The sequence below is a fragment of the Luteibacter sp. SVR4-7G genome (assembly GCF_056755555.1).
Window position 1 is genome coordinate 1 of the sequence record NZ_JBPGXO010000030.1, and the last position, 54,089, is coordinate 54,089.

Annotated in this window: 44 protein-coding genes; 25 read left to right on the forward strand and 19 right to left on the reverse strand. The window is 63.4% G+C overall.

From position 1 onward, the window contains the following. Positions 1 to 141: 141 nt before the first annotated feature. Positions 142 to 1,062 (reverse strand): Hsp33 family molecular chaperone HslO, encoded by a 921-nt coding sequence (hslO, locus tag ACR9ZH_RS12350; protein WP_481291048.1) that lies wholly within the window; start codon positions 1,060 to 1,062, stop codon positions 142 to 144. A 106-nt stretch (positions 1,063 to 1,168) separates the two neighbouring features. Here hslO and mtgA point away from each other — a divergent pair, with 106 nt between their 5' ends. Genes mtgA through ACR9ZH_RS12375 form a run of 5 tightly spaced genes read left to right on the forward strand, consistent with a single transcriptional unit; the run spans position 1,169 to position 4,992 of the window. Beyond that, positions 1,169 to 1,909 (forward strand): monofunctional biosynthetic peptidoglycan transglycosylase, encoded by a 741-nt coding sequence (gene mtgA, locus ACR9ZH_RS12355; RefSeq protein ID WP_481291049.1) that lies wholly within the window; start codon positions 1,169 to 1,171, stop codon positions 1,907 to 1,909. A gap of 7 nt (positions 1,910 to 1,916) precedes the next feature. Continuing rightward, positions 1,917 to 2,888, forward strand: coding sequence for a glycosyltransferase family 2 protein (locus tag ACR9ZH_RS12360; RefSeq protein WP_481291050.1), 972 nt, complete (start codon positions 1,917 to 1,919; stop codon positions 2,886 to 2,888). Positions 2,889 to 2,913: 25 nt separating this feature from the next. Further along, the gene (locus tag ACR9ZH_RS12365) at positions 2,914 to 3,699 is read left to right on the forward strand and encodes a formyltransferase family protein (RefSeq protein ID WP_481291051.1); all 786 of its coding nucleotides are present in this window, start codon (positions 2,914 to 2,916) and stop codon (positions 3,697 to 3,699) included. Further along, complete coding sequence (locus ACR9ZH_RS12370; RefSeq protein ID WP_481291052.1) at positions 3,696 to 4,514, forward strand: polysaccharide deacetylase family protein; 819 nt, start codon at positions 3,696 to 3,698, stop codon at positions 4,512 to 4,514. The genes ACR9ZH_RS12365 and ACR9ZH_RS12370 overlap by 4 nt, the downstream gene beginning before the upstream one ends. 46 nt (positions 4,515 to 4,560) lie before the next feature. Then, positions 4,561 to 4,992, forward strand: coding sequence for a CBS domain-containing protein (locus ACR9ZH_RS12375; protein ID WP_481291053.1), 432 nt, complete (start codon positions 4,561 to 4,563; stop codon positions 4,990 to 4,992). Here ACR9ZH_RS12375 and ACR9ZH_RS12380 read toward each other — a convergent pair. Continuing rightward, on the reverse strand, positions 4,974 to 6,278 hold the full coding sequence (locus tag ACR9ZH_RS12380) for an NTP/NDP exchange transporter (RefSeq protein WP_481291054.1): 1,305 nt from the start codon (positions 6,276 to 6,278) through the stop codon (positions 4,974 to 4,976). The genes ACR9ZH_RS12375 and ACR9ZH_RS12380 overlap by 19 nt on opposite strands. 154 nt (positions 6,279 to 6,432) lie before the next feature. On the opposite strand from ACR9ZH_RS12380, the gene ACR9ZH_RS12385 reads away from it, so the two are divergent. After that, entirely contained in the window at positions 6,433 to 7,785 is a 1,353-nt protein-coding gene (locus tag ACR9ZH_RS12385; RefSeq protein WP_481291055.1) for a serine hydrolase domain-containing protein, read from the forward strand. Between the two features lie 50 nt (positions 7,786 to 7,835). Here the strand turns inward: ACR9ZH_RS12385 and ACR9ZH_RS12390 are convergent, their stop codons facing one another. From ACR9ZH_RS12390 to gcvH, 3 genes are all read right to left on the reverse strand, one after another. Next, positions 7,836 to 8,855 (reverse strand): energy transducer TonB, encoded by a 1,020-nt coding sequence (locus tag ACR9ZH_RS12390; protein WP_481291056.1) that lies wholly within the window; start codon positions 8,853 to 8,855, stop codon positions 7,836 to 7,838. 256 nt (positions 8,856 to 9,111) lie between these two features. Further along, positions 9,112 to 9,702, reverse strand: a complete 591-nt coding sequence (gene metJ / locus ACR9ZH_RS12395; protein ID WP_481291057.1) for a met regulon transcriptional regulator MetJ — start codon at positions 9,700 to 9,702, stop codon at positions 9,112 to 9,114. Between the two features lie 433 nt (positions 9,703 to 10,135). Further along, entirely contained in the window at positions 10,136 to 10,534 is a 399-nt protein-coding gene (gene gcvH / locus ACR9ZH_RS12400; RefSeq protein ID WP_481291058.1) for a glycine cleavage system protein GcvH, read from the reverse strand. A 243-nt stretch (positions 10,535 to 10,777) separates the two neighbouring features. Between gcvH and ACR9ZH_RS12405 the strand changes: the two genes are divergently transcribed. Further along, the gene (locus tag ACR9ZH_RS12405) at positions 10,778 to 11,983 is read left to right on the forward strand and encodes a DUF3103 family protein (protein ID WP_481291059.1); all 1,206 of its coding nucleotides are present in this window, start codon (positions 10,778 to 10,780) and stop codon (positions 11,981 to 11,983) included. Positions 11,984 to 12,024: 41 nt separating this feature from the next. Here ACR9ZH_RS12405 and gcvT read toward each other — a convergent pair whose 3' ends face one another. Then, positions 12,025 to 13,131: a glycine cleavage system aminomethyltransferase GcvT gene (gene gcvT / locus ACR9ZH_RS12410; RefSeq protein WP_481291060.1), complete on the reverse strand. Its 1,107-nt coding sequence runs from the start codon at positions 13,129 to 13,131 to the stop codon at positions 12,025 to 12,027. 116 nt (positions 13,132 to 13,247) lie between these two features. Here gcvT and ACR9ZH_RS12415 point away from each other — a divergent pair, with 116 nt between their 5' ends. From ACR9ZH_RS12415 to ACR9ZH_RS12430, 4 genes are read left to right on the forward strand one after another with little or no spacing between them, the layout of a single operon-like run. Continuing rightward, positions 13,248 to 14,390, forward strand: coding sequence for an MlaE family ABC transporter permease (locus tag ACR9ZH_RS12415; RefSeq protein WP_481291061.1), 1,143 nt, complete (start codon positions 13,248 to 13,250; stop codon positions 14,388 to 14,390). Next, positions 14,387 to 15,187, forward strand: coding sequence for an ABC transporter ATP-binding protein (locus ACR9ZH_RS12420; RefSeq protein WP_481291062.1), 801 nt, complete (start codon positions 14,387 to 14,389; stop codon positions 15,185 to 15,187). Before ACR9ZH_RS12415 ends, ACR9ZH_RS12420 begins: the two co-directional genes overlap by 4 nt. Positions 15,188 to 15,191: 4 nt before the next feature. Further along, on the forward strand, positions 15,192 to 16,130 hold the full coding sequence (locus ACR9ZH_RS12425) for an MlaD family protein (protein ID WP_481291063.1): 939 nt from the start codon (positions 15,192 to 15,194) through the stop codon (positions 16,128 to 16,130). Further along, a complete protein-coding gene (locus tag ACR9ZH_RS12430; protein WP_481291064.1) occupies positions 16,127 to 16,726 on the forward strand; it encodes an ABC-type transport auxiliary lipoprotein family protein in 600 nt (199 codons plus the stop codon). The genes ACR9ZH_RS12425 and ACR9ZH_RS12430 overlap by 4 nt, the downstream gene beginning before the upstream one ends. 98 nt (positions 16,727 to 16,824) lie before the next feature. On the opposite strand, the gene ACR9ZH_RS12435 is transcribed toward ACR9ZH_RS12430, so the two are convergent. Further along, positions 16,825 to 17,427: an alpha-ketoglutarate-dependent dioxygenase AlkB family protein gene (locus tag ACR9ZH_RS12435; protein WP_481291065.1), complete on the reverse strand. Its 603-nt coding sequence runs from the start codon at positions 17,425 to 17,427 to the stop codon at positions 16,825 to 16,827. 22 nt (positions 17,428 to 17,449) lie between these two features. Continuing rightward, positions 17,450 to 18,850: an amidase gene (locus tag ACR9ZH_RS12440; RefSeq protein WP_481291066.1), complete on the reverse strand. Its 1,401-nt coding sequence runs from the start codon at positions 18,848 to 18,850 to the stop codon at positions 17,450 to 17,452. Positions 18,851 to 19,009: 159 nt separating this feature from the next. Between ACR9ZH_RS12440 and ACR9ZH_RS12445 the strand changes: the two genes are divergently transcribed. Genes ACR9ZH_RS12445 through ACR9ZH_RS12455 form a run of 3 tightly spaced genes read left to right on the forward strand, consistent with a single transcriptional unit; the run spans position 19,010 to position 24,866 of the window. Then, the gene (locus ACR9ZH_RS12445; RefSeq protein WP_481291067.1) at positions 19,010 to 20,617 is read left to right on the forward strand and encodes an electron transfer flavoprotein-ubiquinone oxidoreductase; all 1,608 of its coding nucleotides are present in this window, start codon (positions 19,010 to 19,012) and stop codon (positions 20,615 to 20,617) included. Positions 20,618 to 20,652: 35 nt separating this feature from the next. Beyond that, positions 20,653 to 22,785 (forward strand): hypothetical protein, encoded by a 2,133-nt coding sequence (locus ACR9ZH_RS12450; RefSeq protein WP_481291068.1) that lies wholly within the window; start codon positions 20,653 to 20,655, stop codon positions 22,783 to 22,785. A 53-nt stretch (positions 22,786 to 22,838) separates the two neighbouring features. Further along, complete coding sequence (locus ACR9ZH_RS12455; RefSeq protein WP_481291069.1) at positions 22,839 to 24,866, forward strand: glycosyltransferase; 2,028 nt, start codon at positions 22,839 to 22,841, stop codon at positions 24,864 to 24,866. Positions 24,867 to 25,212: 346 nt separating this feature from the next. On the opposite strand, the gene ACR9ZH_RS12460 is transcribed toward ACR9ZH_RS12455, so the two are convergent. Then, positions 25,213 to 26,988 (reverse strand): LTA synthase family protein, encoded by a 1,776-nt coding sequence (locus tag ACR9ZH_RS12460; RefSeq protein ID WP_481291070.1) that lies wholly within the window; start codon positions 26,986 to 26,988, stop codon positions 25,213 to 25,215. 219 nt (positions 26,989 to 27,207) lie between these two features. Here ACR9ZH_RS12460 and ACR9ZH_RS12465 point away from each other — a divergent pair, with 219 nt between their 5' ends. The 6 genes from ACR9ZH_RS12465 to ACR9ZH_RS12490 are packed head-to-tail and all read left to right on the forward strand — an operon-like array spanning position 27,208 to position 32,381. Continuing rightward, positions 27,208 to 27,954: an electron transfer flavoprotein subunit beta/FixA family protein gene (locus ACR9ZH_RS12465; RefSeq protein WP_481291071.1), complete on the forward strand. Its 747-nt coding sequence runs from the start codon at positions 27,208 to 27,210 to the stop codon at positions 27,952 to 27,954. A 22-nt stretch (positions 27,955 to 27,976) separates the two neighbouring features. After that, positions 27,977 to 28,918: an electron transfer flavoprotein subunit alpha/FixB family protein gene (locus ACR9ZH_RS12470; protein ID WP_481291072.1), complete on the forward strand. Its 942-nt coding sequence runs from the start codon at positions 27,977 to 27,979 to the stop codon at positions 28,916 to 28,918. Between the two features lie 49 nt (positions 28,919 to 28,967). After that, positions 28,968 to 30,071, forward strand: coding sequence for a DegT/DnrJ/EryC1/StrS family aminotransferase (locus ACR9ZH_RS12475; RefSeq protein ID WP_481291073.1), 1,104 nt, complete (start codon positions 28,968 to 28,970; stop codon positions 30,069 to 30,071). Then, a complete protein-coding gene (locus ACR9ZH_RS12480) occupies positions 30,068 to 31,015 on the forward strand; it encodes a glycosyltransferase family 2 protein (protein ID WP_481291074.1) in 948 nt (315 codons plus the stop codon). The genes ACR9ZH_RS12475 and ACR9ZH_RS12480 overlap by 4 nt, the downstream gene beginning before the upstream one ends. Continuing rightward, positions 31,012 to 31,953, forward strand: a complete 942-nt coding sequence (locus ACR9ZH_RS12485) for a WxcM-like domain-containing protein (RefSeq protein ID WP_481291075.1) — start codon at positions 31,012 to 31,014, stop codon at positions 31,951 to 31,953. Before ACR9ZH_RS12480 ends, ACR9ZH_RS12485 begins: the two co-directional genes overlap by 4 nt. Before the next feature lie 20 nt (positions 31,954 to 31,973). Continuing rightward, positions 31,974 to 32,381 carry a GtrA family protein gene (locus tag ACR9ZH_RS12490; protein WP_481291076.1) on the forward strand — a complete coding sequence of 136 codons (408 nt, stop codon included), beginning with the start codon at positions 31,974 to 31,976 and terminating at the stop codon, positions 32,379 to 32,381. Positions 32,382 to 33,222: 841 nt separating this feature from the next. Here the strand turns inward: ACR9ZH_RS12490 and ACR9ZH_RS12495 are convergent. The 8 genes from ACR9ZH_RS12495 to ACR9ZH_RS12530 form a co-directional block, all read right to left on the reverse strand. Then, a complete protein-coding gene (locus tag ACR9ZH_RS12495; RefSeq protein WP_481291077.1) occupies positions 33,223 to 33,876 on the reverse strand; it encodes a hypothetical protein in 654 nt (217 codons plus the stop codon). A 611-nt stretch (positions 33,877 to 34,487) separates the two neighbouring features. Then, positions 34,488 to 36,401 (reverse strand): hypothetical protein, encoded by a 1,914-nt coding sequence (locus tag ACR9ZH_RS12500; protein ID WP_481291078.1) that lies wholly within the window; start codon positions 36,399 to 36,401, stop codon positions 34,488 to 34,490. A 63-nt stretch (positions 36,402 to 36,464) separates the two neighbouring features. Continuing rightward, positions 36,465 to 37,493, reverse strand: a complete 1,029-nt coding sequence (locus ACR9ZH_RS12505) for an acyltransferase family protein (protein WP_481291079.1) — start codon at positions 37,491 to 37,493, stop codon at positions 36,465 to 36,467. Next, entirely contained in the window at positions 37,490 to 37,894 is a 405-nt protein-coding gene (locus ACR9ZH_RS12510; RefSeq protein WP_481291080.1) for a hypothetical protein, read from the reverse strand. The genes ACR9ZH_RS12505 and ACR9ZH_RS12510 overlap by 4 nt, the downstream gene beginning before the upstream one ends. Further along, positions 37,891 to 42,615: a glycosyltransferase gene (locus tag ACR9ZH_RS12515; RefSeq protein WP_481291081.1), complete on the reverse strand. Its 4,725-nt coding sequence runs from the start codon at positions 42,613 to 42,615 to the stop codon at positions 37,891 to 37,893. The genes ACR9ZH_RS12510 and ACR9ZH_RS12515 overlap by 4 nt, the downstream gene beginning before the upstream one ends. Next, the gene (locus ACR9ZH_RS12520; RefSeq protein WP_481291082.1) at positions 42,612 to 43,961 is read right to left on the reverse strand and encodes an ABC transporter ATP-binding protein; all 1,350 of its coding nucleotides are present in this window, start codon (positions 43,959 to 43,961) and stop codon (positions 42,612 to 42,614) included. The genes ACR9ZH_RS12515 and ACR9ZH_RS12520 overlap by 4 nt, the downstream gene beginning before the upstream one ends. Beyond that, positions 43,951 to 44,796 carry an ABC transporter permease gene (locus ACR9ZH_RS12525; protein ID WP_481291083.1) on the reverse strand — a complete coding sequence of 282 codons (846 nt, stop codon included), beginning with the start codon at positions 44,794 to 44,796 and terminating at the stop codon, positions 43,951 to 43,953. Before ACR9ZH_RS12525 ends, ACR9ZH_RS12520 begins: the two co-directional genes overlap by 11 nt. Further along, entirely contained in the window at positions 44,793 to 45,971 is a 1,179-nt protein-coding gene (locus ACR9ZH_RS12530) for a trans-sulfuration enzyme family protein (RefSeq protein WP_481291084.1), read from the reverse strand. The genes ACR9ZH_RS12525 and ACR9ZH_RS12530 overlap by 4 nt, the downstream gene beginning before the upstream one ends. A 194-nt stretch (positions 45,972 to 46,165) precedes the next feature. On the opposite strand from ACR9ZH_RS12530, the gene rfbB reads away from it, so the two are divergent. Genes rfbB through ACR9ZH_RS12555 form a run of 5 tightly spaced genes read left to right on the forward strand, consistent with a single transcriptional unit; the run spans position 46,166 to position 51,012 of the window. Beyond that, positions 46,166 to 47,215 carry a dTDP-glucose 4,6-dehydratase gene (gene rfbB / locus ACR9ZH_RS12535; protein ID WP_481291085.1) on the forward strand — a complete coding sequence of 350 codons (1,050 nt, stop codon included), beginning with the start codon at positions 46,166 to 46,168 and terminating at the stop codon, positions 47,213 to 47,215. After that, on the forward strand, positions 47,212 to 48,096 hold the full coding sequence (gene rfbA, locus ACR9ZH_RS12540; protein WP_481291086.1) for a glucose-1-phosphate thymidylyltransferase RfbA: 885 nt from the start codon (positions 47,212 to 47,214) through the stop codon (positions 48,094 to 48,096). Before rfbB ends, rfbA begins: the two co-directional genes overlap by 4 nt. After that, positions 48,093 to 48,650 carry a dTDP-4-dehydrorhamnose 3,5-epimerase gene (rfbC, locus tag ACR9ZH_RS12545; protein ID WP_481291087.1) on the forward strand — a complete coding sequence of 186 codons (558 nt, stop codon included), beginning with the start codon at positions 48,093 to 48,095 and terminating at the stop codon, positions 48,648 to 48,650. Before rfbA ends, rfbC begins: the two co-directional genes overlap by 4 nt. After that, entirely contained in the window at positions 48,647 to 49,582 is a 936-nt protein-coding gene (rfbD, locus tag ACR9ZH_RS12550) for a dTDP-4-dehydrorhamnose reductase (RefSeq protein ID WP_481291088.1), read from the forward strand. Before rfbC ends, rfbD begins: the two co-directional genes overlap by 4 nt. Then, positions 49,582 to 51,012, forward strand: coding sequence for a mannose-1-phosphate guanylyltransferase/mannose-6-phosphate isomerase (locus tag ACR9ZH_RS12555; RefSeq protein ID WP_481291089.1), 1,431 nt, complete (start codon positions 49,582 to 49,584; stop codon positions 51,010 to 51,012). Before rfbD ends, ACR9ZH_RS12555 begins: the two co-directional genes overlap by 1 nt. Positions 51,013 to 51,098: 86 nt before the next feature. Here ACR9ZH_RS12555 and ACR9ZH_RS12560 read toward each other — a convergent pair whose 3' ends face one another. After that, positions 51,099 to 52,442 (reverse strand): phosphohexomutase domain-containing protein, encoded by a 1,344-nt coding sequence (locus ACR9ZH_RS12560; RefSeq protein WP_481291090.1) that lies wholly within the window; start codon positions 52,440 to 52,442, stop codon positions 51,099 to 51,101. Between the two features lie 53 nt (positions 52,443 to 52,495). Next, positions 52,496 to 54,089, reverse strand: a 1,594-nt coding sequence (locus ACR9ZH_RS12565; RefSeq protein WP_481291091.1) for a hypothetical protein, incomplete at its 5' end; no start/stop codon positions are given.

A 54,089-nucleotide genomic window follows, 5' to 3' on the forward strand; every position in this document is an offset into this window, starting at 1 on the left:
AGATGTGTATAAGAGACAGACATCTTTTCGCGCCAGTCACCAAGCTGGCGCGCGAGCTCCAAGGCACGGCCTCAAAAGATGTCGCGCGCAGGCGCGCTCCTACACACGCTCTCAGACGATTTCGCGCGCGGGTTTGCGCTCCTACTGCAGAGTCGAGGGTGACGGCGGGGTTTCTACCTGGGTCAGCAGGCGCTCGGCATCCACGCGGTCGAAGACATAGCGGGTGGCGCAGAACTCGCAGATCACCTCGATCTCGCCGTCGCGGTCCGCGAGCGTCGCTTCTACTTCCTTGCGCCCCAGCGCACGCAGCATGCCCTCAACCCGCTCCTGCGAGCAGGTGCAGCCGAAAGCGAGCGGTTTCGGCTCGTACAGCCGCACCGTTTCCTCATGGTAGAGGCGGTAGAGGAGTTCCTCGGGGCGCGTGGCGAGCATTTCGCTGGCGCTGAGCGTCGCGGTGAGATGCCCGACGCGGGCCCACGCATCGTCGTCGTCCTCGGCGGCGCTGTGTCCGCCTTCCCCGGGCACCGGCTGCAACATCAGCCCCACCGCGTGCTCGCCGTCAGCGGCCAGCAGGATGCGCGCGGGCAACTGCTCGGAACGCTCGAAGTAGTTCTCCAGCGCCTGCCCGATCGACGCGGTATCGTCGAGCTGTACCACGCCCTGGTAACGGCCGCGCTCGGCGTGGCCGATGGTGATCGCCAGCATCGCCTCCGGCAGGTTGGCCAGTTCCACCCGCGACGGCAGCGCCTGCGCGTCGTAACGCGCAAGGCCACGAAGGCGGCCCTTGTCCGTGCATTCGGTGAAGAGCAGGCGCAACGCCCCCTGGCTCTTGAACTCGAGCGAAAGCGCGCCCTCGAACTTGATGTTGCCCGTGAGCAGCGCGCTGGCGGCCACGGCCTGCCCCAGGGTGTCGCGCAGGCCCGCCGGATAATCGGCACGCGAGGCGATCTCGTGCCAGCTGGCACCGAGTCGCACCAGCACGCCGCGCACGCCCGCCTTCTCGAGCATGAAGCGGTGCAGCACGTCTTCGGGAGCGAGGGTTTCGACGATCGAATCGGTCACGGCGGTCTCCTGGTGATCCAGCGGAAGATGGGGACGCCCGCGGGCACCGACAAGCCTGCCGCCGTCTTGGCCCTTATACTGCGCCATCCTTTGTCATCGCGCCGCCATGAGTCCGACGCTCCGTACGCCGCTCCGCCGGATCGCCCGCCTGTCGGGCCTGCTGCTGCTCGCATGGCTGGCGCTGTCCTGCTTCGTCGTGATCGCGCTGCGCTTCGTGCCGCCCTGGACCAGCGCGACGATCATGGAGCGCCGCGTGGGCGCGCTGGTGCACGGTGAGCGCGATTTCACGTTCCGTCATCGCTGGGTGCCATGGGAGCGCATTTCGCCACAGGTGGGCATCGCCATGGTCGCCGGCGAAGACCAGAAGTTCCCGTTCCACCACGGCTTCGACGTGGATGCGATCCAGGATGCCATCGACGCAGCCGATGAAGGCAAGCGCCTTCGCGGGGCGAGCACGATCAGCCAGCAGGTGGCCAAGAACCTTTTCCTGTGGAACGGACGCAGCTTCGTGCGCAAGGGCCTGGAAGCCTGGTTCACGGTGCTCATCGAAACCTTCTGGCCGAAGCAGCGCATCCTGGAGGTCTATATGAACATCGTCGAACTCGGCGACGGCATCTATGGCGTCGGCGCGGCCAGCGACGTGTTCTTCCACACCACACCCGACCGCCTGGGCATCGGCCAGGCCGCGCGGCTTGCCGCCGTGCTGCCCAACCCGCGCCGCTTCCGCGTCGACGCGCCGAGCGCGTACGTGCAGCGCCGCGCCGCTTGGATCGCGCGACAGGCCGCGCAGCTCGGCGGCCCTTCCTACCTCACCCGACCGGCGCCCGGCGCCGGACACGTCCGCTGAGATCATCATGTCCTTCTCGCTCGCCGTCGTCGTACCCGCCTATAACGAAGCCCAGGTGATCGGCAGCTTCCACGCCCGGCTCGGCGGCGTGCTTGACGGCATCGACGCCGTAGCGCGGATCATCTACGTCGACGACGGCAGCAGCGACGATACGTGGGCCATGCTCGCTGCGCTCGCCGAGGAAGACCCACGCGTGGAGGCCATGCGCCTCTCGCGCAATTTCGGCAAGGAGGCCGCCATGACGGCCGGCCTCGACGAAGCCGACGCCGACGCCGTCGTCGTCATCGATGCAGACCTGCAGGATCCGCCGGAACTCATCCCGGAGCTGGTGTCGCGCTGGCTCGACGGCTACGACGTCGTCTATGCCACCCGCGGCGAGCGCGCCGGGGAAACCCGGACGAAGAAGTTCACCTCGGCCGCCTTCTACCGCGTCATGGAACGGCTCTCCGATACGCCCCTGCCGCGCGATACAGGCGACTTCCGCCTGCTCTCGCGCCGCGCCGTGGAAGCCCTTCGCGGGCTGCGCGAACGGCAGCGCTTCATGAAAGGACTGTTCGCCTGGATCGGCTATCGCCAGATCGCCGTGACCTACCACCGCGACCCCCGCTACGCCGGCACGACGAAGTGGAACTACCTGCGGCTGACCAATCTGGCGGTGGAGGGCATCACGTCGTTCTCCACCGCGCCGCTGCGCGTGGCCACCTGGCTCGGCGTCTCCGCGGCGACCCTGGCCTTCCTCTATGGCCTGTGGGTGATGCTCAAGGCCGTGGTGTGGGGCGATCCGGTGCGCGGTTACCCGACCCTCATGGTGGTCATCCTCTTCCTCGGCGGCGCCCAGTTGCTGGCCCTCGGCGTGATCGGCGAATACGTGGGAAGGACCTATGCCGAGTCCAAACGGCGTCCGCTCTACTACGTCGAATCGCGGCGGGGCGGCCTATGGCGTTCGGCTGATCGCGGCCCCTCCGGGGGGCTGGAGTAAAATCCGCGGCATGCGGACCGTATTGATGTGCCACGCCGAAGACGCGTTCGACCGTGAGGGTCTCGCCGCGTGGCTAGCCTCGTTTTCCGATCTGGCCGGCCTCGTCCTGATCGAGGAAACCGGAGCGCAGAAGCGCGCGCGCGTCCGCCGCGAACTCCAGCGCGTGGGCCCCCTGCGCTTCCTGGACGTCATCGCGATGCGCCTGTATTACAAGCTCCGGCTCGCCGCCGCCGACCGGGCCTGGCTGGACGATGCACTGGCAGGGCTCCAGGCGCGTTTCGGCCGTACCCACGGCGTGCCGGAACTCCATGTCTCGAGCGCCAACGACCCCCGCGTGGCCGCCTTCCTGCGCACCTGCAAGCCGGACACGATGATCGCCCGCAGCAAGCAGCTGCTCTCGCGAAAGATCTATCGCATCCCGCGCCACGGCTGCCTGGTCATGCATCCCGGCACCTGCCCGGAGTACCGCAACGCCCACGGCTGTTTCTGGGCCCTGGCGGAGCGGGATCTCGACCGCGTCGGTCTTACCTTGCTGCGCATCGACGCGGGTGTCGACACCGGGCCGGTCTACGGCCATTTCAGCTATCCCTTCGACGAGTCGCGCGAGTCGCACGTGCGGGTGCAGTACCGCATGGTCCTCGAGAACCTCGACGTGCTCGCACAGCGCATCCGCGACATCGTCGCCGGGGAAGCGCGGCCCGTCGACGTCTCGGGCCGGCGGAGCGGCACATGGGGACAGCCATGGCTCAGCCGTTACCTGCGCTGGAAGCGCGCCGTGCGCGAGCGCGCGGCCCTGGCACCCGCCCGATGAGCCTGGCCACGCTCATGTACCACGACGTCATCGCGGACGGCCGCTGGGACGAGAGTGGCTTCCCGGGCAGCGCCGCCGCTCACTACAAGCTGGACACCGCCGACTTCATCAGCCATCTCGACGGCCTCCTCGCCGCGGGAGTGGCCTTCGCGGAACCGGATGCCGTCGTCCGGGGAAGGCGTGCGGGCTGCCTCCTGACCTTCGACGACGGCGGTGCCAGCGCGCCTGCCATCGGCAAGATCCTGCTGCGCCGGAACGTCCGCGGTTGCTTCTTCGTCACCACGGCCCGCATAGGCACGCCCGGCTTCGTCGACGCCGAAGGCCTGCGCGCCATGCGCCGCGCCGGCCACCTCATCGGCAGCCATTCGCACACGCATCCCGCGAACATCGCCAGCCTCGATGCGCAGGCGCTGCGCGAGGAGTGGCGGCGGAGCGTCGATCTTCTCGAGCAATTGCTCGGCGAGGAGATCCGGACCGCCTCCGTGCCGGGCGGCTTCATGTCGGCCGCTGTGCTGGACGCTGCCACGGCGGCGGGCATACGCGTCCTCTTTACCTCGGAGCCCACCACCCGTCACCGTCTTGCGGCTCCGTGCGCGGTGCTGGGGCGTTATGCCCTGCTGCGGGAATCGCCGGTCCGGACCGCCGTGGCCCTTGCCAGGGGCGACGGCGGAGCCCGACTGAAGCAATGGACGGCCTGGAACGTCAAGAAACCGCTGAAGCGGTGGGCGGGACCGGTGTACCGCTTCACGCGCGCGCAACTGCTGCACGGCCGCCTTTCATCAAATCGTGACTCCGCCCCGCTGCCGCGGGAGTAGACTGCATCCACCGCGGCGGCGGGCCGCGCCATCCCGGGAGTCGAGCATGCAGCAGGTCAAGCATCTCCTTGCAGAAAAGGGCAATGCGGTCTACGCGGTCGCACCGGACGCGGCGGTCTACGAGGCCCTCGAGCTGATGGCCGAGAAGAACGTCGGTGCCCTGGCCGTGATCCGCGGCGACGAACTGGTCGGCATCATTTCCGAGCGCGATTACGCCCGCAAGGTGATCCTCAAGGATCGGGCGTCGCGGGACACGCCGGTCGCCGAGATCATGACGTCGGCCGTGGTCACCATCGGGCCCGACGCCAGCGTGGACGACTGCATGCGCTTGTGCACCGATAATCGCCTCCGTCACCTGCCGGTGCTCGACGGCGGTCGCATCGCCGGCATGATCTCCATCGGAGACCTCGTGAAAGCCACCATTTCCGAGCAGAGGGAGACGATCAACCAGCTGGAAAGCTACATCGTCGGCGCTTGATCGCTCTCCGCGGCATCCCCGGATTCCGGCGCGAGATCCGGGGAGGTGGCCGCGCGCCTTGCCACTTCGATGGCGATCGCGGCCAGTCCCGCGCAGATGAGGCCGATGCCGGCGATGCCCACGCCAACGGCACGCAGGCCCTGCAGGCCGCCGGTGACCAGCAGGTCGCCGAAACGCCACACGGCGGTCTCGATGAAGTTCTTCCCCTTGTAGCGGGCCTCGCGCGGCATGCGCGTATACAGGGCATCGACGGCAGGCTTGGACATGCCAAAGGTCAGTCCACGCGTGGCTACCTGCACGATGGCGATCACGGGAACGGCCATGCCGAACAACACGGCCTCGTCGGGCCCATGCGTGGCGAGCCAGACCAGCAGCACGAGGTTCACCACCGACGGAAGCACCAATGCCCACACCGTGCCCAGGCCGCGCATCAGGAGCGGCGTAAGGGTCAGTTGCAGGAGCGCCCCGAGGCCGTTGATCCACAGGTCGAGGTTGGCGTAAAAGGCCGTGCGCGCCGCATTGTCCACGAAGTGGGTCTTCGTATAGTCCGCCATCAGTGCATAGGCCATGGTGGCGATGCCGTCGCTGAGCAGCATCAGCAAGGCCATATAACGCAGGAACGGTTGGGTGAACGCGGACTTCGCGCCCTCCATGATCAAACCGCCCAGCGCCTCGGCGCTCGTATTGCCGGCTGCGTCGTCGCGGATGGACAGCGCCAGCAGCGCCCCCAGTGCCAGCAGCAGCATCGCCGCCGATACGACCAGCATCGCCGGGACGCCGAGGCGCAGCACCAGCAGCCGGGTAAGCAAGGGACCGGCCAGGGCGCCGGCCATGCCGCCGAACGCGATGAAAGGGAACATGAGACGCGCCTGCACGGCACGGTACACGTCCGCCATGAAGCTCCAGAAGAGCGACACGACGAACAGGTTGAAGACACTCACCCAGACGAAGAAGACCCTGCCCAGGGCCACCGCGCCGATCCGGTCCTGCGCGGCAAAAGCGGGAACGAAGGCGATCAGGCACGCCACGAAGAACAGGTAGCTGCCTACGAGCACCCTGCGCCTGCGGAACCGCGACACCAGCCAGCCGAACACGGGCGTCAGCGCCAGCATCACGACCAGGACGATGGCGTAGAACATCGGCAACGACGATGATCCCGCGGCACCCACCAGCTGGTCGCGGAGCGGCCGGAGGACGTAATACGAGGTCAATACCAGGAAAAAGGAAGTGACCGAAAGGGCGAGGGTCGTTCCCCCGCTACGGGCGGCGTTCGATCGCAAGTTCACGAGGGCCGGATGTCCGGTGGGGCGGCGTGCGAAGCCTAGCACGGCCATGCGTCCCGTTCAGGGTCGTCAAGAGGCCCTCCGTTGTCGCGGGACGGGAAGTAAAAGACAATGCCGGATACCGGACTTTCCGGTGTTCCCTGCCCGCGAGAAAAGCATGTCGTTTCGTTCCGCGTCCCTGCTCGCCTGCGCGCTCGCCTGCGCCACGGCCGCTCCCTCCGCGCTAGCCGCCGCACCACAGAACAATCCGCAGAAGCCGCCGGTCGTCCACGTGGATCCCACCACCGCGAAGATCCCGGCGGAACGGGTGAAGGAAACCGTCGAGAACTACAAACGCTGGCTCGATGTGGTCGAGGCCCGCGACGCCGCGCCTGCGGTCGTCACCGCCGTCATCGTCGACGACAAGGTGGTCTACGAACGGGCCATAGGCTATGCGAACGCGAAGACCAGGGAGCCCGCCACCCCCGAGACGGTGTTCCGCCTGGCGTCGCTGTCCAAGGCCTTCGCCACCGGCGTCACCGCCGTGCTCGTGCGCGCCGGATTCCTCAGCTGGGATACCAAGCTGATCGACACCATTCCCTACTTCAAGCTCAAGGACATGCAGGCGGCCCAGCAGGCCACCGTGCGCGACATCCTCGGCCAGCGCCTCGGCCTCCCGCGGAACACCTACGACGCGATGCTTGAATCGGATGCGCCCTACGAGGAACTGGTGCGCAAGCTCGACGAGGTCGACCTGTCGTGCAAGGTCGGCGAATGCTACGGCTACCAGAACGTGGCCTTCAGCATGATCGGCGACGTGATCTTCGCGGAGACCGGCGACTATTTCTTCCGCCAGGTGGAACGGCGCATCTTCACACCGCTGGGCATGACCACCGCGAGTTACGGCCGCGATGCCCTCGAATCGAGCAAGAGCTGGGCGCGCCCACATCGCGGCAGCCCGCACCACTGGATTCCTTACGAGCCCAACGACAGCTACTACCGGGTCGCACCCGCGGCCGGCGTGAACGCCAGCCTGCGCGACATGGAACAGTGGCTGATGGCGCAGATGGGTGGCCGTCCCGACGTCCTGCCCACGCAGCTGCTCGACGTGCTGCATGCGCCGGAAGTGGCGACGCCGTCCGAGGAGCGCTCGCAACCTTGGCGCCGCGCGCGCGTCACCGACGCGCACTACGCGCTGGGCTGGCGCGTGTTCAAGTACGCCAACGAGGACCTGGTCTACCACGCGGGTGCGGTCTCGGGTTATCGCACCATGATCGGCTTTTTCCCCAAGTACCACGCCGGTGTCGTCACCATGTGGAACGCCGCCGGCCCGACGCCCGCGGGGCTGATGCCGATGGTGTTCGACAGCCTGCTCGGCCTGCCGCGTGTCGACTGGGCAGGCGTCGACGGCCCGGTACGGGCGGCGCCGGCAGCGGTGGCGGCGAAGACCGCTCCCGTGAAGAAGGCCAAGGGCAAGGCGGCGCCGAAGAAAACCGCATCGAAGGTACCCGCGAAAAAGAAGAAACCCTGAGGCCGACCCGTCCGGTACAAAAGAAACGGCCCCTCGGGGCCGTTTTCGTTTCACCTGCCGAGGTTGAACTGCAGACGTCGCCGCAGCGTCACCGCCATCGGCTCGCCATTGCGCGTGGCCGGCTTGTACTCCCAGCGGCTGACGGCGTCGATCGCGGAGCGGTCGAAGACGTGCTTGGGCTGCGAATCCACCACCGTGACGTTCCCTACCGTGCCGTCGGTGCCGACGGTGAGTTCCACGTCGACCCAGCCTTCCTGGTTCGCGCGCATCGCCGCGGTGGGATAACGCGGGCTGACCTGGCGGACGAGGACGGCGTCGCTGATCGCATCCGCCTCCGCGGCACGCGGCGCCGGTGCTGCGGCAGCGGCCGGCCGGTTGGTGGCGGCGGGTGCCTGCTGCTGGGCGAGGCGCGCCGCCTGTTCGCGCGCAGCCTGCTGGCGCTGTGCCTCGGCGGCCTGCTCGGCCTGCTGCTTCGCCGCCGCGGCAGCATTCTGCTGGGCGAGTTGCTGCGCCTTCTGCGCATCCAGTGCCTGCTGCTGTTCGCGGTCCAGCGTCTTGCGCTGCGCGTCGAGTTTGGAACGCAGGATGGTCAGCGTGTAGTTCTCCGGGTCCGCCTTGGCGAGCAGATCGATCTCGCGCTGGGCCTCGTTGAACTCGCGCTGGTTGATCGTCTGCTCCGTCGCGGCCGCACCGTAGGAGAAGGTCTCGCGCAAGGCATCGGCGGCCACCTGGTTGCCGGGCTGCTTCTGCAGCACCTTCATATAGAACTCGAAAGCGTTATTGCCGGCCGGGGCGACGAGGCGCTGCTCGTTCATCGCGGTGCGCGCCTCGGCCAGCAGCTGGTCGACGCTGAGCGCGTCGACGTTTGCCGGTGGCGCTTCTCGGGCGGCGGCCGCCTTCTGCCCCGCGGTGGGCACGGGCGTCACGCCGGCGGCTGCGTTGCGGTAGGGCCGGATGATGAGGAACCACGCTGCGATCGCCAGGGCCACGACGATGGCGACGACGGCGAGCGTGACTGGATTGACGGCGCCGCGCACAAGGCGGCGCGAAGACAGGCGTTGGTTATCCATGGCGGTTCGGAACGGACTCCGCTGGCGCGCGCCCCCAGATGGCTTGACGCGAAAGACCCCCCGTCTTCCGCAGCGCGATGTGGCGACAAGGTAACCGTAATGGGCGCGTGAATCCAGTTCGTCGGTCTAGGAGCTTTTCGGGGCCCCGAAACGAACGACCCCGGCCAGGCCGGGGTCAAGTCTTCGAAGTGGCTCCCCGCGCTGGGCACCGCGGGGAGCTAATTCGCAGAACGTACTTTCTTATTGGAGGTGACGCTTACTTGGTCTTGGCGGCCTTGGTCGCGCGGACCACCTTGGCGGCGGCGACCTTCTTCGAAGCAGCCTTGCGCGGCGAAGCCTTGCGCGTGGCCTTCTTGGCGGAGGCCTTGCGGACGGCCTTCTTCACAGCCTTCTTGGCGGCAACCTTCCTGGTGGACGTCTTGCGAGCGCCACCCTTCTTCGCAGCGGCCTTCTTCGCCGGCGACTTGCGGGTAGCAGCCTTACGGGTCGCGACCTTGCGGGTCGAGGCCTTCTTCGCCGGCGACTTGCGGGCGGAGGTCTTCTTGGCGGTGGACTTGCGGGTCGCCTTCTTGGCGGCGGATTTCTTGGCAGTGGATTTCTTGGCAGTGGCCATGGTTCGTCTCAGCTCCTCATCAGTTGGCAGTGGTTGCCCAGTAAAAGCGTGGAGGAACGCTTCGACCAGCAGGTCGCTGTTCGTAGCGTGCCTCAAATTGTTCACCTGGCGGCGAGTACGTTCATCGGAAAGCAGGCGGAGCACATGCAGCGGAATCGAGACTGTGATCTTGCGAACCGACCCTGCTTTGGAACCATGCTCCACATACGGCCTGATGAATTTTCCTGTTTCCATTCCGGGTTCCCCGTCAATTGACGCAAAAGCTATTCCTGAACATTTCCGCTGTCAATAAATTTTGGCACTAAATTGAAGACCTTGCGGATCGCGAGCGGCGGATTCGATGGGCGCCGGGAGGGCTGTCGGTGTGCTTCGCGAAGCATGTCGGCGACCATTGCAACGGCGCGACTAAATACACGCGACTCCTAATCGGGTTCAGCAAACATCATAAATAAAGGCGTTTTTCGCTCGTCGTGGAAATCGGCGAGTGAACGCAACGATGCCGGGTGCTGCGCGTCGGTCACGTCCGTCGAGGCACCGAAGGACACCGATTCCGGGGATGAACGAAGTTCGACTGGGGGTAAAAAAAAATTTCGTCCCGCCCCCCTTCGGGACAAAAAAAATGCCGGTCGAGGGTCGACCGGCATCGGATCGGGCTTGCCGAAGGGGATCAGTGATCTTCGGTTTCGATCAATTCGGCGTAGTCATCAGGCGAGAGCAGATCGTCGATTTCTTTCCTGTCGGGGACCTGCAACTTGAAGATCCAGCCTTCGCCGTAGGCGTCCTCGTTGATCGTTTCGGGTTTGTCGGAGAGCGCGTCGTTCACGGCGATCACCTCGCCCGAAACCGGCGCGTAGATATCCGAAGCGGCCTTGACTGATTCGACGACGGCCGTGCCGTCGCCCGCCTTCACCGACCTGCCCAGTTCCGGCAATTCGACGTACACCAGGTCGCCGAGCTGGGCCTGGGCATGGTGGGAGATGCCAACGGTGACGGTGCCGTCGCTTTCGACGCGGACCCACTCATGGGATTTCACAAATTTCAGATCGCCAGGGATTTCATCGCTCATGGGTCGGGCCTCGATGTCTCGGTACGGGTCTAAGGATGGGTCGGCCGATTGTACCGGTAAGTGCGCTACGGGAAAGCGTCGGGTGGCACAGCTGTCGGGAGCTCGGCTGACATGAAAGTACGCCATCGCCTGCTGTGGGTCGCGGGCGGCGCATCTACTTTGAATGCGCGGCTGATCGATGCCGTCCGCCGGCTGCCTTCCCCCTTCGTGGCACGCCGACATTCCCCATCAAGGAGACCCCACATGAAACGGATCCTCAAAACCACGCTCGTTGCCGGCGCCCTGGCGCTCGTCCTGTCCTCCCCGCTGATGGCGGCAGAAGTCGCCTCGGTCGCCGAGGCTCGCCAGGAAGCGGCCCGCAACGTCGCCACCCTCGTCGCCGACCCGGCCTTCGGCGCAGCCCTGCGCGGCCAGTTGAACAAGAACAAGGCCATGCTCGGCGATGTCCTGCGCGAATACGCTTCGGACAACGCCTCCGCCAAGACGGAAGTCAGCGACACGCTGCGCGATCTGGACCGTCAGGCGATTCGCCTGCGCGGACTGGACGGCGCCGTCGGCGAACTGCTCGACGTTCGCTTGTCCGGCAGCGCGGACGACCTGTCGGCGGTGAACGTGAAGAACGTCTGGACCGCGACCCTCGTGAAGAACACGGCGACCCGGCAGCGTGAGCTCGTGGCCTACGACCCCTCCGGCACGGAACACCGCTACCCGGCCGACGCCGCACCGGCCGTTCCGATGCTGATCGTGGAGTCGAAAAACAGGGCGGCGATGAGCGCCGGCATCCAGGTCATGAACGAGGTGATGCGCAGCGAAGGCCTGCAGGCGAAGCAGACCGGCACCCGCCGTGCATCCGGTACGGAGGACCTCACGATCCTCACCGATATCTACCTCACCGACGATCGCGAACCGAACACCGCCGGCGATGCCGACATCTTCGCCGTCGTATCAGGCGTGAATCCCGAGGGCAAGGTCGAGATCGTCAACGTCGACATGCCCTGGCTGGACCACGACAAGCGCTGGTACGCCCCGAGGCAGGACCTGATCGCCTGGAGAAATTTCGCCGCCAACTACGTGAACGTGCAGATCTTCGAGGACGACGGCGACACCAACTTCAAGGACATGGTCACCAAGGTCATCGACGCCGTCGGCGACCTCTCCCTCCTCGTTTCGCCGGGCGCACAGCCTGCCGTCATCATCGCCGGGATCTCCAAGATCGCCAGCGAGATCATCAAGGCGATGCCAGGGAAGTGGTTCCAGAATTCGGCGGACTACATCGATTCCTTCTACGTGATCGAGCGCGGCACCAGCTCCACGCGCGAGGAACCCCTGGTAGGTGCCCGTGGGTGGGCAAAGGTCGGACTCAAGCCTTACGTTGCCGGCGCGCAACAACTGAAGGAGGCGGTGGACAAGACGAATGACGCGCGCAAGGAAGCGATGAAGGGCCACTGATCCAAGAAGAAGGGCGGCCAGGCCGCCCTTCTTTCCTGCCATCAGTCGACGATGCCCGGCATCGGCTGGCCGTCACGGACGAAGGGGAACTTCACCACGCGCACCGGCACCTCGCGACCGCGGATGTCCACGCGGACCTCGCCCAGCTCGCCGGCCGGAACGCGGGCAAAAGCCACCGACTTGCCCAGCGTCGGCGCGAAGCCGCCGGAAAGGATCTCGCCGTCGCCGGCGGCGGTAAGCACCTTCTGGCCGTGGCGAAGCACGCCCTTGTCGTCCATGACCAGACCTACCATGACCCGCGGCACGCCGTCGGCCTTCTGCTTCTCGAGCGCCGCGCGCCCGATGAAGTCACGGCCGTCGTCGAGGGAGACCGTCCAGGCGAGCGAGGCCTCCCACGGGGTGACCGTCTCGTCCATGTCCTGGCCGTAGAGGTTCATGCCGGCTTCGAGGCGAAGCGTATCGCGCGCGCCCAGGCCCGCCGGCGCCACGCCCGCTTCGCGCAACAGGTTCCACAGTTCAACCACGCGCGTATTGGGCACCACCACCTCGAAGCCGTCTTCCCCGGTATAACCGGTGCGGGCGAGGAAGAGCGGCATGCCCTCGGGTCCTTCGATTTCGATCGCAGCGAACTTGCCGAGCTTGCGCGCCTTCTCGCGCGCTTCCTCCGGCAACAGTCCGATCAGCTTCTCGCGGGCGTTCGGACCCTGCACGGCGATCATGCCGAACTCGGAACGCTCGCGCACGGTCACGCCGAAGGCGACCGCCTGTTTGCCGATCCAGGCAAGGTCCTTTGCGCGGGTGGCGGCGTTCACCACCAGGCGGAAGAAGTCTTCGCGGAGGAAATACACGATGAGGTCGTCGACGACACCGCCGTTCTCGTCGAGCATGCAGGTGTACAGGGCCTTGCCCGGCTTCGCCAGCTTGTCGACGTTGTTCGCGACCAGCTTGCGGAGGAATTCGCGGGTCCGCTCGCCGTGAAGGTCCACCACGGTCATGTGGGAGACGTCGAACATGCCCGCATCCCGGCGCACGGCGTGGTGCTCTTCGATCTGCGAGCCGTAGGCGATGGGCATGTCCCAGCCGCCGAAGTCGACCATGCGGGCACCCAGCTCGCGGTGGGAGGCGTTGAGTTCGGTCTTGTCGGTCATCGGCGTACCTTGCAGGGATGGGCGGCGGGGAACAGCCTCCCATTATCGGGCCCGCGGCCCCGGAAGGCCAATGTGGGCCAAGACAAGCGGACACCGAGTCCTGCTAGCCTTCTTCCATGGCGACAGCATCCCTCCCCGGCTCGGCGACCTTGACCCGCGATGCGGACGGCGCACGGCTGGTCCTCGCCGGCGACTGGACGCTGCCGCACTACAGTGCGCTGCAGCGGCGGGCGGGCGAACTGGCCGGGAGCGTCGACGCCGGCATCGCGATCGACATCGCCCGCCTGGGCGCCCTGGATACCTCCGGGGCCTTCGTCATCGCCGAACTGCTAGGCAGTTCGCGCACCCAGGCGCTCGCGCAGGACGAAGCGCTGGCCCCGGCACGGCGCGCCCTCCTCAAGACGGTGGGCGACGCGATCGACACCTACTGCACCGGCGTGAAGCGGCCGCGGGATGCCGGCTTCGTGGTGCTGCTCGAGCGCATCGGCCGGGGCATGCAATCGTTCTGGAAGCAGACGGCCAAGCTGCTCGCTTTCATCGGCATCACGCTGCAGGGCTTCCTGGCCACGGCGTGGCGACCGGGTCGCTGGCGGGTGACTTCCCTCGTGTCGCACATCGAGCAGACCGGCCTCGACGCCGTGCCCATCCTGGCGCTGCTCTCCTTCATGGTCGGCTGCGTGGTGGCCTTCCTCGGCTCCACCGCGCTGGCGAGCTACGGCGCCAGCCTGTTCACGGTGGACCTCATCGGCTTTGCCTTCCTCCGCGAATTTGGCGTGCTGCTCACCGCCATCCTCCTCGCCGGGCGGACGGCCAGCGCCTTTACCGCGCAGATCGGCTCGATGAAGTCGCGGGAGGAAATCGACGCCATCCGCACATTGGGCCTCGATCCTGTGGAACTGCTGGTGCTGCCCCGGGTGCTCGCCCTCCTGATCGCCCTGCCCCTGCTTACCTTCCTCGCGATGATCGCGGGCATCGCCGGCGGCGCGGTGGTCTGCATGGCGGTGCTGAAGATGTCGCCGTCGATGTTCCTGACCACATTCCAGGCAGGCATGTCGCTCAGCCAGTTCCTGGTCGGCATGGCGAAGGCTCCGGTGTTCGCCTTCATGATCTCCGTGATCGGCTGCATGGAAGGCTTCAAGGTCGCCGGGAGCGCGCAGTCGGTCGGCGAGCACACCACCTCGGCCGTGGTGCAGTCGATCTTCGTGGTGATCCTGCTCGACGCGGTGGCGGCCCTCTTCTATATGGAGATGGGCTGGTGAACGCGGAGACCCTGCCTGAAGTCCCGCGGGAGACCGTGATCCAGGTTCGTGGCCTGGTCAACCGCTTCGGCACGCAGACGGTGCACGAGAACCTGGACCTCGACGTCTATCGCGGCGAGATCATCGGCATCGTCGGCGGCTCCGGTACCGGCAAGTCGGTGCTGCTGCGGACGATCGTGGGACTGATGCGCCCCGTGGCGGGCGAGGTGCGCGTGTTCGGCGAGAACCTGCTGTCCCTGCCCGAGGAGCGGCGCTCGCGGGTAGAACGCCGCTTCGGCGTGCTGTTCCAGAGCGGCGCGCTATTTTCCTCGCTGACCGTCGCGGAAAACGTGGCCCTGCCCCTGGTCGAGCACGCCGGGCTTCCGCGCGTGGATGCGCAGCGGCTGGCCGGCGTGAAACTCGCGCTCGCCGGCCTGCCGGTCGATGCCGGCCGCAAGCATCCTTCGCAACTCTCGGGCGGCATGATCAAGCGTGCGGCGCTCGCGCGTGCGCTCGCGCTGGATCCCGAGATACTCTTCCTCGACGAGCCGACCGCCGGGCTGGACCCGATCAGCGCCGCCGCGTTCGACAGCCTCATCGTCACCCTGCGCAATGCGCTGGGGCTCACCGTGTTCCTCGTGACCCACGACCTCGACACCCTGTACTCCACCTGCGATCGCGTCGCCGTGCTCTCGCAACGGCGCGTGCTCGCCGCTGCGCCTATCGACGAGGTGGCGCGGACGGACGATGCCTGGGTACAGGCGTATTTCAACGGACCGCGCGGCCGCGCGGCCGCCCTCGCCGCCCATCGAGGCTGAAGCTATGGAAACACGTGCCCATCACATCCTCATCGGACTGTTCACCGTCCTCGTCGTGCTCTTCGGCCTGGGCTTCGGCGTCTGGCTGGCCAAGGCGCATTCCGATCAGGAATGGAACTACTACGACGTGGTGTTCAACGAGGCGGTGACTGGCCTCTCGCGGGGAGGTGCCGTGCAGTACAACGGCATCCGCCTGGGCGACGTGATGCAGCTGCGCCTGGATCCGGAAGACCCGCGGCGCGTGCTCGCCCGCATCCGCGTGTCGGGCGATACACCGCTGCGCAAGGATACCCACGCCAAGCTCGCACTCACCGGGGTGACCGGCGTGGCCATCATCCAGCTTTCCGGTGGCTCGCCAGGCAGTCCGCCGCTGGTGGGTCACGATGGCGAGGTGCCGGTGATCGTCGCCGATCCTTCGCCGCTCTCGCGCATCCTCGCCAACGGTGAGGACCTCATCACCAACATCAACCAGGCGGCGGCGCGGGCCAGCCAGCTTCTGTCGAAGGAGAACGTGCATGCCATCGAACGCACGCTCGACCACCTCGACAAGACCACTGGCGTGATCGCCGACGAGCGCGAGGACATCCGTTCGTTGATCAAGCAGCTGACCCTGGCGACGCGGCAGGCCAACGAGACCCTCGCCGAGAGTCATGCGCTGGTGCGCAATGCGAACGGGCTGGTCGAGGGCCAGGGCAAGGCCACACTGGAAAGCGCGCAGCGCGCCATGGCCTCGCTGGAACACTCGACGGCGACGATCGACCGCCTGCTCAACGACAACAACGATGCGATCAGCGGCGGGGCGGCGAGCCTGGGGCAGCTCGGTCCGGCCCTGCACGAACTGCGCGACACGCTCGGCTCGCTCCGTTCCATCACCCGCCGGCTCGACGAGAATCCCAGCGGCTACCTGTTCGGCCGCGAGAACACCAAGGAGTTCACCCCATGAGCCGAGCCCGCCTCGCCGTCCCGCTGTTCTTCGCGCTGCTGTCGGCGTGCTCGATCCTGCCCAAGCCGGAGACGCCCCGCATCTTCACGCTGCCCGCGGCACCGGGTGCGCGACCCGCAGCGGCTGCGCCGGTGAACTGGGCGCTGCGCATCGCCGCGCCAAACGCGCCACGTGCCCTCGATAACTCGCGCATCGCCGTCGTCCCGGAAGCGAACACGATCACGGTGTATGCCGGTGCGCGCTGGTCCGACACCATGCCGAAAATCTTCCGCGACAGGCTGGCCGATGGCTTCCGCGACAGCGGGCGCGTGCAGGCACTCAGCACGGACGACAGCGATCTCGCCGCCGACTACGAGCTTGGTGGCGGACTCGGCGCCTTCCAGACCGAATATTCCAGCGGGAAGCCTGAGGTAGTGATCCGCTACGACGCGGTGCTCGCCGATACGCACAAGCACCGTATCGTGGGGAGCCGGCGCTTCGAGGTGCACGAGGCCGTGGACGGGAAGGAAGTGCCGCAGGTCGTCGAGGCATTCGGGCGGGCGATGGACAAGGTGACCGGGGAAGTCGTGGGCTGGACCTTGCAGACCGCCCGGTAGGAGCGCGCCATGCGCGCGACAGCTTTTCGCGCCAGTCCCAAAGCAGGCGCGCCAGCCCTAAGGCACGGCCTCAAAAGATGTCGCGCGCAGGCGCGCTCCTACCGGATCTGGCGGAAGGTGAGGTTTATGCGGGGGCCGTTGGTTCGTTTGCGCACCGGCAGGTCGTGCTTGTAGAGATGCTGCGTGGCGCCGGCCATGCGCAGCAGGCTACCGTGGCCCAGCTCGATCGACACCGGCTCGCCGCCCGCTTTGGCGCGGAAACGGAACGTCCGCTCCGCGCCGAGGCTGAGCGATGCGATCACCGGGTTCCTGCCCAGTTCCGACTCGTCGTCGCTGTGCCAGCCCATGCGATCGGTACCGTCGCGATACAGGTTCGCGAGCACGCTGTTGAACGAGGCACCGCACGCTTCGGCCGCGCGATCGCGCAACCCGAGCAGGGCAGGCGTCCAGGGATGCGGTACGAAGCGCGTGCCGGAGTAACGATACGTCGCGTCCTCGTCGCCGATCCAGGCGCTGAGCCGTGGCGAGTCGACGACGCGCCCGAACATCCGGATGCGGTGCACTTCCCACGGTAACTCGACCATAAAAGCCGAAAGCAGCCGGTCGGCTTCCCCCTGCGCAAGCCAGTGCGCGGCGAAGGTCACGTCAGCGCCGGGCAGCTCGATGCGGGACCATCCGGAGGGCACGCTATGGTCGTCCATTGCAGGGACGCGCGGCTCCCACTCAGGCCGGCTCGACCGGGTAGGCCGGCGCGGCGTCGAGCGAAGACGCGCAGACGCCGGCGAGCTCGAGCAGGCGCAGGTCGGAACCGCGGGCACCGACCAGTTGCAGCCCGACCGGCATGCCGTTCGGCAACGTGCCCATCGGAATGCTCACGGCCGGACAACCGGCGAGGCTGGCGAAGGCACACAGGTCGGCTTGCGACGAAGGCACCGGACCGTCGAGGGGGAACGCACCCTGCGGCGTGGTCGGAAGCACGAGGACATCGACCTTTGCGAACAGGCGGCGCATCTTCAGGGTGGCCGCATCCAGCACCAGGTCGGCCGTGGCGTAATCGGCCGCCGACTTCCTGGCCGCGAAGCCGACCATGTCGCGGAAGCCGGGCGATACCGGATAGGCCTCGTCGGCGAGTTCGGAGGCGAACGTGTTGAGCATTTCCGCCTCCATCAACAGCAGGCCGGCGCGGCGGGTGCGGGCGAAATCCCAGTCGGAGAAATCGACCATGCGGCGCTCGCCGAGCTCACCCTGCAGTTTGGACAGGGCATCTTCGAACACGTCGATGACGTCCTTCTCGACACCGACCGCAGCCAGGTCGGGGAGGAACCCGGCGCGCAGGTTGCCCGGCTCCCAGTCCGGCGGCGAGAAGGCCACGCGGCGGCGGCGCGAACGGGCGTCGTCCGCGTCGTAACCGGCGAGGGTCTGCAGCAGGACGGTGAGGTCGTCCACTCCCCGTGCCAGCAGGCCCACGGCGTCGAGACGGCGCGCCGCAGGCACGAGGCCCCGGGCAGAGATCTCCCCATGCGTGGGTTTCAGCGCGTAGACACCGCAGTAGCTCGCGGGCACGCGTATCGAGCCGAGCGTGTCCGAACCGATCGCGACCACGGCGAGACCGGCCGCCACGGCCGCCGCCGCACCTCCCGACGATCCGCCCGCGGTGTATCCGAGGCGATGCGGATTGTGCGTTGCGCCATGGAAGGGATTGTTCGTGACGAGGCCGAGCGCGCCCTCGTCCATGTTCGTCTTGCCCAGCAGCACCGCGCCCGAGGCACGCAACCGGGAGACGACGTGGGCGTCCTGCTGGGGAACGACGGTGCGCCGGCGCATGCCGGCGCGGGTCGGCACGCCGGCGACGTCGAAGTTGTCCTTGATCGCAAGCGGCAGGCCGTCGAGGCGGCCGATCACACCGTCGCGGCGCCGGCGGTCTGCCGACAGCGCCTGTTCCTGGATCAGCGAGACGCTGAAATCCACATAGGCGTTGAGCCGGGGATTGAGACGCTCGATGGCGTCCTGGTACACGTCGGAAAGAGCCTGTGGCTGGACCCGCCCGATGGCTAGCCAATGCAGGATCTGCAACAGGGTGGCGCGGCGCATGTCGACATCGGCGACCGGCGGCATCGTGTTCATGAACTCTCCTTGTGCTTGGGAGGATTATGAACGTGACATGTGAAGATCGTGCAACCCCAAGGGGACCGCCAAGCCGTTTGAAACACCGATTTGCCCCGTTCCCGGCGAAACCGGACAATACCGGGTTGATTCCGCAGCCAGCCGTTGAGTGAGCCAGCCATGAGCGAACGCGAAACCATGGAATACGACCTCGTCGTCGTCGGGGCCGGCCCTGCCGGGCTCGCGTTCGCGATCCGTACGAAGCAGCTCAATCCGGAGGTTTCGGTCTGCGTGATTGAGAAGGCCTCCACGATCGGTGCGCAGATCCTCTCCGGCGCGGTGATCGAGCCGGCGCCGCTCGACCGCCTGCTGCCCGGCTGGCGCGACAACCCGCCGCCGGTCTGCCAGCCGGTGACCAAGGACGAGTTCTGGATCCTGCGCGACCACGCTTCCGGCATGAAGATGCCGATGGCGCCGCCGCAGATGAACAACCACGGCAATTTCGTCGTAAGCCTCGGGGCGCTCTGCGCATGGCTGGCTCCGCAGGCGGAAGCCCTCGGCGTGGACGTGTTTCCTGGTTACGCGGCCGCCGAGGCACTGTTCGACGAGAACGGTGCCGTGGCAGGCGTGCGCATCGGCGACATGGGCATCGCGCGCGACGGCTCGCACAAGCCCGGCTACACCGAGGGCATCGACATCCGCGCGAAGGCGACCGTGCTCTCCGAAGGCTGCCGTGGCCACATAAGCAAGACGCTGATCAAGAAGTTCGACCTGGACGCCGGCAGCGACCCGCAAACCTACGGTATCGGCCTCAAGGAACTCTGGCAGCTGCCGCCAGGCCGCGGCACGCCGGGCAAGGTCGTGCATACCGTCGGCTGGCCGCTGCCCAGCGACGTCTACGGCGGCAGCTTCCTGTACCACCTGGACAAGGATCGCGTGGCGGTCGGCTTCGTGGTCGGCCTGGATTATCCCGATCCGAACTTCTCGCCGTTCGAGGCCTTCCAGCAGTTCAAGCACCATCCGCACGTGAAGGACCTGCTGGAAGGCGGCAGCATCGTGTCCGCGGGTTCCCGCGCGATCATCGAGGGCGGCTACCAGTCGCTGCCGAAGGTGGAGATGCCCGGCGCCATCCTCATCGGCGACGCCGCGGGCCTGGTCAACGTGCCGAAGATCAAGGGCACCCACCAGGCCATCGCTTCGGCGATGCTTGCCGCCGAGCACCTCATGGCGACGAACTTCGATACCGCCGGCTGGGACGCGAAGCTGCGCGGATCGGCGGTGATGCACGAGCTGAAGAAGGTGCGGAACATCCGTCCCGGCTTCAACAAGGGCATGTGGTGGGGCCTCGCCAATGCCGCCTGGGAGACCATCACCTTCGGCCGCTCGCCGTGGACCCTGAAGAACCACGCGGACTGGTCCTCGCTGGGCAGGCTCGACCGGTACGAGGCCCCGAAGAAGGATTACGTGGAACGCACCCTCGCCCCACGCGACCGCCTCGCCAGCGTGTATTTCGCCGCGACCGAGCACGACGAGGACCAGCCGGTACACCTGAAGGTGGCCGATACCTCGATCTGCATCGATCGCTGCACGACGGAATACGGCAATCCCTGCCAGCGCTTCTGCCCGGCCGGCGTCTACGAGATCGTGCAGGACGAAGCGGGACGGCGCCTGCAGATCAACGCGGCGAACTGCGTGCATTGCAAGACGTGCGACATCAAGGACCCGTACCAGATCATCACCTGGGTGACGCCCGAGGGTGGGTCCGGGCCGAATTACCAGAATCTCTGAGCATGCGCGCCCGCCTGGGATGGCTCGGCTGGTTGGTGATCGTGGCGGCCTGCCTATGGCTGCCCTGGCACGCGCTCTTCGAAGGTAGCGGCCCCTTCGTCCGCCAGCTCTCGCGTTCGCTGGCGTGGAAGAGCATCGCTGAATGCCTGCTGTTGCTCGGCACCGTGTATGGGAGCCTGCGCCTGCGCAAGGGCGGCATCGTGCTGGCCGTGCTATGCGCCGAGGTGTACGCGCGGCGGCATGGAGTGGATATCACCTTGCTCCTGCTCGCGGCTTACCTTGCGGGCATGCATGCGCTGGGGCGCTGCGCTGCCGGCGCCCTCGGGATGCCTTCGGGTCCCACGCTGGATATCCGCCTTCGCGACACGGTGTTCGGGCTGGTGGCCTGGTCCGCCGTCGCCTGGATCGCGTCGCTCGCCGGCGCCGGAAGCCTCGGGGCCATCCGGGTGTTGGCCGTCACCCTCCTGGGAGGCGCCCTCGTGTTCTGGTGCTGGCGATGGCGCAGCGAGATCGCCGTGCCGGCGCGTCCGGTCACGCGCAGCAGCGCGTTCCTGCTGGCGTCCTTCGTGATGATCGTGCTCATGCTCAGCGCAAAGTCCGCATCGGCCGTCGACAGCGACGCCCTCTGGTACGGACTCAATGCCGATCGCGTGCTGTTCGGCGAGGGTGGACTGTTCCAGGATCAGGGTCTGGTAGCCCATGTGCATTTCTATCCGAAGCTGGCGGAAGCGCTGCAGGCGCCGTTCCTTGGCCTGGGAAGCGCCAGCCTCGTCACGGGCTTCAGCCTGGTCTGCTGGGTGCTTCTCGTGGCCACGTCGCGGGAAGTGCTACGCGAACTCAAGCTGGAGGGCCTTGTCGCATGGTCCGGCGCGCTTATCGCGTGCGTGGTGCCAGCCGTCGCGGCATCCGCAGCCACACCAAAAGGCGAACTGCTCGCGGCGTGGCTCTGCCTTTGCGGAGTACTCGCAGGTCTTCGTCTGAGACATGGCAAGGGCGCCTCCGCCTGGCTCGGCTTGGGCCTCGCCGCGGTGCTCCTCGCCCCCCTTGCTCGCCTGACGGTGCTTCCTTATGCGGCTATCATCTTCCTGTTCATCGTCAGCTCCGCCGTGCGCGAACGGCAAGGAGCAGGCCGCTGGTTCATCGTCCCTGTCGTCGTCGCAACAGCGGTCGGCTTCCTGGTTTGCCTGCGCACTTTTCAGCAGACCGGTGTGGCGCTGATTTCGCCGGATCTCGTCGTCGATATGCAAGGAATGCTCGGATGGCGCCTGCACGACGACATCGGTCGCTACGTGCCTGTTTTCAGGACGCCATTTCCTGGCGGGCTGGTCGATTCGCTCTTCGGTCCGGCCACCTATATCCACCAGGCCCTGTTCTGGATGGGAAACGGATGGCTTCCCTTGCTTCTGGCGGCGATCGCATTACGTGGCTGGAACTGGATGCGGGCACCGGCCACGCTCTTCCTGCTCATCATCGGCTTCTCGATGTATGCCCTGCTCTATGCCTACCGATACGGGAATGACGGTGCCGACGGCAACTATTTCATCGTGCCCATCGTCCTGCTGCATCTAGCCACATGGGCGGGCCTTTTCCGGGGCGACCCCGAGCCCGTGACGTCGCGCGCGTTAACCACAGGCATCGCGGCGATCGCTGCATTTTGCCTGTTCCTGGTGGTAACGACAGCCAACTGGTTTCCAGGCACTGGCCGCCTGGATGCCCGCTTCGACCGAATGCCATTTCAGGAACTGCGCACGCTGGCCGATGCACGGTACCGCGTGAGCGGACTGGGGCCGCTCGCCGCCGCGCTTGAAGCGTGGCCTTCTCATACCCGCATGCTCGGCGACATGCCCGCGCTGGATGGGGGCTATTTCCCCGTGCGCTATGAATCTCTGGGGGTAATATCGTGGGCTCGCCCGCCGTTGCTCGCAAATTCGGACGCAATGACCAGGTTTTTCGGCGACCATGGAATCCAGCTTGTAGCATTGAGCCAAGACCCCGCGACAGCCTTCATCCACGAGCGGGTACGTCCTGTCCTGGATGAACTGGCGCGTCGCGGAGCGGCCAGGAAGATGAACATCGATGGTAGTTCCGTGAATCTCTGGATCTTGGAACCATCCCAGACCAGCGACGGCCCGCTAACATGGACGGCTGGACCGGGAGGTAAACTTTAGTGTCAAACCCATTGTCATGGCGATACAAGCGTCTGCTGACGATGGCGCGACGCGTGCGGGCCAGCCTCGCGCTGCGTGGATGGCGAGGCACGCTCAGTCGCATTTCGCAAGACCTTTCGCGTCGTGCCGAAGCGGACGATTCACTGAACCTCCTACCTTTGGAAGCTGCCTTCACGACGCTCAGCTTGCCGAGGTCGGCGACGCCGCATCTTTCCATCGTGATCCCTGTCCACGGCAAGATCGAGTACACCCTCGCCTGCCTGCGTTCGATTGCGACCTACCCGCCCACGGTCCCTTTCGAAGTCATCGTGGTAGACGATGCTTCCCCGGACAATACTGCGGCCGTGCTGGCCGAGGTTTCCGGCTTGCGCCTGCTTCGTAACGAAGAAAACCTCGGCTTCGTCGGTAGTTGCAATTCAGGCGCAGCGGCGGCACGCGGCAAGTACCTCGTCTTCCTCAATAACGACACGCAGGTGACCGCGGGCTGGACGGAGGCCCTTCTCCGTTGTTTCGAACGGCATGGAGACGCTGGAATCGCGGGTAGCCAGCTTGTGTATCCCGACGGCAGGCTGCAGGAGGCAGGCGCCTGGGTCTTTTCGGACGGATCGGCCTGGAATATCGGTCGCTTTTCGTCACGGAAGAATCCCGCGCTTCGCTATTCGAGAACGGTCGACTACGTGTCCGGCGCATCGCTCGCCATACCGCGAGACCTGTTCCTGTCTCTGGGCGGGTTCGACACACGCTATGCGCCCGGCTATTACGAGGATACCGACCTCGCCTTCGCCGCAAGAGCCGCCGGGCGTTCCGTTTGGTATGTGCCCGACAGCGTCGTGATCCATGCTGAGGGCATAAGTTCGGCAGGGGCCGTCGAAACCGGCATGAAGCGGTTCCAGTCCATCAACCAAGCGAAATTTGTCGACAAATGGCATGACGCTCTGCAGGCGCAGCCATCCCCAGGCACTTCACTGGCGATGGTAGACCGAATGCGCCGGCGCGGGACGGTGTTAGTGGCCGACACCGCCACACCTGACAGCTCGCGGGATTCAGGCTCACTCCGTCTCATCAGCATGATGAAGCTGCTGATGGCCGATGGCTGGCATGTCGTGTTCGCACCCGACGACGGGCGCGCGGATGAGCAGGCTGTTCGTGAATTGGGTGGCCTGGGCATCGAACTGCTGATCCAGCCGTGGGTAGCCAGCCTGCCTTCCTGGCTGGCATTACACGGCGGCGATCTGCATGCCGCCATCCTCTGCAGGCACACGGTCGCAGCCCAGTATTCGAATTTCGTCCGCCGCCATGCGCCCCGTGCCAGACTGATATTTGACACCGTCGATCTTCATTTCCTCCGGGAAGAACGCGCCGCCCAACAAAGCGGGAGCGGCGCGCTCGCGAGACAGGCCTCCAGGACACGCGTTCAGGAACTTTCCCTCATCGAGTCTGTGGACACGACGTTTGTGGTTAGCGAATACGAACATGAAATGCTGGGCCGCCTGCTGCCCAATGCACAGGTGCAGCTACTTTCCAATATCCACGAAGTCTTCGGTCGTCAAGTGGGGTTCGACGGCCGGCGCGATCTTCTGTTCGTCGGCGGACATGGCCACCCGCCCAACGCCGATGCAATGCAGTGGATGGCTAGCGAGATACTGCCGGCACTTCGTCGCGATAACCCCGAAGCGCGCATCCTCGTCGCCGGCGACGTGCCAGAGGTGGAACGACGTGCACTCGCAGACGCGGGGCTCCAGATGCTGGGGCGGGTACAGGACCTTGCCCCTCTCATGAATTCGGTGCTCGCTTCCATCGCTCCACTGCGTTTCGGTGCCGGAGTAAAGGGCAAGGTGAACATGGCCATGAGCCACGGCGTTCCAGTAATCGGGACTCCCATTGCCGTGGAAGGCATGCGCCTGACCGATGGAAATGATGTTCTGCTGGCCGGAACGCCGGCGGAATTCGCCACCGCCTACCGGACCCTCAGCAGCGACGAAGCCCTGTGGACCGCCATTTCGGATCGGTCCCTGCGGCACGTCGCCGAACATTTCTCCGCGGACGCGGCGCTGCAAAGTCTGAGGGCAGCCTTAAACTGACGCAGTCACTCAACTCGGGCAGGTAACGGACTCGACGGTTTTTCGTGCCAGCGTCCTCCCGCTTTCATCCGTGATCGTAAGCGTCGTTCCGTCACCTACCCATGGGCCGGTCTTTGCCTGGCCTTCCGAGCTACCCTGGGTCCACAAGCGGGGCGCCTCGCCGATCTGAGAGACGAACACCTTTACGACCCCCGTGTGCGGCGCGCGCCAAGTGACAGTTACTTCGGCGGGCACGTTCGGACATGTCGTGATCCTGTCCGGATCCAGTTCCAACTTTGCCGGTCGCAGCAGGTAAGCCAGACCTGCAGCGACCACCACTAAAATCGCCCCGGGCTTCAACCAATGCTCAATTGCCACCGGACTGCCCCCTGTAGAACGCGCCGAACTGTCCTGCCAGCCGCATCCTCGCTGCCGAGCGAAGACCGGCTCGCGTCTGGTCGGCGACCGCGCCGTCTTCCGTGTCGAGCATTCGCCCAACGTTGCCGACAAACCGAAGATAGTTCGGTTCCTGGATGCCCGCGCGACGCAGGATCTCGTCTGCCAGCATCCAGGAATAGACATGCTCGGGCATTCGCCTGGTGGAGGGCCCATTGCTGTCCAATAAGACCCAGGGGACATGCTGCTCCCAGGCGGCCAGCCCGTTGCCGAACTTAGCCGCCTCATAGACGACCTCGAAGCCGGGGAGATGGTCCCCATAGAAGACCAGGAGGAATGGGCGGTTGCGGCGTTTCAGGTAGTCCCAAAGACGGCCCAGTTCCTCGTCGGCATGATGGATATGGTAGGCATATGTCCGATATTCGTCCGCGGCTTTCGCCGGCCAACCCGCCGGCACGATCAGCGCTGCACGTTGGGCTTCGTCCTTCACTCGTCCGTGCCGATATGGCCCGTGCGCTTCTATGCTTACCGCGAAGACGAACGCGGGCCCCTGGGCCTGCTCGAGCGAGTCGATGATCTGGGTAGTCAGCGAGCGGTCTGACATGTAATAGCCGTCACGATAGGCAGTGGGTGGAAACTCATCGATCGTTAGAAAATTCTGAAATCCCAGGGATCGGAACGCCGCCTTTCGGTTCCAGAATTCCCCACTATTGGGATGGATGGCTGTGGTCGAATATCCTGCTTTGTCGAGCGACGTCACGACGCTGGATATATGCGGCTGCGATATCTGTACATACGGGAACTGAAGGTCGGGATAAGCTTCGAGAGGAATTCCCGTGAGTACTTCGAACTCTGTCCTCAAGGTTCCGCCGCCGAACGTAGGTACGCTCATGGTCCCCGCGCCGCCTTCGGCTTGCGCTCTATGCAAGTTGGGGAGGAGTTCCGCGGTGTCGATATTCCGCATGATCGACGGATCGAAGAAGGATTCGCTCTGGATCACCACGATGTCCGGCTTTTCGGCGTGAGCGGTTGCGACCGGCGTGATCCCCCTCGGAAAGCGGGCGCGCTCCACCTTGACCACTTGCGCTGCAGCGGATGTGTCGGGCGCCACGCTCATGGCCCGTTGGTTCGCGATATTGGTGTACACAAGTGTGCTGATAAGGCCCGCGTGCAGTTCGCTCAGAAGGGGGGAATAAGAAACCTGCAGCGCCACGGGATCGTAGATGCGCTCCGCCATTCGGCTCCCGGGCAGAAGCAGCCAACCCACCGCGAGGCTGGCAACCAGGATTCCCCCGCGCGCAGCCAGGCGTCCGCCTAGGACAGGCGGTTCGTAGCGAAGCAGGAGACCGATGACAAAAAACGCCGCCATGACGGCGGCAACCACAACTGGAAGGTTGATGTAGTGCCGAAACAGCCCGAGATTGGACGCATTCAATCCCTGCACGAAGAGGTAGTCTGCCGGCACGAGCGGCGTGTGCAGATATTCCATTTTCTTCGCATTCGCCGCGAACAGCCCTATGGCCAGCAAGCTCCCAAGCAAAAGGGACAAGCCTGGTCGATTCGTGACAGAGAGCAGGATTCCGTAAGCAGCCAGCAACGGCAAGGCGCCGGCGAAGAAGCCGTGCGAGAAAATATAGGTATCCCACTCGAGACGCAGGGAGTGTCGGTCAAGTGCCCACGAGGCCATGAGAAGGAGGACAAATCCCCCGGCTGTCCTCGCAATCGATTTCGCGCCCGATAAGCTCATGGAACCCACCACCCCTGGCAACTGCCCGTTGCGCCGGAGACTCCGGCTTGTCATATGAGTGTCATCAAAGAATAACAGATATATGATAGAGGCGCTTCATAAGCCGCGAGGCGCCGTCCCGCGCTGCGTCAAACGCCGGTATGAAGATTCGTTAGAATGCTGGGTCAACCTCAGAGGCGCGCGCGGGTTGGCGTGCGCCCCAACGAACAGGAACCCCGAATGAAGATTCTGGTCGGTTACAAGCGCGTCGTGGACTACAACGTTCGCATCCAGGTGAAACCGGACGGTACGGGTGTCGTCACGGACGGAGTGAAGCTTTCCGCCAACCCTTTCGACGACATCGCGCTCGAGGAAGCGTTGCGCCTGCGGGAAAGGGGAATCGCCGAGGAAGTCGTGGTCGTCGGCATCGGCCCGGCCGACCTGACGGCCCACCTGCGCAATGGGCTCGCCATGGGGGCCAACCGCGCCATCCACGTGCAGACGGCCGACGCCATCTCGCCGCTGACCGCCGCGCGGACGTTCTTGAAGCTGGTCGAGAAGGAACAGCCGGGCCTGGTGATCCTGGGTAAGCAGGCGATCGACGACGATGCGAACCAGACCGGCCAGATGCTGGCCGCGCTGTGGGATCGTCCTCAGGCCACGTTCGCCAGCAAAGTCGAGATTTCCGACGGCAAGGCTACGGTCACCCGCGAGGTCGACGCCGGGCTCGAGACGATCGAAGCCGACCTGCCCGCTGTCATCACGACCGACCTGCGCTTGAACGAGCCTCGCTTTATCAAGCTGCCGGATATCATGAAGGCCAAATCGAAGCCTATCGACGTCATCGAACTCGGCTCACTCGGCGTCGATGCAGCCCAGCACATCAAGACCACGTTTTATGCCGCTCCGCCCAAACGCAGCAAGGGCGTGATGGTGAAGGATGCCGCCGAGCTGGTCGCGACCCTCAAGCAGAAGGGCCTGCTGTAAGGCAGCCGACAGGAGAATCGACATGTCCAAGATCCTCGTTATTGCCGAACACCTCGACGGCAAGCTCAATGCCTCTACCGCCCGCGCCGTGAGCGCCGCCAAGGCTGTCGAGGCGGACGCCGTCGACATCATCGTGCTATCCGACGCGCCCGAGGCGATTGCCGCCGAAGCCGCGAAGATCGATGGCGTGAGTAAGGTGATTACCGTTGCACGGGCTGAGAATGCCCACGCACTGGCGGCAATCCTGGCGCCGCAGATCGCGAAAGTTGCCGCCGGCTACACCCACGTGTTCGCTCCTTCCACCACATTCGGCAAGGACCTCGCGCCTCGCATCGCGGCGCTATTGGGGGTTTCGCAGGTCAGCGACGTGATGACCGTGGAAGGGCCGCACAGTTTCAAGCGCCCCATCTACGCGGGCAACGCGATCGTCACGGTCGAAGTGGATGCCTCCTCCATCGTTGTGGCCACCATCCGCACGGCGTCATGGCCCGCTGCGGCATCCACCGGCTCGGCCCCGGTCGAGGCACTCGCCCTCGACATCGCCCTGCCCTCCCACACGCGTTTCGTGGGTCTGCAGCAGGGCAAGAGCCACAGGCCGGACCTCCAGGGCGCACCGAAGGTCGTTTCCGGCGGGCGCGGCGTAGGATCGAAGGAGAACTTCGAGGTCATCTATAAGTTCGCGGACAGGATCGGCGCGGCCGTCGGCGCCTCGCGCGCCGCGGTGGATGCCGGCTATGTGCCGAACGAGATGCAGGTAGGGCAGACGGGCAAGATCATCGCACCCGAGCTCTACATCGCTATCGGTATCTCCGGAGCCATCCAGCACCTCACCGGCATCAAGGATGCAGGCACGATCGTGGCGATCAACAAGGACGGCGAAGCGCCGATCTTCGAGATTGCGGACATTGGCCTGGTAGGCGACCTGTTCAAGATCCTTCCCGAACTCGAGGCCGCGCTAGGCTGATCCCTGGGGAGGCCGGATGGCCTCTTCATTTTCCACGCTACGGAATCCCATGAATACGACCGTTCCCGTCAACGCCCTGGACCGCCACATTGCTCCCATTGCCAGCCAGCTCGAAAGGGCAGCCGCGGAGGTGATCTCGAGCGGCTACTTCGTACTCGGACCCAACGTGAAGGCTTTCGAGCAGGAGTTCGCTGCCTGGTGCGGCGTAGCTGACTGCATCAGCGTCGCGAACGGCACCGAGGCCCTCGAACTCGGGCTGCGCAGCCTGGGTGTCACGTCGGGAAAGAGCGTGGCGGTGGTCGGCAATGCGGCCATGTATGGCACCACCGCGGTCCTCGCCTGCGATGCGGAACCTGTCTTCGTGGACATCGACCCGGTGTCCTGCACGATGGACCCCAAAGCGCTCGAGGCCGTCCTCGCCACTCGCCGCATCGACGTCGTGATCGTCACCCACCTTTATGGAAGGCTCGCCGACATGGCGGCGTTCACCGCGCTTGCCGAGAAGCACGGTTTTGCCATTTTCGAGGACTGCGCGCAGGCTCATGGGGCGCGGGACGCCCAGGGTCGAAAGGCCGGATCTTTCGGTAGGGCCGCCAGCTTCAGTTTCTATCCCACGAAGAACCTCGGTGCCCTGGGTGACGGTGGTGCCGTCGCGACCAACGACGCCAGCGTCGCCGACACGCTGCGAAAGCTTCGTCAATACGGCTGGACCGCCAAGTATCGCAATGAGCTTTCCGGCGGCCGCAATAGCCGCCTGGACGAAATCCAGGCAGCGTTCCTCCGGATCATGCTGCCATTGCTCGATGGCTGGAATGAACGGCGACGCGACATTGCCAATCGCTACTCGGCCGAGATTCGCCATGCGAAGATCGCGGCTCCGCCTCAGGGCGGCGAGGATTTCGTGGCCCATCTTTACGTGGTGCATACGGACGACCGCGCCGGGCTGCAAAACCACCTCGCGGGCAGCGGCGTAAGCAGCGAAGTGCATTACCCTGTCCCGGACTACCGCCAGCCACTGTTCGCCGATCGGTTTGCGTCCACGACGTTGCCGAACACGGACCGCTCCTGTGCTTCGGTGCTGACGCTTCCCTGCTTCCCGGAACTGACCGACGACGAGGTGACGCGGGTGATCGAGGCCTGCAACCGGTGGTGAAGCCACGCTATTCGGTCGTCATCCCCGTTTACAAGAACGAAGGGTCGATCGCGCCCCTGCTCCAGGCGCTGGACGAGCTGGCGGGGAGGTTGGACGCACCCATGGAAACGGTGTTCGTCGTCGACGGAAGTCCGGATGCCAGCTTCGCACGCCTTGAAGAGGGCCTCCGAGGCGTGTCCTTTCCCTCGCGACTCGTATTGCTCTCCCGCAATTTCGGCGCGTTCGCGGCAATTCGTTGTGGCCTGGCGGAGGCCAATGGGGATTTCATAGGTGTGATGGCGGCGGACCTCCAGGAACCGCCGTCCTTGATGCTCGACTTCTTCAAGGCGCTCTCTTCGAAACCGCTCGATGTCGTGTTCGGCCAACGTTTGGGAAGGCACGACCCTGGCCTCAGCAAGCTGGCGTCCAACTTGTTCTGGAAGACCTACCGGCGCCTGGTTCAGCCAGACGTTCCTGAGGGTGGTGTCGACGTGTTCGCGCTCACCGCGAGCTTCCGCGACCGTCTCGTGGCGCTCGGGGAGGCCAACAGCAGCCTGCTCGGCCTGTTGTTCTGGCTTGGTGGCCGCCGCGAATTCGTCGGGTACACACGCCTCGAACGGGAACACGGCAAGAGCGCATGGACCATAAAGAAGAAGGTGACCTACCTGCTCGACAGCGTCTTCGCTTTCTCCGACCTACCGGTACGGGTCCTTATGGGCGCCGGTCTCGTCGGTCTGGGCGTCGCGGTCCTGCTAGGGTTGGTCGTCATCGTGGCCCGGATCTTCGGAACGTACGAGGTGCCTGGCTACGCGGGCTCGATGCTGGCGATCCTCTTCTTCGGGGCGTTGAACACCTTCGGGATAGGTATCGTGGGCAACTATGCCTGGCGCGCCTATGAGAACACCAAGCAACGGCCTCTCAACGTGGTTTCCCTCCGCATCGACTTTCCTGGCAAGGACCTATGAATTTCTTCGTGCATGAAAAGGGGCTCTGCGAGTCCACCCGGATCGGCGAGGGAACCCGGATCTGGGCCTTCGCCCACGTGCTGCCGGGCGCCACCATTGGCGCAGGATGCAATATCTGCGACGGCGTATTCGTCGAGAACGACGTCACAGTTGGCGACAACGTCACCGTGAAATGCGGTGTGCAGCTTTGGGACGGCGTGACCCTGGAGAACAATGTGTTCGTCGGGCCCAATGCCACGTTCACGAACGATATCCGCCCCCGCAGCAAGGTCTACCCCGACCAATTCCTCCGGACCGTGGTGGAAGAAGGTGCTTCCATCGGCGCGAATGCCACCATTCTCCCGGGCATCAGGATCGGCCGCAATGCGATGATCGGCGCGGGTGCCGTCGTCACGCGCTCGGTACCGCCCAACGCTATCGTGGTCGGCAATCCCGCGAAGATCATCGGCTACGCTGGCACCGGCACTGTTTCCGCGCGTGACGACGAGCCTGCGCCTGCCCCCGAGAAGGGGATCCGTGCATCCATCGTGAAAGGCGTGCAGCTCCACACGTTTAACGCCATCGCCGACATGCGGGGGAGCCTTTCCGTCGGCGAATTCCAACGCGAGATTCCTTTCGAGCCGAAACGCTATTTTCTCGTTTACGATGTCCCGACCGCGGAGACACGAGGCGAGCATGCGCATCTTGCTTGCCATCAGTTCCTGATAGCCGTGAAGGGTTCCGTACATGTCGTGGCGGACGATGGGAAGCATCGGGAGCAGTTCGTCCTGGACCAGCCGAATATCGGCCTGTACCTGCCTCCGATGACATGGGGCATTCAGTACAAGTACTCAGAGGACGCCGTGCTGCTGGTATTCGCGTCCCACTACTATGATCCGTCCGATTACATTCGTGAATACGGCGTCTTCATCGAGCAAGTAAGCATGGGTAAAGCGTGAGACAAGGGTTATTGGAGCGCTTGCGCGTCGCAGTCGCGACGTCCAGCTTCCTGCGCTTCCTGATTTCGGGCGGAGTAAACACCGCCATGACTTATGCTCTGTACTTGGCACTCATCCAGGTCACAGGCTACAAGGCCGCCTACACGATAGCCTATGTCTCAGGCATCGTGCTGGCGTTCGTGATAAACCGCTTTTTCGTTTTTCAGGCTCACCGCGGCTGGCGATCGATGCTTCTTTTTCCTTTCGTTTATCTCGCGCAGTACGGGGTTAGCCTGGCGGTGGTGTGGGCCTGGGTGGAGCGGCTGCACTTCATGAAGGAACTTGCCCCGCTCGTCGCGATCATGATCACTATCCCGCTGACCTTCATCCTCTCGCGCTTTGTTTTTGGCCATCGGCGCGCGCCGACGGAAACGATCGGCCATTACTGACCTCCAACCCCGTTAGTGCCCGCGTCCGCCGCACGGTAGATTCGATAATTCGGATTGGTTGACGGCAGCTCCACGAAATGATCCCGAATGTATCGATCCATGATTGGGTGCGTGCGGCTGTAGCGCAACTCCTCCCGGTTGTCCAGCGGGAAGTCGAAGACAAGGACGAACCCAGGATCGGCCCGGCGCATGCGTTCGATCTCCGCCGCCTGGAATGCCGCGCCACGCGGGGTGGTTGCATAGATTTCCCACAGCGGCGAACGCCTTTCGAGTAAAGCATAAGCGCCGGGCCAATACGGGGTAGCGACGAAAGAGCGACCAGCCGGCGCATACCGCGCGGCCGTGTCGCAGAAGCGCTAAGTCGCCGGCAACGGTCGGCGGCACGAAAAGCCGCTGGCCCGAAACCTCGACAAGCGAGCACGCCTGGTCTTCGCCGGCGCAACCCATGCGAGGATGTGAAGTCAGCGTCGTCCAGCCCGTCGCCGCCAGCAGGATCGCGGTACCTAGCCACATCCAGATCACACGAAGGGAAGCGAGCCAGAGGAGGCACCCGAGGAGAGCCGGGAAAATTCCTTGGGCGAGATGGCCAATGTCCGCCCGCGAGAATGCGTAATGCGCGTACGGCACCGAGAGGCACACTGTAGCTGCCCAGGCCGGATCCATGCCCGTACCTCGTATTCGTTGCAAGGCCAGACGAGCCGCACCGAGTACGGGATAGAGCAGCACGCCGATAAAGCCCAGCCCTACGAGTCCCTCCCGAATGCCCACTCCAACAGGAAGGCTCGAGTAGGGTACGGTCCATGGCCAAGGAACGGGCAGCGTGAGATTCGTGGCCTTCAGTTCAAACAGGAAGAGAATACTTTCGCCGAATGCGCCGGAGAAACCGGGCACGAAAGCACACGCCGCCAGGATCGGGAGAAAGCCGGATGGCGAGCCAGGCGAAACCGAGCACGCTTCCGACGAGCGCGTAAACCCCATGGTTGCGACCGAAGCAGGCCACGACGCCGATAGTGAGGCCGACGATGAAATGCCGCCGCATCGTCGGCCGACGGAACCACCACAGGAAGACTGCGACGAGGAGCATGGACAATGCGATGTCGAACAGCTTGTGGCGAGGAAACATCCACAGGAACAGGACAACGGATGCAGGAAGCAGCACGCTCGGCCTACGCAGGCCCGAGCCCATCGCCAGCACCCAGACTCCGGCGGCGAGGCCGAACCATTGAAAAACTGCCACCCCCGCGCGGACATCCATGATCCCCTTCCCGCCCCAGATCGACATGATTCCGGCAGTCCAGTAATAGCGCCCTGGATCGTAGGCCATGAAATCACGGATAGGCACTTCGCCAAGGTGAACACGCTGTACTCCGTACCAGAGATATCCCTCGTCCCAGATATTGAGGCCGTAATGGGCTTCGAGCATCCATCCGATGGCGACGCAGCCGGCGGCCAGAATAAGGGCGATGGACAGAGTCGGCGCACGTTCGGACGTCATAGCATCATGCCGCCGCGCGGAACTTGAACATAGAATGCACTCGCTTCTTCAAACCCATGGCAGGTTTCTCGATCGAATGCCACGACAGATAGCCCAAAGTGAGGGAAATCGCGCCGGCCGTCACTGCGCACCAATATGGATGCCCAGGTCCGGTCGGGGACCTGTTCGAGATTCTACGCTATAGAATCACATGACTACGATAGTCCGCATCAACGCACCGTCGATAGTGGGTATTTCGCGCTCGACCTAAGAAACGAATTCGCGGCCCTACTCATGGCGGTCGTGTTCACGATCCCACTTACCTTACGCTCTCTCGCCTCGTCTTCGGGCACTGCCGCATCGGCTCAGACGCATTCCACCATCTGACGGCGGTTTGTCATTGCAGGTCGCATCTACCTTCGGCGACCTTGCAGTTGAGAATGGCCACCTGCAACCGCAGCGGACTGCCGGAACCCGCTGTAAGCAGATGCCGACGAACCGGCACTTGAACGACGCCCTCATGACGTTCCCGATATCCTGCCGGAAAGACCCGGGCGCCTATCATTGGACACATTGGCGTGGAGCCAGAGTCAGTGAAGCTGATATCCAACTCCATTCTCTCGACAGCTAGATCAAATCCGGACCAGTTTAACCGCTCTGATGCGGGAGTCGCCGGCACCACTTTCGTGCATGGTGGCATATATCTCACCCGCCTTTGCACCTTTCGGCTGGTCGAGAAGCATCGTGAAGATCTGGGGAGACGCAGTCAACTTGACGAGCTTTATCTGCGCACGGAGGAGCTTTCCGCGTCGTCCAAGCCAGTTGACTTGCAAGCGCATGGTTCGTCCCTCACCGGCAGCGTCCGTGTAAGCCTCATACGCAATTACGCGTCCCGCTAACTCATGAGCTGGTAGCAGAACGGTCGCGAAAGTCTCTGTGTCGATACGTCTATCCTCATCGGCCCGCTGCGGCAAACCACGCCAGGCCCAGCCCGCCCAGCCGAGCTTCGTGCCGCCGAGTTCCCTTGCTCCAATGAGATCGACCGAAGAAGGCTCAACCAAAAGGTGCGCCGCCGAACGGGGGATTATGTAGAACGCGTCCGGTTCCGCGACACCATCGGCAAACGCGAGAGCGAAGTCGTACTCGGACAAGGAGCGTCGCCGGAGCGCACTTGAAGGGTCGAGACAAGGCGACGGCGAAAGATTGACCCAGCAATACACCTCTCCACTTGTCACGTCATTACCCTGCAAAGCGTCTCCCCCGAGGATCCAGTTTATCTGACCCTCCTGAAGCCCAAGGAGGATTCCATCCGTTCCTGCGGGACGCAGTGAAGTAAGGCCCCGACTTATCTTTCCAGACAGCCGCGAGGCCTCGACGTTATAAATGCCGCTATAGGTCTGCTTCGCAAGATGGAAAGCGCTCACTCCGAGTACGGCACATAACAGCAGATTGCGAGGGAACTTGGAGGGTAGCGATACGATCAACAGCGCGACGAAAGCACTGACGGGGAACATCCAACGAGCGTCGGACAGGCTTGGGCCCGGTAGGCTCGCGATCACGATAGTCGAGACTGCCATACCTAGTACGGCCAAGGACGCTAGCACGCCAGCACGATCTATTCCGCGCCGAACTGCGAACATGGTCCATGCCCATAACACCAATAGAACTGCCGCAAACACAATGCTAGCGATCAAACCAACACGGCTGCTTGTGTTATAGAAGCCCGTAAACCAAGGCAGGCCAATGTTTGTCCCAAAAAAAACATTGGCGAAGAACTGCCCGAATGCTTTGATGACCCCAGCGTCCAGCACAACGGGTTTGCCGGCAGTTCCCGTCATGACACCGCCCGTCGACAAGATACGCGTCGCGATGACAAAAAGAAGAAGTGGAAGTAGCCAAGCGAGCGTGCCCGCAACCTGCATCCGGATCCGCGTTCTATCGGATCGTCCTTTGCCCATAAACCCTATGGCTGCGACGGCGATGCCGAGCACAAAAAGCGGCCCAATATAGATTTCATAGACAAATAGTGTCGCAATGGACATTGCTACGAACGCGACTGCTCGCCCTTGGCGAAGTTCGGAGCCTTTCAGCACGGGCACAATAATCAGCGCCGTACTTAGAAACATTGCGAGCCCCAACGCTCCGATAATTCCGGACAAGTAATCGTAGTAAAACACCGTACCAAAACGCGAGATGACGATACACAACCCGACCGCCAATGCGGCGGGCCGCGACGCCGAGAATAGCCAACGCGCCAGACTATATGCGGCCGAGGAAGCCCAGAACATCGAAACCCAAGTTAGGAGTCCCGCGGCATAGCGAGGAACCCGTTCCCAGGCAATTACTGCCCAAACCGCATTAAAGATTAGCCTGGGCTTGTATTCGTTGATGCGGAGAAAAGTCTCTCCGATAGACTTGCTCGTCTTGGCGACGAAGGCGGGAAAGAGTTCGTCCCCGAAGTAGCCGGGCTGGTACGCGAGGAGCCCGAAGACAAGCGAAGTGACACCAAGAAGTAGCACTCGGCCGGGAAGCAGATGGCGATACACAACAGTCCCTCCGTTGATGAAAGATTGCACCGATCTAATATCGGCGCATCGCCGAAGGCTCGCTTATTGCTGTTGCGCCAGCGACGTTTCTTTGTCGTGCACCCGAGCGGAACGTTTCAGGCGATGCAGAGGGCGTTCCACGAAAAGAGCCATCAGTAGCGACACGACCAGCGTCACAATAAAAACGATAATAAAATACTTGAAGCCGCGGCCGTATCCGAAGACAACAAGGAAACATGCACCCACAGTAGTGTGGATAAGATAGAGGGGATAGGACATGTCTCCTAGCAAAGTATCGACCTTACTCGATTTGTACGCCGTGAGGGAAATGGTTACCCACGCGGAAAGAATGAGCGAGGCGTACATGCCATACGTCCACGGCCAAGGGTCCACGACGAGCCATAACCCCCCGTGGATCATCCAAACGAGGAAGCTGACGCGTGGCATAGCAAAACGCAACAACTGTTCCCGGTAATGGCAGATCAAACTACCCACCGCAAAGCTCATCAGGCATGGTAGGAAAAATACGTATCGCGCTGCGAACGTTGCGCTCGAGAACCCCATGTCGTAGGTCGCTATAACCGACAGGATCACTGCGAGCCATGCCGTTGCTCGCGAACGCGCCATTAATGGCATCAGGAAATACGCCCCTATCTCAACCGAGAGTGCGTTAGACACTGCGACGGGCAGACCATTGTGCGGAAACACAGGCAGGAGGGTCAGTGGGTTGACCCAGCCCGAACCCCTTGGCATGTACATCTCTGGATTGAGTTGCGTGGTATCGACACAGACGCTCGCTGCCCACTGGACGACCAAGATACCCGCCAATAGGGCGAGAAAGTAGGAGGGATAAATGCGCAAGAATCGGTTGAAGGCGAAGTCGCGAAGGCCCTTCGGCTCAAAGCCATACTTGTGCTTGATGACAAAAGTCATGAGATACCCACTAAGCACAAAGAACGCCCAGACGGCGTAAGCCGCATACCCCTGCACCATCCCGACCCATAAGTGTGAGGCAGCCACCAGTCCAGCGAGCAGCATGCGCCAACTCCCCACTCCAAGCAGCAAGGTGCTCCCCTGTGTCGAGTTTTTCATGGCTTTTCCAACGTGATGACGACTGAATTACTCTTGGTTACATCCAGACCATCCCGTCTTTCGATCATGACCCGTAGGCTTCCAGGACGGGCGTGAGCCTCCGCAGGAACCTTCGCGGTCACCAGGTTATGCGTGATGTTGCCCGATACGACGTCCTCACCGAAATGCACTTTTATTTCGGAGCCGCTAACGTCCTGATCGAGCCTGAACCAAGCCGCTGAACTTCCATCCGGCTGCGCGTTGAAATTTGCTCCCGCTTGCACGTGCTTTGGGCCATAGTCCTCTATGTGGAATCCGATACCCACATCAGATGAATTTACATCGGGAAGCTCGCACATCGTGCGTCCGCATCCCGCAAGTAGGAACGTCGCCATCAATCCAACTAGCCCTTTACGCATCATTGTGAGATGTCCTTCTCTTCGATGGAAACCGGGAGATCCTGTGAGAGCACGCGGAACACAGCGTCCGAGGAAAAGTGCTCGAGAACAAACTCCTGAGCTGCGCGCGAACGACGCAACCACTCGTCATCGTTAGCAAGTAGTTGCAACACGTGTTCCGCAAACTTGTCCGCCGCTGTGTCGGCAAAGATGAAATCCGCGGCGAGACCGAGTCCTTGCAACCCAGTTGGCGTGGTCACCAGGGGCAAGCCGTAACGCATTGCTTCGATGACCTTCCCTTTCACGCCGCCGCCAAAGCGCAGGGGTGCGACCGCTACGCGGGCGTGACGATACATAGCGCCCAACTCGTCATCAGGCACAAAACCGGTTACTCGTATGCCATCACCGGAAAGCGCCTTTACCTCGTCGGTCGGATTCGAGCCTGCGAGCACAAGCTGGATATCCGGATAGTGCGTCCGGATTAGTGGAAGGACTTCGCGGACGAACCAGATCGCGCCATCCACGTTCGGAGGATGACCAAATCCCCCGACAAACAGGATACCGCGGCGCGCCCCTAGCGCATCTTGAGCACTCTCGACAACGTCATCATAGGCATTCAATGGGACCGTCCTGATGGCAGGGGCAACGCCATTTGCTGCCGCCCATCCACGAACGTGTGCAGATTCCAGATCGGACGGATAGTAAATGGCGTCCATCTTTGTCCAGAGGGTCTCCTCCATGGTCCGGAAACGGTCCACTTCCTTCTGAATCTCAACATCCGGCTGCACGTTGGCCTGCTCGGCAAGCCTCAGGTGATGAATGTCGTGCCCGTAATACAATCGCTTCGCCCGACTACGAGCCGCGACAATGTCGATGAAGTTTACGCTGACATGTGGGCGGCTCAAAATAACAGCATCCAAGCTGCCTCCATGTTCCTCCATCCACTGCTCGAACTGGCCGAGGTACTCGCTCCCGTAGATGACTTCGATACCCGCGTCCTGCATAGGACGTGCATAAGCTGAGTCGTACCATAGATTCTCAGGCCAGAACTTGACTGAATAGCCGTGAGCGGCTAACAACATAACCAGCTGAAACATTGCTCGCGAACCGGCGTCCCGGTCGGGCTGCGGAATGTAGTGATCGATAACAAGGACAACCCTCCTCAGCTGGCTCCGGTCGCGAGCTAGGAATGGCCGGTCTGCATTGACCAGATGGTCGCGCTCCAGTACGTGTTTCCAACGCTCTCGGAACTTCTTCTGGTTCTCGACCTGGTAGGCTTTTATGCCTGTCGACGTATCGGTGCCATGAGAGACGCCTTCGAAATGGACGACGACCGACTTCGGCTCATATACGACCTTCAATCCGGCCGCGCGCACTTTGAAGGCGAGGTCCGTATCCTCGAAGTAAGCGGGAAGATACAACTCGTCGAATCCGCCAAAAGACTCGAACAATTCTCGTTCGATCATGATGGATGCTCCCGAGATGTAGTCGGTTTCGCGCGTGTAGTTGTAGACGCTGCGGGACGGGTCATCCAGACGCCCGTAGTTCCACGCACTGGCATCCTTCCAGACAATCCCACCAGCCTCCTGCTGACGTCCATCCGGATACACCAATTTAGAGCCGACCAACCCGCATTTCGGCCAGCGAACTGCCGTCTCGACCAGCGCATCCAGCCATCCGGCCGTCACCTGGGTGTCGTTATTTAGGAAGTAAACGTACCGGCCCTTCGCCTGCTTCGCTGCGTGGTTACACGAGCGCAGGAATCCCAAATTGGCGGGATTCTCGTAGTAACGCAGTCCGGGTACTTTGGCCAAATGCCCAATCTCCGGATCACCCGAAGCGTCCTCCGCAACGATGACTTCGACCGGCACCGAGGGTAGATGCATGTGGATGGATCTAACGCACGCGCCCGTGTGATCCAGGCGTCCATACGCCGGGATGATAATGCTTACCACCGGCTCTTCGACCCGCGCGAAGGATACACCCTCGAGGAGTTGGCGCGGATCGACGTCCGCCGCACTTATGAGATCCGGCGGCGGCGCAATGCTTCCCGAACGGCGCATGAGGAAGCGCTTCGCCGGACCTCGGATGAATCCAAGGGCGCGCGATCGAATCCACGGCCTTCCCCGGAGTGAAACCACCACACTGGCCCAATCGCGCCGCACGATTCTCATACCGAAACGCAGTGGACGGGTCAGGCGCCAGGATTGCGACCGCACAACCTGATCGAACTCGCTTCGAGTGGCGGCGAGCTGACGCTCGATATCACCAAGGCGACCGAGCGCCACTTGAAGGTCTTCCGCGGCCCGCGTCTCTCGCAACCGTGACGCGTCACGCTCAGCGATAGCTGCGGATAGTTCCGCTTGCAAAGAGCGCAGTGCCTGCATGTCGATGTCGTTCGAGGCAGACTGCTGGGGAGTTTGCCTGTCGCCGGGGGGCACACTATCAAGGGTCCGGCGCAGGCGCCGGAGTTCCTGCTCGAGCCCGTGCGCTCGCTCCCGGATCCGGTCAAGCTCTAGCTGAAGGGCTTCATTGGACTCCGACAGTTCCCGAATACGGGTCTCGGCGGATCCGATCTGGTCGTGCAGTTCGCCGGTCCGTGCCGAATCCGAGCTGACGGTCTGCTCGAGTACGGCCAGGTCGGCTGCCAGACGATCCGCACGTCGCTTCGCGAGTCCATAGTTCCGACGGAGATGGGTGAGCTCGACCAGATAGGCGCCGAGCATGGCGGACTGGACGTCGCCGTCGTCCTCGGCAAGCTGAACCAGCGCATCCAGTCGCTCGGTTGCGACCTGGACGAGTTCATCGAGCCCCTTCGCCCAACCTGCCACTTCCTCGTGGTCGCGAACGAGCTCTGCATAGCGTGACCGCAGCTCATTAAGTTCACGATCCAGGTCGCGCGCCCAGTCCGCTACCTTGCCGTGTTCCGCCAGGAGGTCATCGTGGTGCTGCCGCAGGTTTTCCAGATGATACGACAGTTCCCGGGATTCCGATCGGGTCGGCGACAACGGTCCTTCTGACTGGCTCGCAACGGAGACGGGAAGGCGCGCGGCACGAAACGTATCAAGCGACAACTCCGGTACACGGTTAGACACGGCAAACTGGAACTGTTGCTCCATCGCGAGATACCGCTCGATATCAGTATCAAGCAGCAGAAGTTCCGTGCCGCATTCCCGCATGGCGCCGGCGATGAACTGAGGCACCTCCGCATGACGTTCGTCGTAGGGGCGGGCAACGGAGACACAGCCGCCCACGACTTCAAGCAAGCCGCGAAACGCTATATATCCCAAGGGCAGCCCATGATCTGCTCGCCATTCGAGGTCAATGAAGCGGGGATCTCCGCCAGCGTCCTGCACAAGATTGTGTGGAACGAGGTCCACCGCATCGCCAGGCAACACCAGCTCTGCATTATAGGAAGAACGTCGCAGGATCTCGAGATCCATGCCGAGATGCATGGCCACGGCATCGAGCCAACGCCGTGTCCAGCTACCGACATCCTCGATCCGCCATCCATCCTGCAACAGCAGTTCGTGAAGGTCGGTCGTTATGGGGCGGCCGTGCACATAAGCCTCATCGCCAGGACGGCACTCGAACCCGGCATTCCTGCGCGAGGGGGCTTCCATCAGAAACCTACGGCGCACCCACGCGCCGCCCTCTCCGTGTTCGAAAGTCGCCTGTTTGGCAAAAAACGGTGCTCGTTCCGTCGAAAAGTGATAGGCCGAAACGTTCGTGTTCGCACGGCCGAAAGGCACCGCGTCAGCTGTGGTGTGCGCAACCACGAGAAACGAGTTACTGACATCTACCAGCAGGTTATTGTCCGCCGCCACATGCCAAGTTCGATCGATTGCGAAAAGCGGTGGCCGGCCGAGTTGCGGATCCTTCGTCATGGCGGCGGCGGCCAATGCGGCGCCTCCGTCAAACCCGGGCATGGCGTCGTCGCCGCGCGCGAGCAGTACCGAGGTCGGCAGCTTGTAGTCGGGGAACGGCAGCGCGAATGCCGCCGAGGTGAAGCCTGCATCGAGCACCATCGCTTCCAGCGCGGCCCGGCCGTACGTCCGGGCGCCACTTGCACCGTACAGATCGGCCACACCGAGCATCGGGCGGCCTAGGTGGTCTTCGGGTGCGCCGGCGAAGTACTTCAGGCCAAGCTGGTTCTCGATCGCCACCAACAGTACACCTCCCGGCTTCAGGAAACGCCTTGCGCACTGGAGCCAATGGGCCGCCGCGTCCGGTCTCTTCGCGAAACGTTCGGCGTATTCCAGCACGCCGATGAGCGTGACGACGTCGAACGTAGCCGAGGTTTCGAAGGCCTCGAGGTTGTCGACTACGACATTGACGCCGGGAAGGTCCTCACAACGCTTGGCCGCCACGCGGGCGCGGCGGGGAGACGGTTCGATCGCGGTGACCGATCGCGCGGCCTCGCCAAGGTAGCGCGTGATGGCTCCGCACCCTGCGCCGATCTCCAGCACATCGCCGCGCAACATCTCTTCGAGTGGACGAAGCAGGTTCGCGCGGCGCGAACTGAAATAATAGCGAGTAGGCCAATCGGTGATCTTGTCCGCCAACTCGGCGGACAGCACGGATCGATCGGAACACGCGGCCACCAGGCGGTAGAGGTTTTCCTCGACGGCTTCGCCATCGGAATACGCCCATTCGTGTACGGCATCCTTGCGCAGCCAGCACAAGGATTGCCCATCGTATCGATAGGCGGCGAGCGAGGCTGCTGAATCTGATGGTTTGCTCATAGGAATTCCAACCTGGCCCCCAGATCTGCGAGACCGACGAACGGAGCGTCAGGCTCCACGCAGAGGTGTATCGAATCGTAACGGCGGTCGTGCGGCACCGCCTCGCCGGTGCCGTCGCGGCTGGCGATGCCGACAGAAATGAAATAATCCCCTGGCGCACACTTCAGGCGAAACTGGCATATAGCGATGCCCGACCGTCCTGCTTCACCGGGCGGAAATGCCTCCTCCATGACGGCCATCTCCGTATTCGTTCCGTAGACGGTCAGACCTTCCTTGGTCTTGAGCGTGATACCGAGAATGGGCCTGACGATGTCCGTCTTGAAGCGGTAGCGGACATACAGCGCCAGTTCTCCACCTGACCGGATCACGGCGGGGAATGGTTCATCCCCCGAGAAGTAGACGAAGTCCATGATCTCTGCAGCACCGTCCCCCCAGCGATGTTCATACCGATTATAGGCGGGGCGGCTTTCGAACATTGGCTCGTGGCGCTCGCCGAAGATCGGGTCGAAGCGCCCAAGCTGGTCGTTGACGGGGGCATCTCCCGCGTGTTCGCCGTCGTGGGCGATCGGCGCCATGCGCTGCCGGCCGTAAAGCAGATCGAGGTACCGGTTGACCACTGGCCGTGGCTCACCGTCGTCTACCTTTTGGCCTTGGTCGATTAGAATGGCGCGATCGCAGTGTGTCACCACCTGCTCGGTGGAATGCGTGACGAGGAGGATCGACGTTCCCCGGTCGCGCAGCGTCTTGAGGCGTGCGAAGCACTTCGCCTGGAATCGGGCATCTCCGACGGCAAGCGCCTCATCAACGATGAGCACGTCGGGATCTATCTGCGCCTGCACGGCAAACGCGAGCCGGACCGTCATGCCACTGGAGTAGGTCTTGACCGGCTGGTGCACAAAATCACCAATGTCGGCGAAGGCCAGGATGTCGTCAAGGCGGGCGTCAACGTCGTCGCGCGACAGGCCCAGCAAGGACGCATTGAGGTAAACGTTCTCGATACCGGTGAACTCGGGGTTGAACCCCGAGCCGAGCTCCAGAAGCGCAGCGACCCGCCCGTCCACTGCGACCTCCCCCTCCGTGGGGGACACGGTGCCCGCGATGATCTGCAGCAGCGTCGACTTGCCAGAGCCGTTCCTGCCAATAAGCGCAACACATTCGCCGCGACGCACATGCAGTGATACCCCGTGCAGCGCCCAGAATTCACGGAAGAATCGCACCTCGTTCCCCGGAACCACGCGACGAAGCCCGGACGCCAGCATCTGCTTCAGCCGATCGGAGGGCTTTGCGTAGATTTCATAGCGCTTGCTGACGGCGCGGACGTCGATGACAACGTCGTCAGATGACATCGGCGAATCCTTTGCGCGTGGCGTTGAAAACCAGCCAGCCGAACCATGCAACGAGCAACGAAGCGACCATGTAGGCCATCGACGACGCTATATCCGGGAGCTGTCCCCAGAGGATCAGGCCACGCGATGCTTCCACCACATACGTAAGCGGGTTCAACGACAGCAGCCAGCGATACTCTTCAGGAAGGCTGCTTCGTGGATAGAAGATCGGGGCAAGGAAGACCAGGGAGGTGGTGAGGACCTGCATGATCTGCTGTGTGTCGCGGAAGTACACTCCGAGCGCCGAAAACAGCCACGTAACGCCTGCCACCATCGGAAGGAAGACCAGCAGCAACACGGGGAAGAGCACAGCGGTCGGTGCCACGGACGTGCCGGTGGCGAACAGGGCCACGACCAGGACGGCCGTACTGATCAGTGCGTGGAAGAGGCCGGTTCCCACGGTCACCCAGGATAGCGTTTCCAGCGGGAAAATTACCTTCTTCACGTAATTCGGATTGGCCGTGACAAGTACGGGCGCACGGTTCAGGCACTCGGAGAAGAAGTTGCTGATGATGAGGCCGATGAACAAGATGATCGCGAAGTTCACATGGCCCGACTCGGCCGCCGTCCAGCGCGACTTGAAGATATAGCCGAAGACGAACGAGTAAATCGCCAGCATGAGCAAAGGGTTGAGGAACGCCCAGAACATGCCACCCATTGAGCCCCGATAGCGGCCCGACACGTCACGTCGGCACAATTCCCAGATTAGCCGGGCATGCCGGCCTAATGAAACGTACGGCCCAAGCGGGTGCAGGGGGGTGCGCAGCGCAGCCGCCCTGACTGGAATACCCGTCATGCCAGGACAGACTCGAGTTCGTCGCGCAGGTCCGCGACGTCTTCCACGCCGACCGACAGCCGGATCAGGCCGTCCGAAATGCCCAGCTTCTTCCTCGTCGCCGGGGGGATCGAGGCATGGGTCATGATGCCCGGATGCTCAATGAGACTTTCGACGCCGCCGAGGGATTCGGCGAGCGCGAACAACTCGCACCGCTCCAACATCCGTCTCGCCCGCGTCTTGCCACCCTTGACTTCAACTGAAATGATGCCGCCAAAACCATCCATCTGCTTTCGCGCCAACGCATGTTGGGGATGGCTCCGCAGTCCAGGGTAGATCACCCGCTCGACCGCCTTGTGCTTCTCCAGCCACGTCGCCAGCGCCAGGGCGCTTTCGCAATGCTGGCGCATCCTCAGGTGCAGGGTCTTCAGTCCTCGCATCGCGAGGAAGGCGTCGAACGGGCCGGCAACCGCACCGATCGAGTTCTGCAGGAAACCCATCTGTTCGGCCAGGGCCTCGTTCGCCGCCACGACCACCCCACCAACGATGTCGGAGTGGCCATTGAGATACTTCGTTGCCGAATGAAGTACCAGGTCCGCCCCATATTCGATGGGGCGCTGCAGCATGGGAGAGCAGAACGTGTTGTCCACGACCAGGATCAGCCGGTGCTTTTTCGCAAAGGCAGATACTTTGGCCAGGTCGACGAGCTGGAGCATGGGATTGGTCGGGGTCTCTGCCCAGATCATCCTTGTGTTCGGCTTGAGCGCGGCCTTCAGGGCTGCGGGATCGTTGAGGTCGATGAAGTCGAACTCGAGTCCGGCAGTCCGTCGGCGGACCCGCTCGAACAATCGATACGTGCCGCCGTATAGATCATTCATGGCGATCACGTGGCTGCCCGCGTCAAGCAATTCGAGAGTCGTGGACGCCGCCGCCAGGCCCGACGCGAATGCAAATCCGGCCACGCCGCCTTCCAGGGACGCCACGCAGGCCTCGTAAGCCATGCGGGTCGGATTCTGCGTCCGCGAATATTCGAACCCCTGGTGTTTACCTGGGCTTGCCTGGACGTATGTCGACGTTGCGTAGATTGGCGTCATGATTGCCCCGGTCGAAGGATCCGGGGTCTGGCCCGCATGGATCGCGCGGGTGCCAAGTCCGTGTGCGGAACGAGCGTTCTTTGCGTAAGCTTTTGTCTTCACTGGACTTTATCTCTCGGATTCATGAGCCATTCAAACGCGCCTCCTTGCAAACAGCGGTACATATTACACTTGGCGCCCTATACGCTGCGGACTACGAGACCTCGGGGGCAGGCTGTACTTACCTGAGCTTCGGAAACGCGGCTGACGGCGGTTCTCATCGGCCGCGGCGCACAATATGGATGACCAGAGGTTCTATGAAAACACTGTTGGTGACGGGCGGTGCCGGCTTTATCGGTGCCAATTTCGTACTCCAGGCCATCGCCGACGGATTACGGGTGGTGAATCTCGACAAACTCACCTATGCCGGCAATCTCGGCACGCTTTCGTCGATCGAAGGTAACGGCCGGCACGTGTTCGTCCAGGGGGATATCGGCGACCGCGAGCTGATTCGGCGGCTTCTCGCCGAGCACCGGCCCGATGCCATCGTGAACTTCGCCGCGGAATCGCACGTCGACCGGTCCATCGACGGGCCCGCCGCGTTCGTCGAGACCAACGTCGTCGGCACGCTGGGGCTCCTTGAGGAAGCGCGTGACTTCTGGCGGTCGCTGGAGGGCGCGGCGAGAGACGCATTCCGCTTCCTGCATGTCTCCACCGACGAGGTCTACGGATCGCTGGGAGCGGAAGGGAAATTCACCGAGACGACTCCCTATGCGCCGAATTCTCCCTACTCCGCCAGCAAGGCCGCGTCGGATCATCTGGTCCGCGCCTTCCACCATACTTACGGACTGCCAGTCCTGACCACGAACTGTTCGAACAATTACGGGCCGTTCCAGTTTCCCGAGAAGCTCATCCCGCTGACCATCCAGAAAGCGCTGAAGGGCGAGTCCCTTCCTGTCTATGGCGACGGCAAGAACGTCCGCGACTGGCTGTTCGTACTCGACCACTGCTCGGCCATCCGCCGCGTCCTCGACCGTGGCCGGGTGGGCGAAACCTATAACGTCGGCGGCAACGCAGAGCAGGAAAACATTCACGTCGTCAAGACGATCTGCCGCATCCTCGATCAGCGCCAACCCCTTGCCAACGGCCAGCTTCGCGAATCCTTGATCACGTTCGTGCGCGACCGCCCGGGACATGATCGGCGGTACGCGATCGACGCCAGCAAACTCAAGAACGAACTGGGCTGGTCTCCGACCGAAACCTTCGAATCCGGCATCGAGGCGACGGTGAACTGGTACCTCGACAACCAGCCATGGGTCACCTCGATCCTGGACGGCAGCTATCGCATGGAGCGTCTGGGCGTATGACCACGAAGGGCATCATCCTCGCCGGCGGCTCCGGCACGCGGCTCTATCCGATTACCCAGGCCGTCAGCAAGCAGCTGCTGCCTGTGTACGACAAGCCGATGATCTACTACCCGCTGGCGACCCTCATGCTCGCGGGGATCCGCGACGTCCTGATCATCAATACCCCACATGAGCAGGCCCTCTTCCAGCGTCTGCTCGGTGACGGCTCGCAGTGGGGTATCGACATCTCCTATGCCGTTCAACCATCTCCCGACGGGCTGGCCCAGGCCTTTCTGATCGGCCGGGAATTCATAGCGGGGCAGCCCAGCTGCCTTGTTCTCGGCGACAACATCTTCTATGGCGAAGGCCTGACCGAGCGTCTGCAACGGGCCGCGAGCCGGCCGGAAGGCGCCACGGTCTTCGGGTATTGGGTGCGTGACCCGGAGCGCTACGGCGTAGCCGAATTTGACGGCCAAGGGCGCGTCATCGGACTCGAGGAAAAGCCGGCCAGGCCCAAGTCAAACTATGCGGTCACCGGGCTGTATTTCTACGATGGCCGTGCCTGCGATTTCGCCGCCGGACTCAAGCCGTCGCCTCGTGGCGAACTGGAGATCACCGATCTCAACCGGTGCTACCTGGACGACGGCTCGTTGATGCTGGAGCAACTCGGCCGCGGCTTCGCGTGGCTGGACACGGGCACCCACGCGTCGCTCATGGAAGCAGGCAACTATATCGAAACGATCGAAAACCGGCAGGGCCTCAAGGTCTGTTGCCCGGAGGAAATCGCTTTCTATAACCAGTGGATCGGTGCCGAGCAGGTGCTCGCCCTGGCGAAACCTCTGGCGAAGACGGGGTATGGCGAATACCTCCAGAACCTGGTCGGACACGGTCTCGTTAAATGAAGTGCATCCAGACGCCCCTTCCTGGCGTATATGTGATCGAACCTAAGATCTTCGGCGACTCGCGCGGATTCTTCTACGAGAGTTACAACGAAAAGGACTTCCGCGAGCACGGTATCGACCGTCGATTCGTGCAATCGAATGTGTCCCGTTCGTCCCGCGGCGTGCTGCGCGGGTTGCACTACCAATGGCCGCGACCGCAAGGCAAGCTCGTCAGCGTGCTGGAGGGCGAAGTGTACGATGTTGCCGTGGATATCCGCCGCGGCTCGCCCACCTTCGGACAATGGGCGGCCGCCATGCTGACCGCCGAGAACCATCGGCATTTCTGGATCCCCGAAGGATTCGCACACGGTTTTTGCGTCGTCTCTGACTACGCTACCTTCTCCTACCAGTGCACCGAACTGTACGACGCGGCCGCGGATGCAGGCATAGCCTGGAACGACCCCGCCCTCGCCATCGACTGGCCGGTAATCGACCCGGTGCTGTCGGAAAAGGACAAGAAAGCCCCGATCCTGGCAGAGGTTGCTCCCGAACGCCTGCCGGAGTACCGCTCGTGAGATTCCTGCTCCTGGGCGCAACGGGGCAACTCGGCCAGACCTTCCTCATGGAAGGCGGTCTGGCGCGCCGTGGCGCCGTCGTCGCGGTCAGCCGCGACGGCCAACTGGCCGACGGCAGCCCATGCGTCGCCACCGACCTGGCCCGTCCTGAAGCTCTTGCAGTGCTGCTCGATGCCGAGAGACCCGACGTCATCATCAATGCCGCCGCCTACACGGCCGTCGACAAGGCCGAGGAGGACGCGGCAACAGCTGAGCGGGTGAACGCCGATGCGGTCGCCTCGCTGGGAAGCTGGGCGGTAAGACATGGGGCATTGATCGTGCACTATTCGACCGACTACGTCTTCGACGGTACGGCCAATACACCGTACCCAGAGAGCGCCCCGACCTCTCCGGCCGGTGCCTATGGCCGCAGCAAGCTGGCGGGCGAGATCGCATTGCGCGCGACTGGCGCGCTCCACTTCATCTTCCGTACCGCCTGGGTGTACTCCCCGGTAGGCCACAATTTCCTCCGCACCATGTTGAGACTTGGCGCAGAACGAGACGAATTACGTGTCGTCGCCGATCAGCGCGGCACCCCGACGAGCACCGCACTCATCGTTGCCGGCACGCTTGCCGCCATCGATGCCTGGAGCGCCGGCGGGCCCGCCGAGCGCCAGCAACTGCCGGGTACGTATCATCTAACGGCTGGCGGCGAGACGACGTGGCACGGTTTCGCGGAATATCTGCTGCGAGGAGCCGTTGCCCGGAGACTGCTGCCCCGCCTGCCCAAGATCACGCCTATTGCCACGGCGGACTTTCCAACGCCAGCCCGGCGCCCGGAATATTCCGTACTCGCCACCGACCGCTTCGCCCAGTCGTTCCATTTCGATATCCCGGCGTGGCAATCCGGCGTAGACGACGTATTGACCACCCTATCGGAACACGCGGAATAATGGCCATGCTCATTCCCCTCATCCTCAGCGGCGGCAGTGGTACGCGCTTGTGGCCGGTTTCCCGCCGCAACCTGCCCAAGCAGTTCCTCACGCTCACCGGCAACGAAACGTTGTTCCAGCAGACCGTCCGCCGCGTCGCGAAGCTGCCCGACACTGGCGCCCCCATCGTGGTTGCCAGCGATGACCATCGCTTCCTCGCCGCTGAGCAGTTGCAGGAACTGGGCGTCGAGGGCGCCAGCATTTTGCTGGAGCCTGTGGCGAGAAATACCGCGCCAGCGATCGCCGTAGGCGCCCTCAGAGCGATCGAGAAGGCGCCGGACGCCCTCATCCTCGTCTTGCCTGCCGATCACTTGATCGGCGATGACGCGTCTTTTTCGGAAGCCGTGGCCAAGGCGCGACCGCTTGCCGAACAGGGTTGGTTGGCAACCTTCGGTATCCGCCCGAACCGTCCGGAAACAGGTTTCGGCTACATCCATCGGGGAGAAGCCATCGGCCAGCAGGGTTACCGCGTCGACCAGTTTGTTGAAAAGCCACCCCTGGATATCGCGGAAGGCTACGTGGCAAGCGGCAAGTACGATTGGAACTCCGGCATGTTCCTTTTCCGGGCATCCAGATATCTCGAGGAACTTGCTCAGCACGCCCCGGCGATGATGGAGGCCGCCCGCAATGCGTACGAGCGCGCCAACGTTGACTTGGACTTCGTCCGGCTGGCCCCCGATGCGTTCGCCGCCTCTCCCAGCAATTCCATCGACTATGCGGTCATGGAGAAGACCGCCCGGGCCGCCGTTGTCCCAGTGAGCTGCGACTGGAGTGACATCGGGTCCTGGGACGCCCTCTGGATGGCGGCCAGCAAGGATGCCGACGGCAATCACAAGGAAGGCGATGTGATTGCCATCGACACGCGCGGCTCGCTGATCCGCTCGCACGACAGGCACCTCGTGGCGACGGTGGGACTCGACGACGTCGTCATCGTCACGACGCCCGACGCCACGCTGGTCGCAAGGCGCGATGCCTCCCAGGAAGTGAAGCGGGTCGTGGAGGAATTGAAGTCCGCCGGACGCACCGAACACGATCTCCACCGTGTCGTTCGCCGGCCGTGGGGCATGTACGACTCCCTCGAGAGTGGCGACCGGTTCCAGGTGAAGCGCATCGTGGTCAAGCCAGGCGCGGCCCTCAGCTTGCAGATGCACCATCACCGGGCTGAACACTGGATCGTGGTCAAGGGCGTCGCCGAAGTGACATGCGACGACAAGGTGTTCCTGCTGGCCGAAAACCAGAGTACCTACCTGCCGCTGGGGAGCAGGCATCGTCTACGCAACCCAGGCAAGGTGCCCGTCGAGCTGATCGAAGTCCAGTCGGGCAGCTATCTCGGTGAGGACGACATCGTCAGATTCGACGATGTCTACGGACGCGCTGGAACTGTGGGATAGAGCCGTCGCCCGGCAGGAGCCTCGGCGGAGGTTCCTGCCGGGCCGGCCGCCCGGCTTTAGCCAGGAGCAACGGGCTCCTGAACATGTCAGCCTTTGATGAGATGCGCGATCTCGTCGGTCTTCGCGTTCATGAGCGCAATGTCGCCCTGTGACTCCACGTTCAGACGAAGCAACGGCTCGGTGTTCGAAGAGCGCAGATTGAAGCGCCACGAACCGAAATCGGCGCTGACGCCGTCGACACGCTCCAATGAAGGCGCGTCCTTCTCATAGTATGCAAGTACGCGTGCAACTGACGACTTGGCGTCATCCACGACGAAGTTGATCTCCCCGCTGCAGGGGTACGCAGCTACGCGCTCGGCAAGCATATCTGCGAGGCTCGTGCCGGTGCGGGAAACCCGTTCGGCGATCAGCAACCATGGGATCATTCCCGAGTCGCAGTATGCAAAGTCGCGGAAGTAGTGATGCGCGCTCATTTCGCCGCCGTAGACCGCATCCTCAGCCCGCATGCGCTCCTTGATGAATGCATGGCCCGTCTTGCTTTCGATGGCGATGCCCCCCGCGCTTTTCACCATGGCAATCGTGTTCCACGTAAGCCGCGGGTCGTGGATGATTTTTGCGCCCGGATGCTTCTCCAGCAGCTGTGCCGCCAAAAGCCCCACGACATAATAGCCCTCTATGAACTCCCCATGCGCGTCGAAGAAGAAACAGCGATCGAAATCGCCATCCCAGGCGATGCCGAAATCGGCACCGTGCGCACGCACCGCCTCGGCGGTCGCGGAACGGTTTTCGGGCAGGAGAGGATTCGGTATACCGTTAGGAAAGCTTCCGTCGGGCTCATGGTTTACCCGCACGAACTGTAACGGAAGATGGGATTCGAGCAGGTCGATAACCTGCCCCGCTCCGCCATTGCCCGCATTCACCACGACCTTCAGCGGACGCAGTACCGACGGATCGATGTATCCGAGGAGGTGCCGGATGTAAGCACTCTTGTCGTGATCGTGCACCACGCCACCGCGCGTAGCCGCCGGTTCACCGAATGCGTTCTCCTCAACCATTTTTTCGATGTCGCGCAAACCCGTATCGCCGCTGATCGGCCGCGAGCCCTCGCGCACCAGTTTCATACCATTGTAGTCGATGGGGTTATGGCTGGCGGTCACCATGATCCCGCCGGCGAGTTGCCGGTGGAAGGTCTGGAAGTAGACTTCTTCCGTGCCACACAGTCCAATGTCCACCACATCGCGACCTTCGTCGTTGAGCCCGCGGACGGTGGCCCCGGCAAGCGCGGGACTGTCATGCCGGATATCGTAACCGACAGCGACGACCCCCTCCCCGACCGTCCGCGCAAAGGCGCGGCCAAGTCGGTACGCGATCTCTTCGTTCAGTTCGTCCGGCACGCGGCCGCGAATGTCGTAGGCTTTGAAACACTTCATGAGAATGGCTCCAGCGAGTCAGCAGTCCATTCTCACCGGACAAGGGCCATCCCTCAAGGCTGGGCCGCATTCCCGAGGTCACCGCGCAGCGAATGGAATGCCGGGTGGCCCTCCCGGGACAGGAACGTGCGCGATTCCATAGAAGATACGCCGCTGACCTGCAAGGCGCGGCGATAACGCCCTTCATCGCCAGCATTCCAGTAAACAAGACGAAATTCGGTAATGCCGTCTTTCTTGAGCAGTTCGATCGTGCGAGGTTCGATGTCCACGCTGTAACGCACGCGATTCCCGGTAAGGAAGGCGAACGAGGTAAAGAACCCCCACTCGGGAAACAGAAAAGCGACGTGCCCGGGCGCACCGCGTGCTTCGATGGCCAACGTCGTAAGCGCGTCGCTGCTGTGACCGCGGCCGCCCGTCCTGACCAGCCACTCGTGGAAGCGAACCTGCTGGACGACGTTTCCGCTCACCACCGCAAGGGCCAATGCCATGAGCGCAGCTGTCCGGAGACGACGGGCGGGCGAGTGGCGTACCTGGACGAGCTGCGCCAGCAGAAGCGAGGGCAACAGGTAGACGAAAGGGAGGAGAACGCTGAAATGGTGCGCCCAGAGCCGGTGACCGAACAAGAACGCCACGGCGAGGAAAGAGAGCGGCATCAACGCAGGGAGACTGGTTGCCGCGCCTGGCTGGCGCCTTGCCCACTGGACGGCGCCGGTCGCGACCAGGCCCAGGACCGCGACGACGAGCCACCAGATCTTCATGGCGCCCCACCCGCCAGGAAGGCTCTGACCGAAGATCATGGCTTCATTGGCGACGTCGCTGGTCGCCAGCCCAACCATGCTCCACGCGTACCGGAGATTGTCTCCCGAGGCACCACCTGCGTCGAACGGCTTGAGCTGCCCCAGCCCTCCTCGCACGAATTCGAGCGTCGGACCAAGACCGTGCTTCTTCGCCAGCAGCGAGACGAACCCCAGGAGGAACGGCGAAACGCCGAGTGCGGCGCCAGCCACCCAGCGTCCCCAATCCCGTCGCGGGATCCAGCAGGCAACGATGATGGCCATCGCCGGCGCAAAGAAGGCGAGGACGAAGTAGCCGTAGCTGGCAAGGCCGAAAAAAACACCAGACCAGAATGCCCGACGGTGGACGATCCGCGAACCCGCCTCGGCCGGCAGCGCCAACAGCATGGAGACGACGAGCCAGGCGGCGCCTCCCAGCACGATGTAGAACTGGGTGCGGAAGGACGCGGTGAAGGCAAGTTCGGTCGCCAGCCCCAGCCCCGCAACCAGGGCCAGTCCGTGCGACCGGGTGAGACGCCTGGTCAAGTGATAGAACGCGGCGAGCAGGATCAGGCCGAAAACGGCCTGTTCCAGCCGCAATGAGGTGACGCTGAAGCCCGCGATGGCGAAGAACGGCAGGCCCAGGTAGGCGTTCTGCATGCCGTGGTAGAAACTGCCGAGGATCGGAAAGATCTTCGAGGGGATTCCCGCGCCGGGATTATGCCCGCGATGCAGCCATTGCGCGGCCAGGAAGTCGGGGTTAGCGGCGTCCATGTAGATCCCTGGCAGGTCGGCATGGGCCAGGACCAGGCACAGGAATGCCAACAACGGAACCGCCCAGCCCAGCCGTGCCGGCCACGCTTTCTTCCAATGA

Bases quoted from the DNA above. Each gene is read 5' to 3' on its own strand.
- mtgA (WP_481291049.1), top strand. From the start codon at position 1,169: ATGAGTCCGACGCTCCGTACGCCGCTCCGCCGGATCGCCCGCCTGTCG.
- ACR9ZH_RS12360 (WP_481291050.1), top strand. From the start codon at position 1,917: ATGTCCTTCTCGCTCGCCGTCGTCGTACCCGCCTATAACGAAGCCCAG.
- ACR9ZH_RS12365 (WP_481291051.1), top strand. From the start codon at position 2,914: ATGTGCCACGCCGAAGACGCGTTCGACCGTGAGGGTCTCGCCGCGTGG.
- ACR9ZH_RS12370 (WP_481291052.1), top strand. From the start codon at position 3,696: ATGAGCCTGGCCACGCTCATGTACCACGACGTCATCGCGGACGGCCGC.
- ACR9ZH_RS12375 (WP_481291053.1), top strand. From the start codon at position 4,561: ATGCAGCAGGTCAAGCATCTCCTTGCAGAAAAGGGCAATGCGGTCTAC.
- ACR9ZH_RS12385 (WP_481291055.1), top strand. From the start codon at position 6,433: ATGTCGTTTCGTTCCGCGTCCCTGCTCGCCTGCGCGCTCGCCTGCGCC.
- ACR9ZH_RS12390 (WP_481291056.1), bottom strand. From the start codon at position 8,855: ATGGATAACCAACGCCTGTCTTCGCGCCGCCTTGTGCGCGGCGCCGTC.
- metJ (WP_481291057.1), bottom strand. From the start codon at position 9,702: ATGGAAACAGGAAAATTCATCAGGCCGTATGTGGAGCATGGTTCCAAA.
- gcvH (WP_481291058.1), bottom strand. From the start codon at position 10,534: ATGAGCGATGAAATCCCTGGCGATCTGAAATTTGTGAAATCCCATGAG.
- ACR9ZH_RS12405 (WP_481291059.1), top strand. From the start codon at position 10,778: ATGAAACGGATCCTCAAAACCACGCTCGTTGCCGGCGCCCTGGCGCTC.
- gcvT (WP_481291060.1), bottom strand. From the start codon at position 13,131: ATGACCGACAAGACCGAACTCAACGCCTCCCACCGCGAGCTGGGTGCC.
- ACR9ZH_RS12415 (WP_481291061.1), top strand. From the start codon at position 13,248: ATGGCGACAGCATCCCTCCCCGGCTCGGCGACCTTGACCCGCGATGCG.
- ACR9ZH_RS12425 (WP_481291063.1), top strand. From the start codon at position 15,192: ATGGAAACACGTGCCCATCACATCCTCATCGGACTGTTCACCGTCCTC.
- ACR9ZH_RS12430 (WP_481291064.1), top strand. From the start codon at position 16,127: ATGAGCCGAGCCCGCCTCGCCGTCCCGCTGTTCTTCGCGCTGCTGTCG.
- ACR9ZH_RS12435 (WP_481291065.1), bottom strand. From the start codon at position 17,427: ATGGACGACCATAGCGTGCCCTCCGGATGGTCCCGCATCGAGCTGCCC.
- ACR9ZH_RS12440 (WP_481291066.1), bottom strand. From the start codon at position 18,850: ATGAACACGATGCCGCCGGTCGCCGATGTCGACATGCGCCGCGCCACC.
- ACR9ZH_RS12445 (WP_481291067.1), top strand. From the start codon at position 19,010: ATGAGCGAACGCGAAACCATGGAATACGACCTCGTCGTCGTCGGGGCC.
- ACR9ZH_RS12460 (WP_481291070.1), bottom strand. From the start codon at position 26,988: ATGAGCTTATCGGGCGCGAAATCGATTGCGAGGACAGCCGGGGGATTT.
- ACR9ZH_RS12465 (WP_481291071.1), top strand. From the start codon at position 27,208: ATGAAGATTCTGGTCGGTTACAAGCGCGTCGTGGACTACAACGTTCGC.
- ACR9ZH_RS12470 (WP_481291072.1), top strand. From the start codon at position 27,977: ATGTCCAAGATCCTCGTTATTGCCGAACACCTCGACGGCAAGCTCAAT.
- ACR9ZH_RS12475 (WP_481291073.1), top strand. From the start codon at position 28,968: ATGAATACGACCGTTCCCGTCAACGCCCTGGACCGCCACATTGCTCCC.
- ACR9ZH_RS12485 (WP_481291075.1), top strand. From the start codon at position 31,012: ATGAATTTCTTCGTGCATGAAAAGGGGCTCTGCGAGTCCACCCGGATC.
- ACR9ZH_RS12495 (WP_481291077.1), bottom strand. From the start codon at position 33,876: ATGACGTCCGAACGTGCGCCGACTCTGTCCATCGCCCTTATTCTGGCC.
- ACR9ZH_RS12505 (WP_481291079.1), bottom strand. From the start codon at position 37,493: ATGAAAAACTCGACACAGGGGAGCACCTTGCTGCTTGGAGTGGGGAGT.
- ACR9ZH_RS12510 (WP_481291080.1), bottom strand. From the start codon at position 37,894: ATGATGCGTAAAGGGCTAGTTGGATTGATGGCGACGTTCCTACTTGCG.
- ACR9ZH_RS12515 (WP_481291081.1), bottom strand. From the start codon at position 42,615: ATGAGCAAACCATCAGATTCAGCAGCCTCGCTCGCCGCCTATCGATAC.
- ACR9ZH_RS12520 (WP_481291082.1), bottom strand. From the start codon at position 43,961: ATGTCATCTGACGACGTTGTCATCGACGTCCGCGCCGTCAGCAAGCGC.
- ACR9ZH_RS12525 (WP_481291083.1), bottom strand. From the start codon at position 44,796: ATGACGGGTATTCCAGTCAGGGCGGCTGCGCTGCGCACCCCCCTGCAC.
- rfbB (WP_481291085.1), top strand. From the start codon at position 46,166: ATGAAAACACTGTTGGTGACGGGCGGTGCCGGCTTTATCGGTGCCAAT.
- rfbA (WP_481291086.1), top strand. From the start codon at position 47,212: ATGACCACGAAGGGCATCATCCTCGCCGGCGGCTCCGGCACGCGGCTC.
- rfbC (WP_481291087.1), top strand. From the start codon at position 48,093: ATGAAGTGCATCCAGACGCCCCTTCCTGGCGTATATGTGATCGAACCT.
- ACR9ZH_RS12555 (WP_481291089.1), top strand. From the start codon at position 49,582: ATGGCCATGCTCATTCCCCTCATCCTCAGCGGCGGCAGTGGTACGCGC.
- ACR9ZH_RS12560 (WP_481291090.1), bottom strand. From the start codon at position 52,442: ATGAAGTGTTTCAAAGCCTACGACATTCGCGGCCGCGTGCCGGACGAA.